Raw genomic sequence first — 55786 nt, forward strand, 5'->3', positions numbered from 1 at the left:
CGACGGTGGTGGCGCCGGTGCGGCGCTCGGCGATCGCGAAGGCGAGGTCGGCGCGCGACAGCTTCATGGCGCCCTGCGTCTGGGCCAGCACTTCCAGCCGCGCCTCATCGAGACCGATATGCAGCACGCCGTCGATGACCGCGATGGTCGCCGGCACGGCGCCCTGCTCACGAATGATGCGCTCCACGCTGCGCGCCATGTCGAGATTGCCCGGATAGGGCATGCCGTGGGTGATGATGGTCGATTCGAGCGCGACGATCGGGGCGCCGCGCGCCTTGGCGGCGGCGACTTCGTCCGAATAGTGCATCGGCAGAAGGGGGGAAACGGGTCGGGTCATGCGATGTCCTTACAAAATCCTGGGAGGAAATCCGGGCAAAAAAGTCTCATGACAGGATTTCCGCCTGCGGCACAAGCGAAAGTGCGGCGGCAAGGGCAGCCTGCGACATTTCTTCGGCAACGGCGAGCGGCGAGCGCACGGTAACGGTCGCTGCCGCCACGCCGTGGCGGAGCGCCGCCGTGATGCCGGCGCCGCCGAGCACGGCGTTGAGAAAACCGGAGGCGAGCGAATCGCCCGCTCCCGTGACATCGCCGAGTTCGGGGATTTCGGGAGGAACGACCGATGCCGCGCATGTCTTGTCAAAGGCGATGACGCCACGCCCGCCACGGGTCACGACACCGGCGGAAAGGCCAGCGGCGCGCAGGATCTTTGGCCAGTCGGCCGGGTTGTCCGCATCTTCTCCCGTCAAGGCGCGCGCTTCCGCCTCGTTCATGAAAAGGAAGGCGAGGGCACCGAGGCTTTCGCGAAACCGCACGACCTTGGCCGGGGAAATGGCGATGCCGGCGAGAGGCACGTCCACTGTTTTTGCGGATTGCGACATCGTGGAGAGCGTGTCGGCGGGTAGATTGGCGTCCGTCAGGATCAGTCCCGCGGCAGCCATCGCCTCGCGCATGGCCCGCTGTTGCAGCCGGCGTGGCGAAAACAACCGGTAGAGATCCATATCGGCCAGTGCGATGACGAGGTTGCCGTCCCGCTCGATGATCGCCGTATAGCTCGGCGTCGCCCGGTCGAGGAAGACGAAGGGCGTATCCTCGACGCCGGCGGCCTGCGCTGCCGCCGCCACGATATCGCCGTCAGCATCGCCGCCGCGCGGCGAGACCAGCCGCACGGCGTGGCCGAGCCGGGCGAGATTGCGCGCCGCGTTGAACGCGCCGCCGCCCGCTTCCACGAACCAGCTGCCGGGGTTGCTCGCCCCCGGCGCCGTCTCGCCGGCAATGCGTCCGCGCCTGTCCACATGGGCGCCGCCCATCACCAGAATCGTTTTCTCGATCATCGTCTTCCTTCACATCCGGCAGGCCGATTCGCGCGGGTCGCGCTTCATCGGGTAACGGTTTGTTCCTGTTCCTGCATCGGCTTTATCCACCTGAAACGAAAATAGAACACGCCTCGGATTCACAAAAATATTCAAAAGGATGAATGTTTCTTGCAAAAAGAGAACAAAATGTGTACATGCCGTTCATCGACGGCTTCGTTGCCTGTCTTGCTTCAATAACCTAAAGGTGGACCAAATGGCACAGAACACTTTGCGGCTCGTAGAGGAAAAATCAGTGGATAAAAGCAAGGCACTCGAAGCAGCTCTCTCTCAGATCGAGCGCTCGTTCGGCAAGGGCTCCATCATGAAGCTCGGTGGCAAGGACAGTGTCATCGAGGTCGAGACGGTTTCGACGGGCTCTCTCAGCCTCGACGTGGCGCTCGGTATCGGCGGCCTGCCCAAGGGGCGTATCGTCGAAATCTATGGCCCGGAAAGTTCCGGCAAGACGACGCTGGCCCTGCAGACCATCGCGGAAGCCCAGAAGAAGGGCGGCATCTGCGCCTTCGTCGACGCCGAACACGCACTCGACCCGATCTATGCCCGCAAGCTCGGCGTGGACCTTCAAAACCTGCTGATCTCGCAGCCCGACACCGGCGAGCAGGCGCTTGAAATCACCGACACGCTGGTGCGCTCCGGCGCCATCGACGTGCTGGTCGTCGACTCCGTCGCGGCGCTCACGCCGCGCGCCGAAATCGAAGGCGAGATGGGCGAAAGCCTGCCGGGTCTTCAGGCCCGCCTGATGAGCCAGGCGCTGCGCAAGCTGACCGCCTCGATCTCCAAGTCGAACACCATGGTCATCTTCATCAACCAGATCCGTATGAAGATCGGTGTCGTCTACGGCTCGCCGGAAGTGACGACCGGCGGCAACGCCCTGAAGTTCTACGCTTCCGTCCGTCTCGACATTCGCCGCATCGGCGCCGTCAAGGAGCGCGACGAGGTCATTGGCAACCAGACCCGCGTCAAGGTCGTCAAGAACAAGATGGCGCCGCCCTTCAAGCAGGTCGAATTCGACATCATGTATGGCGAAGGCGTCTCCAAGACGGGCGAACTCGTCGATCTCGGCGTCAAGGCCGGCATCGTCGAGAAGTCGGGCGCCTGGTTCTCCTATAACAGCCAGCGCCTCGGCCAGGGCCGCGAGAACGCCAAGACGTTCCTGCGCGACAACCCGGATGTCGCCCGCGAGATCGAAGCGACGCTGCGCCAGAATGCCGGCCTGATCGCCGACCGCTTCCTGGAAAATGGCGGACCTGACCCGAACGACGACGGCGACGGCGAGCCCTGATCACGCCGCGACGGCTAACCCGGCTGTCGCAAATGCGTGCCGCGGTTTCTTGAATGCGGCATGGACGGAATGAAAATTTGGAAACCGGCCTGTTCTTCGCGAAAGGCCGGTTTTTTGATGTCTGGACAGGGGATGAGGCGGGCGATAAAAGCCTTCAGTTCTCGCGCGCGCCCGCGTTTTCGGCCTTTTCGACGGAATTGGCGGCAGGCGCGTGCAGTTTCGACGGAATTGGCGGATGGTGGCCTTGTCAGGCCTCCGGCGGGCGCTCCGGCCGGCGGGGCGGTTTCGCATCTGCTGAACTTGAATTTGGTGGATGCTGCGCCCGGCTTGAGGCGCAGACAGTGGCAAGATGAAGGACGCGATATGAGCGGCGTGAATGAGATCCGGTCGACTTTCCTCGACTATTTCCGCAAGAATGACCACGAGGTCGTGTCGTCCAGTCCGCTCGTGCCGCGCAACGACCCGACGCTGATGTTCACCAATGCCGGCATGGTGCAATTCAAGAATGTCTTCACCGGGCTGGAGCAGCGTCCTTATTCGCGCGCCGTGACCGCGCAGAAATGCGTGCGCGCCGGCGGCAAGCACAATGACCTTGACAATGTTGGCTATACCGCGCGCCACCACACCTTCTTCGAAATGCTCGGCAACTTCTCCTTCGGCGACTACTTCAAGGAGCGCGCCATCGAGCTCGCCTGGAACCTGATCACCAAGGAATTCGGCATCGACAAGAAGCGCCTTCTCGTCACCGTCTATCACACGGACGACCAGGCCTTCGATCTCTGGAAGAAGATCGCCGGCCTGACCGACGACCGTATCATCCGCATCCCGACCAACGACAATTTCTGGGCGATGGGCGATACCGGCCCCTGTGGCCCGTGCTCGGAAATCTTCTACGACCACGGCGATCACATCTGGGGCGGCCCGCCCGGTTCGCCGGAAGAGGATGGCGACCGCTTCATCGAGATCTGGAACCTCGTCTTCATGCAGTTCGAGCAGGTGACGAAGGAAGAACGCATCGACCTGCCGCGCCCGTCCATCGACACCGGCATGGGCCTCGAGCGCGTCGCGGCGCTGCTTCAGGGCAAGCATGACAACTACGATATCGACCTGTTCCGCGCGCTGATCGACGCCTCCGTCGAGGCGACCGGCGTCAAGGCCGAGGGTGAGGCGCGTGCCAGCCACCGCGTCATCGCCGATCATCTGCGCTCCTCCGCCTTCCTGATCGCCGACGGCGTTCTGCCGGCCAAGGATGGCCGCGGCTACGTGCTGCGTCGCATCATGCGCCGCGCCATGCGTCATGCGCAGCTGCTCGGCGCCAAGGAGCCGCTGATGTGGAAGCTCTTGCCGACGCTGGTCAGCGAGATGGGCCGCGCCTATCCCGAACTGCAGCGCGCCGAAGCGCTGATTTCCGAGACGCTGAAGCTCGAGGAAACCCGTTTCCGCACCACCCTGGAGCGCGGTCTCAACCTGCTCTCCGACGCCACCTCGACGCTCACCAAGGGCGACATGCTGGATGGCGAGACCGCTTTCAAGCTCTACGACACCTATGGCTTCCCGCTCGACCTGACGCAGGACGCGCTGCGCGCCCGCGAAATCAACGTCGATCTCTCCGGCTTCACCGATGCCATGGAGCGCCAGAAGGCGGAGGCGCGTTCGCACTGGGCCGGCTCCGGCGACAAGGCGATGGAAACGATCTGGTTCGAGCTCAAGGAAAAGCACGGCGCGACGGAGTTTCTCGGTTATGACACCGAGACCGCCGAAGGCGTCGTTCAGGCGATCGTGCGCGACGGCAAGGCGGTCGAGACCGCCGCAGCCGGCGAAGAGGTTCAGCTGGTCATCAACCAGACGCCGTTCTACGGCGAATCCGGTGGCCAGATGGGCGATACCGGCATCATCTCGTCCGACAATGCCAAGCTCACCGTTTCCGATACGCAGAAGAAAGGCGAGGGCGTCTTCGTCCATGTCGCGACCGTTGCCGAGGGCACGCTGACGGTCGGCGATGCCGTGGCGCTGAATGTCGATCACGCCCGCCGCTCCCGCCTGCGCGCCAACCACTCGGCGACACACCTGCTGCATGAGGCGCTGCGTGAAGTGCTCGGCACCCACGTTGCCCAGAAGGGGTCGCTGGTGGCGCCCGAGCGCCTGCGTTTCGACGTCTCGCATCCCAAGCCCATGACCGCCGAGGAACTGCGCGTCGTCGAGGACATGGCCAACGAGATCGTCGTACAGAATTCGCCGGTTACCACCCGCCTGATGACGGTGGACGACGCGATTGCCGAGGGCGCCATGGCGCTGTTCGGCGAAAAGTACGGCGATGAAGTGCGCGTCGTCGCGATGGGCACTGGTGTTCGCGGCGCCAAGGCGAACCGCGCCTATTCGGTCGAGCTTTGCGGCGGCACGCATGTCGCGGCCACCGGCGAAATCGGCCTTGTACGCATTCTCTCCGACAGCGCCGTCGGTTCCGGCGTGCGCCGTCTGGAAGCATTGACGGGCGAGGCGGCCCGCGCCTATCTCGCCGAGCAGGACGAGCGCGTGAAGGCGCTGGCCACCACGCTGAAGGCCCAGCCGGGCGAAGTGCTCGCCCGCGTCGAGGCCCTGGTCGATGAGCGCCGCAAGCTCGAGCGCGAGCTGACCGAGGCCAAGAAGAAGCTCGCGCTTTCCGGCGGTCCCTCGGGCGGCGATGATGGCGTTCGCGAGGTTGCCGGTATCAAGTATCTCGGCAAGGTCGTCACCGGCGTCGAGCCGAAAGACCTGAAGAGCCTGGCGGACGAAGGCAAGAAGAGCCTCGGCTCCGGCGTCGTCACCTTCGTCGGCGTTTCGCCGGATGGCAAGGCGAGTGCCGTCGTGGCCGTCACGGACGATCTGACCGGCCGCTTCAGCGCCGTCGAGCTTGTGCGTCGCGCCTCCGAAGCGCTTGGCGGCAAGGGCGGCGGCGGCCGTCCCGACATGGCGCAGGCCGGCGGTCCCGATGGCTCCAAGGCTGCCGATGCCGTGGACGCGGTGGCTGCCGTCATCGCCGGCTGATCCGGCGTCAAAACATCCTGTATCGATACGGCGGCGGGCTTCTGGCCCGCCGTTTTGTTTGCGAAGTCTTCAAGCTTTGCGCTTAGCATCTTCGCCGTGCGGAGAGCGTGTTTTGATTGCGGACATCGTCAGTATTTCAACCTTGATGATTTGTACCTTCCTGTCGACCATGGTCGTCGGGATTTTCATGCTGCAGGTCTGGTTGACCGACCGCCGTCATGCCGCCGCAGGCTACTGGTGCGTCTCCATGTGGGTCGGCTCGCTCTGCACCTTGCTCTATGCCCTGCGTCCCATCGGCTATCCGATGCTGACCGTCGGTTTTTCCAACATGCTCGCGGCCCTTGGTTACGCGTTGATGTGGGCCGGCTTTCGCGTCTTTGACCGGCGCCCGGCCTATCCGCTGGTTGTGGCGGCGGGGCCGGTGCTGTGGAGTTTCGCCTATCTTTTCGCGCCTGCGATCACCGGTGACGTGAACAACCGCATCATCCTATCCTCGGTCATCATCACCACCTATTCGCTGTGGATGGGCCTCGACATCTGGCGAGGGCGCGGCGGCGAGCGGCTGCCGAGCCGCATCCTGTCCGCCATCTTCTTCCTGTCGCACGGCGTCATCTATTCCCTGCGCATCCCGATGGCTATCGTTTCTCCCGCACCGCTCGGCAACGGCACGGCGCATTCGGCCTGGTTCGCGTTATTCTCGCTTGAGCTTTTCGCCCACACGATCCTGGCTGCCATCGCCATGCTCGTGCTCATCAAGGAGCGCGGCGAGGCGTTGTACCGGCAGACGTCGCGCACCGATGCGCTGACGGGCATCGCCAATCGCGGCTCGTTCCTCGAGGACACGCGCATCCTCCTTGCCGGCCGCAATGATGGCACGCTGATGATCTTCGACCTCGACCGCTTCAAGGCGGTCAACGACACGCACGGCCATGTGGCGGGCGACGTGGTTCTAAAGCGTTTCGCGGCACGCATCTCGGCCTCGCTGGAGGAGGGCATGCTGTTTTGTCGCTTCGGCGGGGAGGAGTTCGCACTTTTCGCCCCCCGGCACGATATCGCGCAGGCCGAAGAGTTTGCCGAGCGGCTGCGGCAGGAGGTGGCGGCGCTCCATATTCTGAGCGAGGGCCGCGAGATCGACGTTTCCGTCAGCATCGGCCTTGCCGATGTCGCGACCTTCGGCGCGGATTTCGACCGCCTGCATTCGGCCGCCGATGGTGCGCTTTATGCCGCGAAGGAGGCAGGACGTAACCGCGTCATGCTTGCGGTACCGGCCGCTGTGCTGTCCGGTTTTGCCGAGCGCATGTGCAAATCATCCGCTCACTCCACCGGTCTCGCTGCCGCCGGCTAAGCGGAGGCTATCCGGTCAAGTGCTTCCGCTGTCGTGTTGGTGAAGATCACATGGTCGTGCAGGCCGCGCCTCCAGAAGACGGCGCATGTTCGGCTTCAATCCCGCAATGTAGATCTGCACGCCGGACCTGATCGCTTGCGCACCAGGGCGCGCGGCGTTGTAACCCTCCGCGAAAACGCTGGCTAGCTTGGGCATTAGGGTATCAGTCATAAGAGCCTCGAAAGGCCGGAGGACGGAGGGTTCGGAGCGTCTATCTCACGCCGATGCAGTTGATGGACGTCAAGCCGTCGAAAAACACGAGCACCGCAGAAGCGCAGGATTTGTGAAATCGCTCCGTGCTTGATTGAATGCGTCCCGACGAGAAAGGAAACGGCATGAGCGAGAACGAGATCTGGGCCGCCTACGAGAAGCGCCTGCTGCGCGTCTCCGCCTATATCTATGAGCATCTGGACGAGGATCTCGATCTCGACCGGCTCTCGGATATCGCCTGCCTTTCCGCCCATCACTGGCATCGTGTCTATCGGGCGGTGCACAACGAGACGCTGGCGATGACCGTCCGGCGGCTCAGGCTGCACCGCGCGGCGGGCGATCTGGTGCGAAGCGACCGCTCGGTCCGGGACATCGCCGCGCGCTGGGGCTATCCCAACCTGCAATCCTTCACGCGCACCTTCGCGGCCGCCTACGGCATGCCGCCGGCGCGCTACCGCAAGGACGGGCCCCATCGCGCCTTCGAACCCGAACACGGCAAGGAAACGTTCCGCATGTATGATATCGCCATCCGCAGCATTCCCGAGCAGACGCTGCTCTGCGTTCCCCATACCGGGTCCTATATGGGCATCGGCAAGGCCTTCGAGGCGCTCTACGGCGCCTTGTTTTCCCGCAACATCTTCACGCCCGACATGCGTATGATCGGCCTCTTCCTCGACGATCCCGATCTCACGCCCGAGGACAAGCTGCGCTCCTTCGCCTGCGTGACGGCCGATGCGGATATCCCGGCGGACGCGCCGCTCGAACGCCGCACGCTGGCCGGCGGTGATTACGCCGTGCTGCGACACAAGGGCCCCTATGCCGATATGGGGGCGGCCTATCGCTGGCTCTACGCCACCTGGCTGCCGGCCTCCGGCCGCTCGATCCGCGACGAGGTGATGTTCGAGGCCTATCTCAACAACCCGCGCGACGTGCCGCCGAACGAGTTGATCACGGAAATCTGCCTACCCTTGCAGCCGGCAATGGAGGCCGCGGCCTAAGACAGACGGCGGGGCGCTGGGATTTGCAATTGCGTTTTCCCAGCCTCCCATCCTCACCAACGTCATCCTCCGGTCAAGCCCGAGGATGACGAAGGAGAGGTAGCGTTCGCTCTTAGCCCGCTTTCGCCGCCGCAAGCTGGCGATGCATCTCCTCGTCGTCGATCGCCTTGGCCTTCAGATAGGCGGGGCGATCCTTCAGGCGGTCCCAATAGGCCTGGTACTCCGGCCGCGCCTCAAGGGTGCCGAATTGCAGGCCCCAGCTTATATGCGAGCCGACATAGACATCGGCGGCGGAGAAGGTGTCGCCGGCGATGTAGGACGTGCGGCCGACGGCATAAGACAGCGCGTCCAGCACCGATTCATAGCTGCCGCAGCCTATGCTGCGTTCGCGCTCCTTCGGAACGGCGATGCCGAAGCCTTTCAGCGAGACGGCCATTTCCAGCGGGCCGGCGGCGAAAAACATCCAGCGGTAATAGTCGGCGCGCTGGCTGGCAGGCGGGGCAAGGCCGGCTTCGGGGAAGGCATCGGCCATGTAGGCGCAGATCGCCGCGGCTTCCGTCACCACGGTCTTGCCGTAGCGGATGGCCGGCACCTTGCCCATCGGATTGACCGCAAGATAGTCCGGCGCCTTCATCGAGCCTTCATAGGTCAGCCATTCCGTGCGGTAGGGCGCGCCGACCTCTTCCAGCATCCAGCGGGCAATGCGCCCACGCGACATCGGGTTGCTGTAGAAAACAAGCTCGTCGGCCATGGTGTCCTCCTCGAATGGCGAGGGGGAGAATAGGGCGTGGCGGGGCGGTCGCAAGCCTGCCCAAAAGAAAAAGCCCGGCGCGATGGCCGGGCTTTCTGGGTGTTTTTTCAGGTTCAGGCCGCCATGGCCTTGCGCAGGTTTTCATCGATTTTGTCGAGGAAGCCCGTCGTGGAAAGCCACGGTTGGTCGGGACCGATGAGGAGCGCGAGGTCCTTGGTCATAAAGCCCGATTCGACGGTGTCGACGCAGACACGCTCAAGCGTTTCAGAGAACTTGGCCAGTTCCGCATTGCCGTCCAGCTTGGCGCGGTGGGCGAGACCACGGGTCCAGGCGAAGATCGAGGCGATCGAGTTGGTCGAGGTTTCCTCGCCCTTCTGGTGCTGGCGGTAGTGGCGCGTCACCGTGCCGTGGGCGGCTTCGGCTTCGACGGTCTTGCCATCGGGCGTCATCAGAACCGAGGTCATCAGGCCGAGCGAGCCGAAACCCTGGGCCACGATGTCGGACTGCACGTCGCCGTCATAGTTCTTGCAGGCCCAGACATAGCCGCCGGACCACTTGAGCGCCGAGGCAACCATGTCGTCGATCAGACGGTGTTCGTACCAGATTTTGGCTTCCTTGAACTTGTCGGCGAATTCCGCGTCGAAGACCTGCTGGAAGATGTCCTTGAAGCGGCCGTCATAGACCTTGAGGATGGTGTTCTTGGTCGAGAGATAGACCGGCACCTTGCGCTGCAGGCCGTAGTTGAACGACGCGCGGGCGAATTCGGTGATCGAATCGTCGAGGTTGTACATGCCCATGGCGACACCGGCGGAGGGGGCGTCGAACACGTCGTATTCGATTTCCTTGCCGTCTTCGCCGACGAACTTCATCGTCAGCTTGCCCTTGCCCGGGAACTTGAAATCGGTGGCGCGGTACTGGTCGCCGAAGGCGTGACGACCGACGATGATCGGCTTGGTCCAGCCGGGAACGAGGCGCGGCACGTTCTTGCAGATGATCGGCTCGCGGAAGATGACGCCGCCGAGGATGTTGCGGATCGTGCCGTTCGGCGACTTCCACATCTTCTTCAGCTTGAATTCCTCGACGCGGGCTTCGTCCGGCGTGATCGTGGCGCACTTGACGCCGACGCCGTGCTTCTTGATGGCGTTGGCCGCATCGATCGTCACCTGGTCGTCGGTGGCGTCGCGGTTTTCCATGCCGAGGTCGTAATATTCGAGGTCCACGTCCAGGTAGGGATGGATCAGCTTGTCCTTGATGAACTGCCAGATGATGCGCGTCATCTCGTCGCCATCGAGCTCGACGACGGGGTTGGCGACCTTGATCTTTGCCATGGGGAGCCTCGTGCTTGTAGGGCGGAACGCCCGGGATCGTGGACTTCAAAAGAACCGATTGGCCCTATAGCATCCGAGACCCGGAAGGCAAAGCCAACGAAGGAATGAGGCGGTTTATTTTCGTGGCGCGGCGGAATAACTTTTGCCCGAATTCCGTTTCAGGAAGGTTCGCTCGCGGCGCCTGTCCGGATGCCGCCATCCAATGGAGAATATCATGTCGCGTTTCGGTCTCGTGGCGCTCGCCGTCCTCTTTCCCGTCGCCGTCCATGCTGCCGACTTCAAGGCGCCTGTCACGGAAATCATGTCGGCTGCGACCAACAACTGGCAGGACATGGGCACCGACAGCGACACGCCGCCTGATTATGTCGACTATTTCAGCGAGGATTTTCTGAAGCGCCTCTACAGCAAGGATTTCGTCACGAAATATCGCGCGGCGGCGAAATTTCCGGCCTATGACGACGGCGGTTCGCCCTTCGACTACGATCCGATCATCGGCGGCCAGGATGGCTGCGCGCTGAAGGACGTGAAGACCACCGAAAGCCAGCCGGCCAATGGCGCGGAAGACGTGACCGTGACCTTCGACAACAGCCATTGTTTCGGCGAGCGCGCGGCCGACTGGAAGCCGGAGACGCTGGTCTTCAAGATGATCGAAGAGGACGGCCACGCCGTAATCGACGATATCGAGCGCCCGAGCTTCGAGGACGGCGCATCGCTCAAGAAGGAAATGGTCGAAATCGCCGAAGCCGGCGCCAATGGCGGCAATGCGGAAGCGCCCGAGAGCGCCGAATAGGCACCCACGCTTTTCATTTCCGGCCGTTTATGCCAGTGAGGCGCCAACTTTCTAGGGAAGACTTGGCATGGCAGGCACGAACAGCGAACGCACGATGATCGCCGAAGGACCGGCGATCATCCTCGTTCATCCGCAACTCGGTGAAAATATCGGCATGGTCGCCCGTGCCATGGCGAATTTCGGCTTGGCCGAACTGCGCCTCGTCAACCCGCGCGACGGCTGGCCGAGCGAGAAGGCGATCTCCGCCGCCAGCAAGGCCGATCACGTCATCGAGGCGGCGAAGGTCTATGCCTCGCTGGAGGAGGCCGTCGCCGATCTCGAATTCGTCTATGCGACGACGGCGCGCGACCGCTACGGCTATAAGGAAGTCCGCTCGCCGGTCGTGGCTGCGGACGATCTGCGCGTGCGTTTCCGGGCGGGCGAAAAGACCGGGATCCTCTTCGGTCGCGAACGCACGGGCCTGACCAATGAGGAGATCGCGCTGGCCGACGAGTTGGTGACCTTCCCGGTCAATCCCGCCTTCGCCTCGCTGAACCTCGCTCAGGCCGTGCTCCTGATGAGCTACGAATGGATGAAGAGCGGCCTGACCTCCGTCGAGGACACGCCCTTCGACGCGCTGCCGCAACGCCCGGCCAAGAAGGAAGAGTTGCAGGGCCTCTTCGACCATGTCGAAGAGACGCTCGATGCGCGCGGTTATTTCCGGCCTGCCGAAAAAAAGCCAAAACTGGTGGAGAATCTGCGCGCCATCCTCACGCGCCCCTCCTTCACCGGCACGGAGATCCAGGTCTTGCGCGGCATCATTTCCTGCCTCGATCGTTTTACGCGGGAATCGCCGCGTGGCGCGACCAACCCGAACCGCACTCGCAACCGCCGGCCGAAAGAGCCCCGTGACCTCGACGAATAGCGCCAAGCCTATCCTCATGTTCGACAGCGGCATCGGTGGCCTCACCGTGCTGCGCGAGGCCCGCGTGCTGATGCCGGAGCGGCATTTCACCTACGTGGCCGACGATGCCGGCTTTCCCTATGGCGGCTGGGAAGAGCCGGCGCTGAAGACGCATATCATCGAACTCTTCGTAAAACTCCTGAACGAGCACGACCCGGAAATCTGCGTGATCGCCTGCAACACGGCCTTCACGCTCGTCGGCAGCGATCTGCGCGCCGCATTCCCGAATATGCAATTCGTCGGCACGGTCCCGGCCATCAAGCCCGCTGCCGAGCGCACCCGCTCCGGCCTCGTCTCGGTGCTCGCCACCCCCGGCACGGTGAAGCGCGCCTATACCCGCGATCTCATCCAGTCCTTCGCCACGCAATGTGACGTGCGCCTTGTCGGCTCGGAAAACCTCGCCCGCATGGCCGAAGCCTATATCCGCGGCGAAACACTGTCTGACGAGGCCGTGCGTGCCGAAATCATTCCGTGTTTCGTCGACGAGATGGGCCGCAAGACCGATATCGTGGTTCTCGCCTGCACCCATTATCCCTTCGTCGCGAACCTCTTCCGCAAGCTCGCCCCGTGGCCCGTCGACTGGCTCGACCCCGCCGAAGCCATCGCCCGTCAGGCCCGCCGCCTCGTGCCGCCGCTGGAAACGCTGGCGCCGGGCGAAGACATCGCCGTCTTCACCTCCGGCAAGCCGGACTTTTCGACGCGAAGGCTGATGCAGGGTTTTGGTCTGCGCGTCGTTTGACGCGGCTTTCCCTGTGGGTTTTTCAAAAGCTGCGCGTGACGGCGGTCCGTTTCGTGTTAGGGCTTGCCGGATGTCCGGTGGCGGCCGGGCGAATCGCATATTTCAGGAACGAGGAACGGGATGAAGGTCGGCATCGACATGGGAACGGTGCAGGGCGGCGCACCGGCCAAGCTCGATATCGAGGAACTCTTGGCAACGCGCCTGCTGGTGCAGGGCAATTCGGGCTCGGGCAAGTCGCATCTTCTGCGCCGCCTGCTCGAACAGTCGGCACCCTGGGTGCAGCAGGTCATCATCGACCCCGAGGGCGACTTCGTCACGCTGTCCGATCGCTTCGGCCATGTCGTGGTCGATGGCCAGCGCACGGAAGCCGAGCTTGTCGGCATCGCGACCCGTATCCGCCAGCACCGCGTCTCCTGCGTGCTCTCGCTCGAAGGCCTCGAGGCCGACGAGCAGATGCGCGCCGCCGGCATCTTTCTCAACGCCATGTTCGATGCGGACCGGGACTACTGGTATCCGGTACTCGTCGTGGTCGACGAAGCCCAGCTCTTCGCACCTGCCGTCAGCGGCGAAGTCTCCGAAGAGGCGCGAAAACTCTCGCTTGGCGCTATGACGAACCTGATGTGCCGTGGCCGTAAACGCGGCCTTGCCGGCGTCATTGCCACGCAGCGCCTCGCCAAGCTTGCCAAGAACGTCGCGGCCGAAGCCTCGAACTTCCTGATGGGCCGCACCTTTCTCGATATCGACATGGCGCGTGCCGCCGATTTGCTCGGCCTCGATCGCCGGCAGGCGGAGATGTTCCGCGACCTGCCGCGTGGTTCCTTCGTGGCGCTCGGCCCGGCATTGTCGCGCCGCCCGCTGCCGGTGACGATCGGGGCGGTGGAAACCTCGGCGCGCTCGACCAGCCCCAAGCTGATGCCGCTGCCGGATGCGCCGCAGGATGTAGAAGACCTGATCTTCACGCCCGATCCGGACGAGTTTTCCCGTCCACTCGTGCGTCGTGCACCGCCCGCACCACGCCCGACGACGGATATTCTTGCCGAGCTTTCCCGCGTGCGGCCGGAGCCGGTCCAGACGGAAACCAAAGCGCCCGCGCCGGAAATTTCCGCCGAGGAGCGCGAAGGCCTGCTCGATCAGGCGCTTGCCGAAATCCTCAGCAACCCTGAAGCGGCCTTCCGCGCCGATGCGGAACTGTTCCAGGACTTCCTCGTGCGCTGCCGTATCCGCCGCGTGCCTGGCGCGCCGCTCTCGCTGCCGGCTTTCCGCCGCAAGATGGCGGTGGCGCGCTCCGGCGTCGATGCCGAGACGGCGGCGACGGAGATCTGGGGCAGGGCGCTCGATTTGTCCCGCAGCGTCACCGAGGACTTGCAGGGCGTCTTCCTGCTCGTGGCCCAGACGGCAGTGCGCGGGCTTGCCTGCCCTTCGGATGCGCGAATCGCCCGCGCCTACGGCACGCACTCCGCCCGCCGGGCGCGCCGTCTGCTCGGCTATTTCGAGGAGCAGGGACTGGTCGTCGTGCACAGCGATCTTGCCGGCCACCGCATCGTCGCCTTCCCGGATCTCGGCTGCGAGACGCTGCCGGGCGACGCCAACGGGCCGGACCTTGCCGATTCCCACCGCGATGCGGCGGAATAGGCGGATTTTCCGGGCTTTGTTCGTTGACAGTTTTGTAAAACTCGCCTAATGACCCCGCCAACGCCGGGCAGAAATGTCCGGTGTTTCATTTGACATGTCCCGTGGATTCTCCGGTCGCGATCGTGAGAAGCCTGTCGGAACCTAAGAAGGTTCAGAGGAGGGCGTGTTTCCTTCAGCCGGTCCGGCGACGGATTGGCGATAACAAGACCAAGAGGAAATGCGATGAGCAAGCGCGCTGCATCCAAGTACAAAATCGACCGCCGTATGGGCGAAAACATCTGGGGCCGTCCGAAGTCCCCGGTCAACCGCCGCGAATACGGCCCGGGCCAGCACGGCCAGCGCCGCAAGTCCAAGCTTTCGGACTTCGGTGTTCAGCTCCGCGCCAAGCAGAAGCTGAAGGGCTACTATGGCGATATCCGCGAGAAGCAGTTCCGCGCGATCTTCGCTGAAGCCGAACGCCGCAAGGGCGACACCCCGGAAAACCTGATCGGCCTGCTCGAATCGCGTCTGGACGCGATCGTCTACCGCGCCAAGTTCGTTCCGACGGTCTTCGCTGCCCGTCAGTTCGTCAACCACGGCCACGTCAAGGTCAACGGCGTTCGCGTCAACATCGGTTCCTACCGTTGCAAGCCGGGCGACGTCATCGAAGTCAAGGAAAAGTCCAAGCAGCTCGTCACGGTTCTCGAATCCGTTGGCCTCGCTGAACGCGACGTTCCGGACTACATCGAAGCCGATCACAACAAGATGGTTGCGACCTTCGTTCGCATCCCGGTTCTCTCCGACGTGCCCTACGCCGTCGTCATGGAACCGCACCTGGTCGTCGAATTCTACTCGCGTTAATTCGCGGTCGACACCTTGCGCAATCTGGAAAAGCCGCCAAGAAATTGGCGGCTTTTTCTTTGGGGAAAATCGCATGACGGATCTGCAGGCCATCATTGAGGACATCCACGCCACGCTGTCGCCGCGGCGCGGCGAGGGCAAGGTGGCGAACTACATTCCCCAGCTTGCCCACGTGGATCCCCACAAATTCGGCATGGCCGTTGTGACGGTCGATGGCGACGTGCATCTCGTCGGCGATGCCGAGGAGCCGTTCTCCATCCAGAGCATTTCCAAGGTCTTCACGCTGACGCTGGCGCTCGGCAAACACGGCGAATCGATCTGGAAGCGTGTCGGCCGCGAGCCCTCCGGCTCAGCCTTTAATTCCATCGTCCAGTTGGAGCAGGAAGGCGGCATTCCGCGCAATCCCTTCATCAATGCCGGCGCCATCGCCATCACCGATCTAGTGCTGGCCGGCCACACGCCCAAGGAGGCGATCGGCGAGGTCGTGCGCTTCCTGCGCTATCTGGCGGATGAAGAGGACATCATCATCGACCAGTCGGTGGCGCGCTCCGAGCAGGCGACGGGGTTCCGCAATTTCGCTCTCGCCAATTTCATGCGTTCTTTCGGCAAGCTCGATCATGCGGCTGAACTGGTGCTCGGCGTCTACTTTCACCAATGTGCGCTCGCCATGAGCTGCCGGCAGCTTGCCAAGGCAGGCCTGTTCCTCGCCAACAGCGGCACGAACCCGCTGACGGGCCACCGCGTCGTCTCGCATCTGCGGGCGCGGCGCATCAACGCCTTGATGCTGACTTGCGGCCACTATGACGGCTCGGGCGATTTCGCCTATCGCGTCGGCCTGCCAGGCAAGAGCGGTGTCGGCGGCGGGATTCTCGCTGTGGCGCCGGGAAAGGCGTCCGTCGCTGTCTGGTCGCCCGGCCTCAACGACAACGGCAATTCGCTCATCGGCTCGCTGGCGCTGGAAATGCTGGCGGCGCGCACCGGCTGGTCGGTCTTCGGGGCTTGATTGTGCCGCCGGTTCGGGGCATTGCAGGCCCATGACCCTCGCTTTCGCCGAAACCGACGACGACACCCCAGAAACCGGCCGTCATCCGCTCTTTGCCGATGCGCCGTCGAGCGTGTCGTTCAACAAGCTGCGCAAGCGCCTGCTGCGGCAGGTCCGCCAGGCGATGGACGATTTTGCCATGCTGAAGGGCCAGAAGCGCTGGCTCGTCGGCCTCTCCGGCGGCAAGGACAGTTATGGGCTGCTGGCGCTGCTGATGGACCTGCAATGGCGCGGCCTGCTGCCGGTCGAGCTGATCGCCTGCAATCTCGACCAGGGCCAGCCGAATTTTCCCAAGCACATATTGCCCGAATATCTGAAATCGATCGGCGTCAAACACCGCATCGAATACCGCGACACCTATTCCATCGTGAAGGAGAAGGTGCCGTCGGGGGCGACCTATTGCTCGCTCTGCTCGCGGCTGCGCCGCGGCAATCTCTATCGTGTCGCCCGGGAGGAGGGCTGCGATGCACTGGTGCTCGGGCATCATCGCGAGGATATTCTCGAAACCTTCTTCATGAATTTCTTCCACGGCGGGCGGCTTGCCGCCATGCCGCCAAAACTTTTGAACGACGAGGGCGACCTCATGGTTTTACGTCCGCTCGCCTATGCGGCTGAGGACGATCTGGCGAAATTTGCGACCGCCATGCAGTTCCCGATCATTCCCTGCGACCTCTGCGGCTCGCAGGACGGCCTTCAGCGCAACGCGATGAAGGCGATGCTGGCGGATATCGAAACGCGCATGCCCGGCCGCAAGGACGCCATGCTGCGTGCGCTCGGCCACACCAATCCCTCGCATCTCCTCGATCCCAAGCTTTTCGATTTCTCCTCCCTCGAAACGGTAAGAAGCAATGACGATTGACATCAATGCCCTGGCGCTCGTGCTTGCACAGGCGGCCGAGACGGAAATCCGCCCGCGCTTCCGCGCGCTCGCGAAAGGCGACGTCCACACCAAGGCCGACGCGAACGATCTTGTGACGGTCGCCGACGAAGCGGCCGAACGCTTCATCAAACGGGAGGTGGCCGCGCAGTTTCCGGGCGTGCTGTTCGTCGGCGAGGAATCGGTCGCGGCCGATCCGGCGCTCCTGTCGAAACTCGGCGATGCCGAAACCGCCATCGTCGTCGATCCGATCGACGGCACGTTCAATTTCGCGGCCGGTGTGCCGCTCTTCGGCGTCATGGCGGCGATCGTTTCCGGCGGCGAGACCGTCGGCGGCATCATCTATGACCCGATGGGCGATGATTTCGTCATGGCCGAAAAGGGAAGCGGCGCCTGGCAGACCGGCGATCACCGCCCGGCCGTGCGGCTGAAGGCTCGCGGCGGCGCGGCGCTCGAAGACCTGACCGGCATGGCCTCCACCAGCTTCCTGGATCGCGACCGTCGCGCGCGTATCCTGTCGAACCTCGCCAAGGTGGCTTTCGTTTCGAACTACCGTTGCGCCGCGCACGAATACCGCACCTTCGCGGGCGGCCACCTGCATTACCTCATGTACAATAAGCTGATGCCCTGGGATCACCTGGCCGGCACGCTGATCGCCCAGGAGGCCGGTGCTTACGCCGCCCGCTTCGATGGCTCTGCCTACCAGCCGCACCACACGGAAGGCGGCCTGCTGGTGGCGCCGGACAAGGACACCTGGGACCTGCTGCGCCGCGAAGTCTTCGTCGACTGATACGGTAAGCGCCAAATGAAAAGGCCCGGTTGCCAATGGCAACCGGGCCTTTTTCGTGTCTGCCGGTCTGCTCAGACCGGCTTGTTGTGCGCCTGGAACAGCTTTCCGCGCTCGGCGATCAAAACGAAGATCAGGCCGATGATCGAGAGCGAGAAGAAGCCCGTGACCAGCGGTAGCGCTGTGCCGTTGAAAGACTGGCCGATGATCGCGCCGATCACCGTGCCGCCGGCCGTGCCCATGAAGCCGAGCACCGAGGAGGCCGTGCCGGCGACGTGGCCGAGCGGCTCCATGGCGAGCGAGTTGAAGTTCGAACCGATCCAGCCGAACTGGAACATCGCGAGCGCGAAGAGCACGATGAAGACCGGGAACGGCACATGGCCGGGCCACGCCAGCGTCAGCGCCAGCCACAGCGTATTGACCGTCAGGAAGCCCACGAGGGCGCCATGCGACAGCTTGCGCATGCCGAACCGGCCGACCAGCTTGGCGTTGACGAAGGACGACAGCGCCATGAAGGCGGCGACGGCAGCGAAAGCAACGGGGAACCAGACGCCGAGGCCGTAGATGCCGACATAGATCTGCTGCGCGGAGTTGATGAACCCGAACAGCGCGCCGAAGATGAAGGTGCTTGCCAGCGTGTAGCACAGCGCCACGCGGTCCGTCAGAACGATGCGGAAGCCGCCGAGGATGGAGCGCACCGTAAAGGGACGCACGTCGTCCTCATGCAGCGTTTCCGGCAGGCGGATGTACATCCAGGCCCAGACGATCATCGCGACGACGGCCATGAAGGCGAAGATCAAATGCCAGTTGCCGAACAGCATGACGACCTGGCCGATGCTTGGCGCCATGACGGGGATTACCATGAAGACCATCATGATCAGCGACATGACCTCCGCCATAGCGCGCCCGCCAAAAATGTCGCGGACGATCGAGACGGTGATGACGCGCATGGCCGCCGAGCCGATGCCCTGAATGAAGCGGACGGCAAGCAGGGCGGCAAAGCTCGGCACGAAGATCGCCGCGATCGATGAGACGACATAGATGCCGAGGCCGACGAACATCGGCACGCGCCGGCCGAAGCGGTCGGAGATCGGGCCGTAGAGCAGCTGCGCGAAGGCGAAGCCGATCAGATAGGCCGAGATGACATATTGCCGGTGGTTCTCGTTTTCGACGCCGAGGCTGGCGCCGATCTGCTGGAGGCCGGGCAGCATGATGTCGATGGCGAGCGCATTGAGCGCCATCAGGAACGCCATGAGCGCAATGAATTCTATCTTGCCCATGCCTTTGAGGCGCTGGGAAGATTCGGGGGAAAGTCCAGACATATCAATTCATTCCATAAAAGAGATAAGGCGCCGCTGGGGTGCGGCGCCTTTGAAAAGCTTGCCGGCCGGAAGACCGTGAAGCGTCAGGCAGCGCCCTTGATCGAAATACCCTGTTCCTGAAGGTGAGACTGCAGCTCGCCCGACTGGAACATTTCACGCACGATGTCGCAACCGCCGATGAACTCACCCTTGACGTAAAGCTGCGGGATGGTCGGCCAGTTGGAATAATCCTTGATACCCTGGCGGATGTCGGCATCGGCGAGCACGTTGATGCCCTTGTAGTCCACACCCACGTAATCAAGGATCTGCACGACCTGACCGGAGAAGCCACACTGCGGAAATTCCGGCGTGCCCTTGAGGAACAGGACGACGTCGTTGGTCTTCACTTCGTTGGCGATGAAATCGTGGATGCCGCTCATAGTCGTATTCCCTAGCAAATCGGCTTCAAGGGCCGATGCGATGAACCATGCGCCCTAAATAACAACCTCGGGTGACAAATGCCAGAAGGCCCTCAGGAAAAAGTAAGCGGGGTTGCCTTAGCAAATCCTGGGTGTTGCGCCGTTGCCGCGCCTATTGGGTGCCGTCGCAGCGGCTCGCGCCGGTGGCCGTCACGCTGCCATCGGCAAAATCCAAGGTCTTTTCGACTGTGATGACCGTGCCGAAACCGTTTGCCTGAAACTCCGCGAAGCCGGGGCAGGTGTCGGGCGTCCCCTCGACCGTGCGCTCCCAGAAGACGAGCTGGCCGTCGCGAACCTCGAAGGCATCGGAGGGCGCATCGAGCAGCACCGTACCCTCGTCCAGATCGTGCACGACGACATCGCCCTGCGGGCCTGTCGAGCGGCTCAGCACGAGGATGTTGCCTTCCAGCGCATAGAACCACAGGGGATCGCCGGGTTCACCGATGATGTCGTCCGCTTCATCCGGGTCAAAACGGCAAGCCGACGTCGTGCCCGGCTCGATGGCCGTCACGGCGATCTGCGCGCCCGGCTCTTCGCCATAGGCTTTCACGGCGACGCGGTAGCTGTCGCTGGAATGGCACTCGACCTCCTGCGCTGCCGCGGGCAAAGCAACAAGGGAGATGCCAAGCGACAGGATGGCGAGACGCATCGCGGGATCCGAGGCCGCTGGATCAGCGGCTGCGCTGGCGGGAGCGACTGGCCGCCGTACGTCGGCGGCTCGTCTGTTTGCGGGCCGGCTTCAGCGCGGCCTCAAGAATATCGCCGAGGATGCCGCCGGAGGCCTTCTTGCGCGTTGTCGTCCTGCGGCGCGTGCGCTTGGTGGTCGCGGTCTTGCGCACGCCGGTCTTCTTCAACACCTCTTTCAAGGCTGCATTGACCACGCCGGAAACGAGTTCATCGAGAAGGCCCGCCATGACGGATCAGTCCGGAATGGAAGTCTGGAGGGCAAGGGCGTGCAGAACGCCGCCCATATTGCCCTTCAAGGCGTCGTAAACCATCTGGTGCTGCTGCACGCGGGTCTTGCCGCGGAAGGCTTCCGCGACGACCTCGGCTGCATAATGGTCACCGTCGCCAGCAAGATCGCGGATGACCACCTTCGCTCCGGGAATGCCGGATTTGATGAGGTCTTCGATATCGCCGGGTGACATGGCCATGAAACTGCTCCCTTATTTATTCTGCGGCGGCAGCGGCGTTGCCGTTGCCATCCATGAAATCAGGGAACCACGATTCATGGGTGCTGCGCAATTGCTCAATCGGCAGCGAGAACAGCCCATCCACGGCCAGTGCATCGCCGACGACCGTGCCGAGGCGGCGGAACGGAATGCCCGCACCTTCCGCATTGGCTGAGACGAAGTTGGCGAGATCGGCCGGAACCGTGAGCACATAGCGGGCCTGGTCTTCACCGAAGAGCAGCGCATGCGCCGGACCGTGCGCCTCGGAAAGGTCGATCTTGGCGCCCTTGCCGGAGGCCATGACCATTTCGGCGAGTGCGATGGCGAGGCCGCCCGAGGAAATGTCGTGGCAGGCGGTGACCTGGCCGTTGCGGATGGCCGAGCGCACGAAATCGCCGTTGCGGCGTTCGGCATGCAGGTCGACTTCCGGAGCAGGGCCGTCGATCTTGCCGACGACGTCGCGCAAATAGACGGACTGCCCGAGATGGCTGCCGTCGGTGCCGATGAGGATCAGGTGGTCGCCATCCTTGGCGCCGCCGATCTTGGCCATGACGGACCAGTCGGGCAGCAGGCCGACGCCGGCAATGGTCGGTGTCGGCAGGATCGCGATGCCGTTCGTCTCGTTGTAGAGCGAGACATTGCCGGAAACGATCGGGAAATCGAGCGCGCGGCAGGCTTCGCCAATGCCCTGGATGGCCTTGACGAACTGGCCCATGATCTCGGGCTTTTCCGGGTTGCCGAAGTTCAGGTTGTCGGTGGAGGCGAGCGGCTCGGCACCGGTCGCCGTGATATTGCGCCAGCATTCGGCGACGGCCTGCTTGCCGCCTTCGAACGGATCGGCCTCGACATAACGCGGGGTGACGTCGGAGGAAAAGGCGAGCGCCTTGGAGGCATGGCCTTCGACGCGCACGACGCCGGCATCGCCGCCGGGGATCTGCAGGGAATTGCCCTGGATCAACGTATCATACTGCTCATAGACCCAGCGGCGGCTCGACTGGTTCGGCGAACCGACAAGCTTCAGCACGGCCTCGCCATAATTGGCGGGCTCTTCCACCAGATTGGCCGGCAACGGTGCGGGCTTGCCCGGCTCGCGCCAGGGGCGATCGTATTCCGGGGCTTCGTCACCCAGTTCCTTGATCGGCAGGTTCGCGACTTCCTCGCCCTGATGCAGGATGCGGAAGCGCAGGTCATCCGTCGTGGTGCCGACGATGGCGAAGGCGAGACCCCACTTGATGAAGATCGCCTTGGCGACTTCTTCCTTGGCGGGCTCGAGAACCATGAGCATGCGCTCCTGGCTCTCCGACAGCATCATCTCGTAAGCCGTCATCTGTTCTTCGCGGACAGGCACGAGATCGAGGTTCAGTTCGATGCCGAGGTCGCCCTTGGCGCCCATTTCGACGGCCGAGCAGGTGAGGCCGGCAGCACCCATGTCCTGGATGGCGATGACGGCGCCGGTCTGCATCAGCTCGAGGCAGGCTTCCAGCAGGCACTTTTCGGTGAAGGGGTCGCCGACCTGTACGGTGGGGCGCTTCTCCTCGATGGATTCGTCGAATTCGGCCGATGCCATGGTCGCGCCGCCGACGCCGTCACGGCCGGTCTTGGCGCCGAGATAGACGACCGGCAGGCCGACGCCCTTGGCTTCCGATAGGAAGATGGCGTTGGACTTGGCCAGGCCGGCGGCAAAGGCGTTGACGAGAATGTTGCCGTTGTAGCGCGGGTCAAACTCGACCTCGCCGCCGACGGTCGGCACGCCGAAGGAATTGCCGTAGCCACCGACACCAGCAACGACGCCCGAGACGAGGTGGCGGGTCTTCGGATGGCTCGGTTCACCGAAGCGCAGCGCGTTCATTGCCGCGACCGGGCGGGCACCCATGGTGAAGACGTCGCGCAGGATGCCGCCGACGCCGGTCGCGGCACCCTGGTAGGGCTCGATATAGGAGGGGTGGTTGTGGCTCTCCATCTTGAAGACGACGCAGTCGCCGTCATCGATATCGACCACGCCGGCATTTTCGCCCGGACCCTGGATGACGCGCGGCCCCTTGGTCGGTAGCGTGCGCAGCCAGCGCTTGGAAGACTTGTAGGAGCAGTGCTCGTTCCACATGGCCGAAAAGATGCCGAGTTCGGTGAAGGTCGGCTCGCGGCCGATCAGCGAGAGGATGCGGTCGTATTCATCCGGCTTCAGCCCGTGGGCGGCAATCAGCTCCGGGGTGATCGGGCGGGTGTTCGAAATGGTCATCGTCGCTCGTCTTGTCGTGGAGGGCAGGATTGCCGTCTCTTTAACCCAAGCCGACTTGTCGCGCGACAGGAAAATGACCCTCAAACACAAGAGAACGCGGCTTTCAGGCCGGGCTGTCATAGCCCGTCGGTGCGTTTTCCAAGAGCCGGCGCAGCCGCATCAGGCCGCCGGCGACCTCTTCGCGGTCTGCCGGCGAGGAGAGGCCGATGCGCACGCGATGAAAGGTCTTTTCCGAGCGCCCGGCTTTGAACTCGTCCTCGTCGTCGATGAGGATGTCTTCGGCGAAGGCCGCTTGCCGGAACGTACCCGACAGCCAGGGATCCGGCAGCTTCAGCCAGAGGAACGGCACGCGCGGATGCGAGTTGAAATCGAGCCCCTCGAAGATTTTGCGCGCATGCGCCTCGCGGATGCCGACCTCTTCGGAGACTTTTGCGCGGATGGCATCGGCCATGCCTGACAGGACGAGGCGGGCGGCAAGCTCGGCGAGCAGGAAGGGCAGGCCGCCGCTCACCATCTTGTGGGCGATGCGCACGCGCTGCGCCAGATGCGGCGGGCAGGCGATCCAGCCGCCTCGCACGCCGGCCGCGACACTCTTCGACAGGCCGCCGACGAGGAAGGTGCGCTCGGGCGCGATTTCGGCCAGCAGCGGAATGTCGTCATTGGCCGTCGCCCCATAGAGATTGTCCTCCACGAGGAAGACATTGTGCCGCTTGGCGATGGCGGCAATAGCCCGGCGGCGCTCTTCCGGCATGGTGACGAGTGTCGGGTTCTGGGCGCCGGACATCAGGAAGGCGAGCTTGGGATGCTGCTGCACGCAGACCCGCTCGAAATCCTCGGGGATGACGCCGTAAGCATCCGAATCGACCAGTGCGGTCTGCCGGCCGAGCAGGGCGGTGCCACGGCTGACCTGCGAATAGGTGACATGCTCGAAGACGATGCGGTCTCCCGGCGATGTGATGACCGACACGGCGGCAATGACGGCGGCATGCGCCCCGAGCGTCGGGACGATGCTTTCCTGCGCCGGCTGCCAGTCACCGCGCTTCAGCCATTGGCGGCCGGCCTCAAGCCAGTGCGACGGGAAATTCCGGGTATAGCTTGAAATCTCGTTCGGCTGCTCGCGGCAGATGGCTGAGAGGATATCGGTGACAATGGCCGATTGTCCCACATCCGTGGCCGCCGTCGTATCGAAGCGCAGCTTGCCGGGCGGTGCATTGGCGGCGCGGGTGCCGACGAGACGGGCACTCACCGGGTCGATGCCCGTGGCCGCATCGTCATTGTCGGGAGAGCCCAGGACATAGGTTCCGCGCCCGACCTCGCCACTGACGAGCCCGCGCTCGCGTACCATGCTGTAGGCGCGGCTGACCGTGCCGATCGTCACACCGATATCGTAGGCGAGGTTGCGTTGCGGGGGCAATTTGCTGCCGGAGGCGAGCATGCCCGTGTTGATGGCCTGCTCGATCTGGTCGGCGATGCGAACATAGAGCGGGCCGTCGGAGGCCTGAAGATTGGGAAGCCAATTTGTCATGGTGGCAATTCTTATATTGCACCGTTCTTGAAGTCAATTATCTCCTGAATGCACCGATTGTCACGCTCCCAGTGGCATGTCAGGAGAAAGTTCCATGGCAATTGATACAATCTTCATCGAGGGCGAATTTAAGCGCCCCGCTTCCATTCGCGGATTGCTCTATCGCTCATCGCTCGGCGTGCGGGCATGGTGGGTCAAGCGCCGCACGCGCCACGCGCTTGTCGAGATGACGGAAGAGCAGTTGCGCGATATCGGCGTCACCCGCAGCGACGCGCGGCGCGAAATCGGCAAATCGTTCTATTGGGATTGAGGGCTGATCAGCAGCCCTTGCCGCCTGCCGCCCAGCGCTGGACGTCGGTCGCGATGCGCGCGCCGACTGGTTCGGCCATCAGGGGGCCGAAGGCGTCGAGCTTGGCCGGGCTGCCCTCCGCCTGCACGACGAGCAGCGGGCGCGATTCCGGCGAGTTGCGGTGCACGACGAGAATGCGCGGCCGGCCGGAGAAGGAGTTCAGCTCCGGCGCGAGGCGATAGGCCTTGAAGGCTGGATCACCCGATTTGAACCAGCAGCTGTTGGCGCCGAGCGCCACGCGTTCCATGGTCGGCAGTGCAGCACCACCCACCTTCGGCGGCGGCGTCTTCGTCTGGCAAGCGGCCAGAGCCGCGGCGGCAACGAGCGGCAGGAGGAGCTTGGCGGAGAGACGAGGGCGCATGTAAAGCCTTTCGGGTATGGACATGCGCCCTTGATAACAACAGCGGGTTAAGCAGCGATTACGTCGAGCACCGACGCGAAGAGCGCGCGGCCATCCGAACCGCCATGGGCGGCCTCGATGAGGTTTTCCGGGTGCGGCATCAGGCCAAGCACATTGCCCTTGGCATTCATCACGCCGGCAATGTCGTTGATCGAGCCGTTCGGGTTCGTGCCTTCTGCGTAACGGAAAACGACCTGGCCGTTGCCTTCGATCGTAGCCAGCGTCTCAGCATCGGCGAAGAAGTTGCCGTCATGGTGGGCGACGGGGCAGCGGATGATCTGGCCCTTGTCATAGGCGCGGGTGAAGTCCGTATCGGCATTCGCCACTTCGAGCTTCACTTCGCGGCAGACGAATTTCAGCGAGGCATTGCGCATCAAGGCACCCGGCAGCAGGCCCGCTTCGAGCAGGATCTGGAAGCCATTGCACACGCCCAGAACCTTCACGCCGGCTTCGGCCTTCGCCTTGATCGCCTGCATGACGGGCATGCGGGCGGCAATGGCGCCGCAGCGCAGGTAATCACCATAGGAGAAGCCACCGGGGATGACGATGAGGTCGACATCCGGCAGGTCCGTTTCCGTCTGCCAGACGGTGACCGGCGCGGTGCCGGAAATCTTGGTCAGCGCCGCGATCATGTCGCGGTCACGGTTGAGGCCGGGGAGCTGGACGACGGCGGACTTCATGGGTGTGGTTCAAACCTTGCCTGGGCCTCGGCGAGTTCACGCACCTCGAGGCGTTTTTCGATATGGTCGAGACGCTGGTCCATGTTGGCCAGGCGCGAATAGATGTGGTGAACATCCTGCTGAACTGTAACGATCGCTCCTCGCGTCGTGATCATCTCACTGCGAAGATCGGAAAGCCCTATGTCCAATTTGTCCATTCGGGCATGGATGCTTTTCAGCACCTCGTTCAGCAGTTCGTTCGTGACATCTGCCATTGTCTATCTCCCTCAACCGTCAGGCGAGGGCGATAGTATAGTTCTCGATTACCGTGTTGGCCAGCAGCTTCTCGCACATGGCCTTGAGGTCGGCTTCGGCCTTGGCGCGGTCGGCGGTGGCGAGTTCGAGATCGAACACCTTGCCCTGGCGGATGCCGCTAACGCCGTCGAAACCGAGGCTGCCGAGCGCGCCTTCGATGGCCTTGCCCTGCGGGTCGAGAACGCCGTTCTTGAGCGTGACCGTTACGCGTGCCTTGATCATGTCTTCCTCTTCAAACCAAAATCCCAAGCGCCGGGCAGGCGCCGATTACTTGACCAGAACCGGGCCGGTGCCGCGCGGGGGCTCGTTCTCGTTGATGATGCCGAGGCGGCGGGCGACTTCCTGATAGGCTTCGAGAAGCCCGCCGAGATCGCGGCGGAAGCGGTCCTTGTCCATCTTTTCCTGCGTGGCTATATCCCACAGGCGGCAGCTGTCGGGCGAGATCTCGTCGGCGATGATGATGCGCATCATGTCGCCCTCGAAGAGGCGGCCGCATTCGATCTTGAAATCGACGAGCTGGATGCCGACGCCGAGGAAGAGACCGGACAGGAAGTCGTTGACGCGGATGGCGAGCGCCATGATGTCGTCGAGTTCCTGCGGGCTTGCCCAGCCGAAAGCCGTAATGTGCTCTTCGGAGACCATCGGGTCTTCGAGCGCATCGGCCTTGAAGTAGAATTCGATGATCGAGCGTGGCAGCACGGTGCCTTCCTCGATGCCGAGGCGCTTGGAGAGCGAGCCGGCGGCGACGTTGCGCACGACGACCTCGAGCGGGATGATCTCGACTTCCTTGATCAGCTGCTCGCGCATGTTCAGGCGGCGGATGAAGTGGGTCGGAATGCCCATCTTGTTCAGCTGCGTGAAGAGGTACTCGGAAATCCGGTTGTTGAGCACACCCTTGCCGTCGATGACGTCATGCTTCTTCTTGTTGAAGGCGGTCGCATCATCCTTGAAGAACTGGATCAGCGTGCCCGGCTCAGGGCCCTCATAAAGGATCTTGCCCTTGCCCTCGTAAATACGGCGGCGACGGTTCATGATTTTTCTCTGTTGTTGGCGCGCTTGGGCTCGCGCAGGTGTCGTTCGTTTGCGCTCCCTTAAACGAAATGCCACAGTTTAACAATCGCCGCGATGCCCGATCCCCCGTTTTCCGGCGTTCCGGCAAGTTTCAGCGGGGACGAAAGTTCGCATTGCACTTTTGCCGTCGTTTTGATTTATGGGCGTGGAAGCCTAAAGGGTGAAAGAATCTACGGGAGTCATAGATGACCAGCATGCAGGATCGGGAAAAGGCCTTCGAGGCCAAGTTCGCGCTGGACGAGGAACTGCGCTTCAGGGCCGAAGCACGCCGCAACAAGCTGGTCGGCCTGTGGGCTGCAGGCCTGCTCGGCAAGACCGGTGAAGAAGCGGACGCCTACGCCAAGGACGTCGTTGCCGCTGATTTCGAAGAAGTCGGCCATGAAGACGTCGTGCGCAAGGTGAAGGCCGATCTCGACGCCGGCGGCGTTGCCCGCAGCGAAGATGAGATCCGCGTTCAGATGATCGAGCTTCTCGCCGTTGCGATCTCGCAGCTCGAAGCCAAGTAATCGCGCCATATCATATTCGCTTGAAACGCCGTCCGGTTCTGCCGGGCGGCTTTTTTGTTGCGTTGTGTATCAGCGGTTGACGGCGCGGCGGACTTCGTTCTGCAGGTCGCGCACATTGCCCGCCTCGAGCCGCCACTCCTCGCGCCGCACGAAATCGGGAATTGCCTGTGCCGGCATGGGCCGGGCAAGGGCATAGCCCTGCAAAATGTCGCAGCCGAGATCGCGCATGATGGCAACATGGGCCGGCGTCTCGACGCCTTCGGCCACGACCTCGATGTTGAGGGAGCGGCCGATCTCGACGATCGTGCCGACCAGCTTGCGCTGCCCCGGCGAGCGGCTCACCGGCTTGACGAGCTGGCGGTCGATCTTCAGCCGGCGTGGGCTGAGCTTCATCAGGCTGACGATGGACGCATGGCCGGTGCCGAAATCGTCGATTTCGATATCGATACCGAGCTTACGCATCTCCGCGAGGTTTTCCAGCACGGTGCGGTCGCAATCGTCGAGGAAGATGGATTCCAGGAGTTCGAAGGACAGCGATTGCGGCTTGATATCAAGCGTGCGCAGCGAGCGCCCCAGTTCCGGGTCATGCAGGCGCTTGGAGGAGACATTCGACGAGATCTTGCCGATACCCAGTCCGAGCGACTGCCACTCGGCAAAGTCCGCGAGCGACTTTTCCAGCACGATCCGGTCGATCGTGGCGACGCAATCGAGATCCTCGGCGATCTTCAGGAAGGTGTCGGGTGCCAGGATGCCGCGTGTCGGGTGATCCCAGCGCGCCAAGGTCTCGACGCCGATGATGTCGAGCGTGCGGGCGCAGAATTGCGGCTGGTAATAGGGCAGGAAGCGGCTCTGCTCGATGCCGGACAGGATTTCGTCGGCCGTCTGCTTGTTGACGATGATCTGCGCCTGGAAGTCGCTGGTGAAGAATTCGTGCCGGCTGCGGCCGCGGTTCTTGGCGCGGTAGAGCGCAAGGTCGGCATTGACCAGCAGCTGCTTGGCGTCGATCGCCGCACCCGACTGGCTGGCAATGCCGACGGAGGCGCCGAACCGGCAGATATGGCCGTTGAAGGTCACGGGCTTGCGCATCGCCTCGACGATCGCCTCGGCGAGCACAGCCAGATTGCGTCCGTTCGGGCCGGAGGAAAGGAACACGAACTCGTCTCCGCCGATACGCGCGACGAAGTCGCCATCGCCTTTCAGTTCGCGGAGAACTCCTGCGGCATGGATCAACATCTGGTCGCCGGCGAGATGGCCGAGCGTGTCGTTGATTTCCTTGAAGCGGTCGAGGTCGATATGCAGCACGGCGAGGCGGCTGCCGGTCTGCTGCGCCTGCCTGGCGGCGTCCTCGATGGTGGCGTCGAGATAGCGGCGGTTCGGCAGGCCGGTCAGGTGATCATGCAGGGCGGTATATTCGATGCGTGCCTTGGCGCTTTCGAGTTCGCCCGCGCGGGCCTCTGCCAGTTCCTTCGCGCGCGTCAGCTCTTCCTGCAGCTTGACGTCGTCGGTCACATCCCAGTTGGCACCGATGAGGCGGGGCACACCGGTCGTATCGACATAGGGCGCGGAACGGCCGCGCAGGTGGCGGATTTCGCCGTCACCTCTGATGATACGAAATTCGTTGGCGAAATCCTTGCCGTTGAAGACCCCGTCCTGCACCTTGGTGGTAGCCTTGCGCTGATCCAGAGGGTGCAGCGCGCGTTCCCAGGTCGTGGCATTAGGCTCTTCCGTCAGGCCGTATATCTCGACCATGCGGTCGTCCCACTGGACTTCGCTGGTCTTGAGATTGACCTCGAAGACACCGATGCGCGAGACGTCGAGCGCCAGTTCGAGGCGGCGCGACATCTGGGCAAGGCGTTCTTCGGCCTCCTTGCGCTCGGTAATATCGGTATCGGTGCCGGCGATGCGGCTCGGCTTGCCGTCCGGACCATATTCCACGACGGCGCCGCGGCTTTCGATCCAGACCCAATGGCCTTCCTTATGCCGTTCGCGATAGGAAAAGACGCTAAAAGGCGTCTGGCCGGTTTCCTGCTTCTTGATCTCGCCGATGACATGCGCCCGGTCGTCGGGATGCACGCTCTGGATCCAGCTTTCCAGCGAGCTGTCGATTGCATCATCCGGCTGCAGGCCGCGGATGGCGCGCCACTGGCGGGAATAGAACAGGTCGCCGCGGGAGAAATCGTGGTCCCAGACGCCTTGCCCGGCGGATTCCAACGCATGGTTCCATCTCGCCTCGCGCTCGGCGAGCTCCAGCGCGTTGCGCTTGCGTTCGTCGATATCGATGGTCTGCACAATCATTGCAGGCGGCGTGGCTTCGCCGGGAGGGGCAGGCGGCTCTATGAAGGAGGCGAGAACCCAGAATTCAGTGCCATCAGGCCTTTGGAGGCGGATTTCCCAGGGTGCCTGTTCGGCTGATTTGGGGCGCATCGCATAGGCGATGATCGAGCGGTCCTTGGCGGATACGCAGGCGTCGAAACGAGGCAGGTCTTCGAGCGCGGTAACGGCAAAGGAGCGCAGCAGCGTGGCATTCGCCTCGACGATACGGCCTTCTGCATCGAGTGCCGCGAAGCCGAAGCCGGACCGCGCGAAAAGCTGACGATACAGCGGTTCACGTTCCGTTTTTTCCACAGCAAGGGAGGTCGAACCGGGTGGTTTGGCCATGAAACGCGGCGCCTGCAAAGAACTCAACAGTCGCAGCGTGCAGGATTTCTATGAAATTCCTCTTAATGGCGAAATGCAGACGGCCGTCAGGCCGGCGGCTTGAGCTTGCTGAGGAATTGCGCGAACACCATGGTTCCCTCCGGCCAGGGGCCGTGGCCAGACTCGGTGTTGATATGTCCGGCTTCACCGGCATCGAGCAGCAGCGAACCCCACGCCGCGGCGATGTCGTCGGCATGCTCATAGGCCCCGAACGGATCGTTGCGGCTGGCGACGACCAGCGACGGGAAGGCAAGCGGCTCGCGCGAATAGGGGCCGAACGTCGTCAGATGCGCCGGCTCGATATCCGGTTTGGTGAGATCCGGCGGCGCGACGAGGAACGCACCGGCCACCTTGTTGCCGAGATGCGGCGCGGCATGGATGGCCGCTGCGACGCCGAGAGAATGCGCAACCAGCACAACGGGCTTTGAGGCCGCCGCGACTTCATCGGCGATCCGCTGCACCCAGTCTTCGCGCACCGGCTTTTCCCACTCCGCCTGCTCGACACGGCGCGCCGAGCCGAGCTTGGACTGCCAGCGGCTCTGCCAATGGTCAGGCCCGGAATTGGTGTGGCCGGGAACGATGAGGATGTCTGCTTCTGAGGCTTTCATGCGCCCGGATGTGCGTTCACGAAGTGCTGAAGTCAAGAGGGTGGGACAAATCGGTCCGGCAGGTGTATGATTCCCGTTCTCAATGCCAATCACGGCCCACCGTGGTGGCGGACGATTGCCCTCCACACGCGCGGATGCCGTGACGGTTGAAAACCGGCAGGAGGAATGGTCATGACGACTTTTCATGTGATGGCGGGTGCCCGTGATATGGTGACACGGCCCGCCGTGCGGCGGATCGGGTTGTCCGATATTCGGGATGCGCTGGCGCGGGGTTTCGACGATTTCCGCGCCAAACCGTCCCACTATGTTTTCCTGAGCCTTATCTATCCGATTTCGGGCGTGGTGCTCGTCACCTGGAGTTCCGGTGCGAACATGCTGCCGCTGATCTTTCCGCTGATTGCGGGGTTCGCGCTGCTCGGGCCGTTCCTCGCGCTCGGCCTCTACGAGATCAGCCGGCGGCGCGAGCGCGGCATGGACACGTCCTGGCGCCATGCGCTGGAGGTGCGTCATTCGTCGGCCTTGCCATCCATCCTCGCCGTCGGCGCCATGCTGACGGTGCTATTCGTGGCGTGGCTGGTCTTTGCCCAGATGCTCTATACCAGCCTGTTCGGGCCGGAACCGCCGCGGTCGCTGGCGCTCTTCCTAGCCTCCATCTTCAGCTCCGAAAACGGGCTGCTCCTGATGCTGGCGGGCAATGCCATCGGCTTCTGCTTTGCGCTTATCGTGCTCGCGACGACCGTCATCGCTTTTCCGCTGATGCTCGACCGGGATATCGGTGCCGTCGCGGCCATCGAGACGTCGTTGCGTGCGACGCTCGTCAATCCGGTGCCGATCGCCTGCTGGGGTCTCATCGTCGCGGCCCTGCTGATCGTCGGCTCCGTTCCGCTCTTCGTCGGCCTTGCGGTGATCACGCCGATCCTCGGCCATGCCACTTGGCATCTATACCGCAAGGTCGTCGTCGAGGAACGGTAGCCCGCTGTTTCGTGGGCGGCGCCGCTTGGAGGAGAACGTCGCTGTCTGCCAGAGGGGAGCGATGGCGCCACTGGCGCCATCGCTGCTGTCAAAGGTCGATCAGACCGTGCCGAAGACGCGGCGGAAGATCGTGTCGACGTGCTTGGTGTGGTAGCCGAGATCGAACTTTTCGCGGATCTGTTCCTCGGTGAGGGCGGCACGCACTTCGGCGTCGGCGAGCAGTTCCTCGAGGAAGTCCGCGCCCTTTTCCCAGACCTTCATCGCATTGCGCTGCACAAGACGATAGGAATCCTCGCGCGAAACGCCGGCTTGCGTCAGGGCAAGCAGGACGCGCTGCGAGTGAACGAGGCCGCGGAACTTGTTGAGATTCTTCAGCATGTTCTCCGGATAGATCACCAGCTTCTCGACGACGCCGGCAAGCCGGTTCAGCGCGAAGTCGAGCGTGATCGTCGTGTCCGGGCCGATGCCGCGCTCGACGCTGGAATGCGAAATGTCACGCTCGTGCCAGAGTGCGACGTTTTCCATGGCGGGCGTCACGGCCATGCGCACGAGGCGGGCGAGACCCGTGAGGTTTTCCGTGAGCACCGGGTTGCGCTTGTGCGGCATGGCCGACGAACCCTTCTGGCCCGGCGAGAAGAACTCTTCGGCTTCCAGCACTTCCGTGCGCTGCATGTGGCGGATTTCGATTGCGACGTTTTCGATCGAAGAGGCGATGACGCCGAGCGTGGCGAAGAACATGGCGTGACGGTCGCGCGGGATGACCTGCGTGGAGACGGGCTCGGGCGTGAGGCCCAGCTTGGCGCAGACATGCTCTTCGACATACGGGTCGATATTGGCGAAGGTGCCGACGGCACCCGAGATCGCACCGGTCGCGATTTCCGCACGTGCCGCGACGAGGCGGGCGCGGTTGCGGTCCATCTCGGCATAGAAGCGGGCAAGCGTCAGGCCCATCGTCGTCGGCTCAGCATGGATGCCGTGGCTGCGGCCGATGCGGATCGTGTCCTTGTGCTCGAAGGCGCGGGCTTTCAGCGCGGCCAGCACGCGGTCCACGCCGGCAAGCAGGATATCGGCGGCGCGCACGAGCTGGATGTTGAAGGTCGTGTCGAGCACGTCCGACGAGGTCATGCCCTGGTGCACGAAGCGGCTGTCGGGGCCGACGAATTCCGAAAGGTGCGTCAGGAAGGCGATGACGTCATGCTTGGTGACGGCTTCGATCTCGTCGATGCGGGCGACGTCGAATTCCGCCTTGCCACCCTTTTCCCAGATCGTCTCGGCGGCCGATTTCGGGATGACGCCGAGTTCCGCCAGCGCATCGCAGGCATAGGCTTCGATTTCGAACCAGATGCGGAACTTCGTTTCGGGCGACCAGATGGCGACCATGTCCGGTCGGGAATAGCGAGGGATCATCGGCTCTAGACTTTCCTTGGGAGGGTGGGAATTGCCGCCGCTTTAGCAAAGATGGCCGGCAAGCTCAACGCCGGTGCGGTCAATGCCGGGAAAGAGGCATGGCACGCGCGAGCCACAGGCTGGCGGCCGCGAGGATCGGCAGGCCGACCGGCAGATAGAGCCGCAGGCCCATGACGAGGAATTGGTAGGTGGCGCCGGCCGAGGTGAAGACGAATTGATAGGCCCAGACGCGCGTGCCGAAGGGCTGGTGCCAGCGCGCATAGAACAGCCGGTAGTCCATGGCGAAGAAAAAGGCCGTCAGGCCGACCGTGCCGAGGCTGAGCAGGGCGAAATTGGCGGCAAAGCGTGTCTCGGTGCCGCGCCGGCGCGTCAGAAGCCGGGCGAGCGGCAGGGCGATCACCCAGGCGCAAAACCCGCCCGTGAAATAGATGAGAAGCAGCTTTTCGAGATGAAAATTCGCTTCGCGGCCTTCCATATGCAGGGAAAGGAAGGCGCAGGCCACCATCAGCAGACCCCAGGCGAACGCGCCGCCGAGACAGAGCGCAAGCGAGGGGAAGACGGGGACGCGCGCGCTGCCGAAGGGCGTACCGGATGCGGGTGCGCCCATGTCAGGGCCGGAAAGGTACGGCGATCCAGCGGCCGTCGGCACCCTCGAAGCCGAAGCTGCGGACGAGCACCAGCGCCACATGGACCGGTTCGGCGGCCAGCGGATGAAAGGTCATGGCGCCCGAGATCTGGTAGGAGATCGGGCAGGCGCGGCTTTCGGGCACGCGCATGTCCTCATGCAGCACCGTATCGGCCGTTTCACCATCGCGCTTGACGAGCTTCAGGCGGAAGCCCTTGCCGCCTTCGGGCGTGATACCCTCACAGTTTTCCGAGATCGGCAGCGGGATGTCGTCGAGCGCCAGCGCATAGCTGCCGCCCGGCGTCGGCTCGACAGCATAGGGCAGGTATTCGATGCGATTGCGATCCGCGCCGACCTCGCCCATCGGGTTGAAGGCGGCGAGAACGCCGGGATTGTCGAGCACCTTGTGTTCGGCAATCAGCGTCTTCGCCTTGTCGCGGCTTTCCGCCCGCGCCTTGCCGAGACTGGCCGTTTCATCATCGATGCGCACGCGGACAGGTGTGCCCTTGAGATAGGCGTCCTTCTCCGTATCGATGAAATAGACGGTGGAATAGGGAAAGCCGGAACCGTCCTGCGTGCCGAATTCCTCGAAGGCGAAGACTTTTCCATCCGGCGAAAAGCCGAGCGGCTGGAAACTTGCGAAATCGCCGGCCGAGGCGGTGGCCGCCGTCAGCAGGGAACCGAGCAGGATAGCCGCCGCTTTCCGCACCATCGTCACGCCCGCGCACCCTCCGCATTGCTGCGCAGAGTGTCGATGGTTTTGCGATAGGCGTCAACATGACCGCCCGAGAAGATAGCCGAGCCCGCGACGAAGACATTGGCGCCGGATGCGGCCGGCAGGGCGATCGTATCCACGGCGATGCCGCCGTCGACCTGGATCTCGATCGGCCGGTCGCCGACCATCTTCTTCACGCGGCGCAGCTTTTCCTGCATGGCCGGAATGAACTTCTGGCCGCCGAAGCCCGGATTGACGGTCATGACGAGGATGAGGTCGATCTTGTCGAGCAGATAGTCGAGCACGCTTTCCGATGTGGCCGGGTTGATCGCGACGCCGGCGCGCTTGCCGAGGGCGCGGATTGCCTGCAGCGAGCGGTCGAGATGCGGGCCGGCCTCGGCATGCACGGTGATGCCGTCGCAGCCGGCTTTGGCGAAGGCTTCCAGATAGGGATCGGCCGGCGCGATCATCAGGTGGCAGTCGAAGAAGGCGTCGGTGTGCGGGCGCAGGGACTTGATGACATCGGGGCCGAAGGAAATGTTCGGCACGAAATGGCCGTCCATGATGTCGAGATGGATCCAGTCCGCGCCGGCGGCGACGACGTCGCGCACTTCCTGGCCGAGCTTGGCGTAGTCGGCGGCGAGGATGGAAGGGGCGATCCGCATGGGAAGGGACATGTCAGGCTCCGTGGGCAGGGATTTTGGCGTCGCCATAGCATTCCCGGCAGGGGGGAACAACGGCCGAATTCACCGCCCCGCCCAGCTTGGCAGCACGTCGCCGTCCATCGGCGTCGCATCGTGCACGCCGCGGGCGATGGCGCGCGCCATGGTGGAGGCGGCGGCGGCGCAGAGCGCGATGAAATCCTCCGGTGCCGGCGTGCGGCCGCTCTTGCCGGTGGCGAGCGCGAAGACGAGATCGCCATCGAGCGGCGTATGCGCCGGCCAGAGCGCGCGGGCAAAACCGTCATGAGCGGCGATGGCAAGACGCTTTGCCTCCGCCTTGCTCAGCACGGCATCGGTAGCGATGACGGCGATGGTGGTGTTTTCCATGGCCGTAGGTCGGGCGGAGAGTTTTGTACGCACGGAGCGGGCTTCGACCGGAAACGGCGCGGGGAGGCCGAGGCCGCCGAATTCATTGTTCTCCTCGAAGGGAGCAGCCCAGAAATGCCTGGTGTCGCCGACCGTCGCGGAGCCGAGCGCATTGACTGCGACGAGTGCCCCGATGGTAAAACCTTCTTTGAGCACTGTGGACGCCGAGCCGAGGCCGCCCTTGAAGGTGGCGGTCAGCGCGCCGGTACCGGCGCCGACGCTGCCGGTCTCGAAATCGGCGCCTGCATTTTCGAGCGCCGCATAGCCGAGTTCGCGATAGGGCGAATAGCGTCCCCAGTCCTTGTCGCCGCCATCCATCAGGTCGAACAGGATGGCGGCGGGAACGATGGGCACGCGATGCGGGCCGACGGCAAAGCCGCGCCCCATCTCGCGCAGTCCCGCTTGCACGCCCGTTGCCGCATCGAGCCCGAAAGCCGAGCCGCCTGACAGCACGAGGGCGTCCACCGTCTGCACGGTGTTGTGTGGTTCCAGGAGATCGGTTTCCCGCGTGCCGGGGGCACCGCCGAGCACCTGAACGGCCGCCGTCGCCGGTTCCTCGCAGAACACGACGGTCACGCCGGATTTCAGGGCATGGTCCGTCGCATTGCCGACCGTAAGGCCTGCGACATCGGTGATGAGGTTTTTCGTGCCCGGCCGCATCGTCATTCGCTTTCGGGCGTCGTGCCGGCGGGGACGAAGGTCCCATCCTTCCAGACGAGCACCTGATAGGGGTTGGCGCTCAGTTCATGATCCGCGCCGAAGGCGAGCGAACCGATGGCCGTGTCGAACCGTTCGGTCGCAAGTTTTTCGGCGAGATCGCCGCCCTCGGCGGCGGCCGCCGCAAGCGCGGTCACGGCGGCATGGGCGGGCAGGACATAGCCTTCGGCGACGATATCCCGTGCCAACATGGCCTTGGCCACCGGTTCACCCGCCGGCAGGGATTGATAATCCGGCAGCGCGATGGCTTCTACGCCGCCCGTCATCGGTACGGTCGGATCGGCTCCAACCAGCGCCTCGCCGCCCAGCAAGGCGATCGGTGCCTTCTCCGCTGCCGCATCGCGGGCGATGATCGCCGCATCCGTCCGGTCGCCGCCGACGAAGACATGGGTGACGCCGGTCTTGGCGAGCCGGCGCACGAGGGTGAGCTGCTGTTCCTGCGCCGGGCGGTAGGTATCGACGAAAGCCGCCTTCATGCCGACCTCTTCCAGCCGCAGGCGAATGGCCTCGACGAGTTCGCGGGCATGGATCGTGCCGTCGTCGATCAGTGCGAAGGGCTCGGATTTCCAGTCGCGCGTGATGACCTCAACCGCCTTGTCTGCTTCCGCCTTGGGGGCGGGGGCAAGCCGAAAGAGCGGCCATTTCTTCTTCAGCGCGTCTTCCATGAGGATGCCCGAGCGCACGGAGAGCGTGATGGCCGGCACCTTCGCCTCCGCAAGCGCGGGAAGCGAAGCGGAAAGGCCCTCTGTGCACAGGAAGCCGACAGCCGCGACGGCATTGGCGGATAGGATCGCCTTGGCGATGCCGTCGCCATCCTTCTCGTCGCAGCCTTCGGGAATCTCAACGATCGTATCGCCGTTGGCCTCTGCCGCGACGCGGGCACCATCGCGGACCTGCTGGCCGAGAATGGCGAGCGGCCCCGCATCGGGTGCGACGACCGCGAAGGTGAGGCCCGCGGCGAGCGCGGGTGAAACGGCGAGAAGGGCGCTGCCGAAAAGGCTCGCAAGGAAAACGGTCTTCATTCTCAATCCATCGGTCGCGATGATGCCCTTTGTACGGTCGGGACGTTTAAGGTCAAAGGGAAATATGGACGCTATCGACCGCTTGTCTCTGACAAGACAGGAAAATTCGACATCGGGGCTTACATTTTTCTTCACTTTCGCCATGTATCACTGACGATGAAGGAGAACGCCGTGTTGGACAGATTGATGCTGGATGCGTTGCTCTACCGCGATGCGATGAGCCGCTACGCCGGCCATGTGCAGATCGTGACGACGGCCCACGAGGGTGAGAAACGCGGCGTGACCATCACGGCCGCCTGCTCGATCTCGGACAACCCGGCCATGGTTCTCGCCTGCGTCAACGCCTCCAACCCGAAGAACGCGATCTTCTCGAAAAGCGGCAATTTCGCGCTCAACACGCTCGCCGCCGACCAGATGCACCTCGCCAATGCCTTTTCCGGCCGCGATCCCGCGCTGTCCGCCGAAGAGCGTTTCGCGACGGGCGAATGGGAGGAACTGGTGACAGGCGCGCCGGTGCTGAAGGGCACGCTTGCCTCCTTCGATTGCCGGCTCATCGAGCTCAAGGTCATGGCGACCCACATGATGCTGATCGGCGAGGTGAAGGGGGTCACCTTCGGCGAGCACAAACCGGCGCTTGTCTATATGGACCGGGGCTACCACACGCTATAGTCTGCTCCTCCAGAATGGAGGAGTTGCGTGCCCTATCAGCCTGGACACATCCCGCAATCGATCGATGAAACCGTCGAAATGCTGGCCTCGGGCAATTATCTGGCCGGGCGCTCGCTGGCGACGGTGCTGTTTCTCTCGTTGCGCATGAAGCGGCCGCTCTTTCTCGAGGGCGAGGCCGGCGTCGGCAAGACGGAGATCGCCAAGGTGCTGTCGGCAGCCCTCGACCGGCCGCTGATCCGCCTGCAATGTTATGAAGGCCTCGACATTTCCTCGGCCGTCTATGAGTGGAACTATCCGGCGCAGATGCTGGAAATCCGGCTTGCGGAAGCCGCCGGCACCACGGATCGCGGCCGCATCGAGGCCGATATCTTTTCCGAGCGCTACCTCATCCGCCGCCCGGTCTTGCAGGCGCTGTCCTCGCCGGACGGCCGGGCGCCGATTTTCCTGATCGACGAGCTGGACCGCACCGACGAGGCTTTCGAGGCCTTCCTCCTGGAAGTGCTCTCCGATTTCCAGGTGACGGTGCCGGAACTCGGCACGATCCGCGCCGCCGAGCCGCCCATCGTCATCATCACGACGAACCGCACCCGCGAGGTGCATGATGCCCTGAAGCGGCGCTGTCTCTACCACTGGGTGGATTATCCCGAGGCCGCGCAGGAGCTGGAGATCATCCGCCGCAAGGTGCCGGGCTGCGATGAAACCCTGTCCGGCCAAGTCGTTGCCTATGTGCAGAAACTGCGTGCGCTCGACCTCTTCAAAAATCCCGGTGTCGCCGAGACCATCGACTGGGCGACGGCGCTGACCGAACTCGACCGCGTGGCACTCGATCCCGAAACCGTGTCGGATACGCTCGGCACGCTGCTCAAGTATCAGGACGACATTGCGCGTATCGACGGTGCCGAGGGGCGCAAGCTGCTCGATGACGTCAAGGCCGGGCTGGCGGCGACGGGCTGAGTGATGGCGGCGAGGGCGGAAAACCAGGTTCTGGATACCACCGCGGACGGCCGGCTTGCCGACAACATCGTGTTTTTCGCCCGCGTGCTGCGCAAGGCCGGGCTGCGGCTTGGTCCTGCGGCCGTGACGGATGCCATCGAGGCGGTGCAGGCGATCGGCATCGGCGAGCGCGAGGAATTCTATACGGCGCTGCATGCGACGCTCGTCAAGCGCCATGAGGACGATGCCGTTTTCGACGAGGCCTTTCGCCTGTTCTGGCGCTCGCGCGATCTCGTGGGAAAGATGATCGCGCTGATGTCGCCGGTCGTGACGCGGCACGAGGAGCGGGAAAAGCGCAAGGCGGGCGAAACCCGGGTTTCCGACGCGCTGTTTGGCGGCCGTGAAAACGAGAAGCGGCAGCGCGACGAGCCGGATATCGAGATCGATTCGCGCCTGACCGCCTCGGGCAGCGAGTTGCTCCGCCGCACCGATTTCGCCCAGATGTCCGCCGCCGAGCTTGCCGCCGCCAAGCGAGCTATCTCCCGCCTCGTCCTGCCGATGGATGCGGTGCGCACGCGCCGTTTCCGCCCGTCGACCCGGCCGGTCGCCGTGGATGCACGCGCCACGATGCGCCATGCCATGCGCACCGGCGGTGCCCTCATCCTGCCGCGCCACCGGGAGCACAGCACGGTGCATCCGCCGCTTGTCGTGCTCGCCGATATTTCGGGCTCGATGAGCCAGTACACCCGCATCTTCCTGCATTTCCTGCATGCGCTCGGCGAAGGCCGACGGCGCGTGCATGCCTTCCTGTTCGGCACGCGACTGACGAATGTCACGCGCCCGATGCGCAATCGCGATCCCGATGTTGCAGTAGAGGCCTGCAGCCAGACGGTCAGCGACTGGTCGGGCGGCACGCGCATCGGCGAGACGCTGAAGGAATTCAACCGGCTCTGGTCGCGCCGCGTGCTGGGGCAGGGCGCCGTGGTGCTCATTATCACAGATGGGCTGGAACGTGACGGCATCGATCTGCTCGAAAAAGAGATGGACCGGCTGCACCGTTCCTGCCGGCGGCTGGTCTGGCTCAATCCGCTGCTGCGCTTCGAGGGGTTCGAGGCGCGGGCGCGCGGGGTGCGGGCCATGCTGCCGCATGTCGATGAGTTGCGGCCGGTGCACAATCTGGACGCCATGGCCGATCTGGTGGCGGCACTATCCGGTGCCGCGCCGCGCGGTGCCGGCGATCCCCGGCGTTACCTGCCGGGCGCATGAGGAGGACAGGATGGACGCAAACGAAACGCTCGACCCGCTGACCATTGCCGAACGCTGGATGGACGACGGGCGCGTGGTGGCGCTCGCCACCGTCGTGGAGACCTGGGGGTCTGCACCGCGTCCGGTCGGTAGCCATCTCGTCATCGATGGCGAGGGGAATTTCCACGGATCCGTTTCCGGCGGTTGCGTGGAGGGGGCCGTGATCGGCGAGGCTATGGAGGTCATCGGCGACGGCGAGCCGCGCATGCTGGAATTCGGCGTGGCTGACGAAACGGCCTGGCGCGTCGGCCTGTCCTGCGGCGGGCGCATCCGGGTCTATGTGGAGCGCGTCGGCTGATGGATCCGTTTCTCCTGCGCAAGCTCAACACAGAGCGTGCCGCCCGCCGCGCCGTTCTTCACCTCACCGATCTCGGCGACGGGCGCGACCGGGTGATCCGTGAGGGCGATCCGGTGGCCGGACCGCTCGGCGAGGCGATTGCCGTTGCTTTCCGTTCCGGTAAATCCGGGCTGGTCGAGGCGGAGGAGCGACAATTCTTCCTCAACGTCCATCTGCCGCCCGCCCGCATCGTTATCATCGGCGCGGTGCATATCAGCCAGGCGTTGGCGAGGATCGCCGAGATCGCAGGCTTCGACGTCACGATCGTCGATCCGCGCACCGCCTTTGCCACGGAAGAGCGCTTTGCCGGCATCGACCTCGTCGCCGACTGGCCGGAGGATATTTTGAAGACGCGGCCGCTCGATGCCTATACGGCGCTCGTCGCGGTGACGCATGATCCGAAAATCGACGATTTTCCGCTATCGGAGGCGCTGGCAGCGGGCTGTTTCTATGTCGGCGCGCTCGGCAGCCGGAAAACCCATGCCAAGCGCGTCGAGCGCCTGACAGCACTTGGGCATAGCGAAGCGGACATCGCGAAGATCTCTGCGCCCATCGGCCTCGATATCGGCGCCGCGAGCCCCGCCGAGATCGCTGTGGCGATCCTCGCCGACATCGTCGCGCATCTGCGTCGGCGGTCCCTGCGCGGTACCGCGCCATGATTTTTGGCGAAATCCCGATTGCCGATGCGGTCGGTGCCCGGCTGGCGCATCGCGTGCGCACGGCCGGCCTGTCGCTGCACAAGGGGCATGTGGTCACGGCGGAGGATCGCGAAGCGCTCATCGCCGAGGGTGTCGCTACCGTCATCGCCGTTCGGTTGGAGCCAGACGATATCGGTGAGGATGAAGCGGCATCGCTGATCGCGGCGGCCATTCCGCCGGATCATCTGCGGTTCACACCATCCGCAACGGGGCGCATCAACCTGCATGCCGCGGTGAACGGCCTTTTCGTCGCCGACCGGGCGGCCATCGATCGTTTCAACCGGGTGGACCCGGCGATCACCATCGCCACCTTGCCGGACCATGCGAGCGTCCATGCCGGTGACATGGTGGCGACGATCAAGATCATCCCACTCGCCGTGCCCGGCAGTCTTGTGCGCACGGCGGCTGGTGTGATGGCGTCGAGCCGGGCGCTGGAGGTCAAGCCTTTTACGTCCTATCGCGTCGGGCTCGTCGCTACGGCGTTGCCGACGCTCAAGGCATCAGTCATGGACAAAACACGCCGGCTCGTCGAACAGCGGCTGCAAGCCTCCGGTAGCCGGCTAACGAATGAGGTGCGCGTGCCGCATCGGGCGCCGGAGCTGGCGACGGCCATCACAGACTCAGCGCAGGGCAACGATCTCGTCGTCGTCTTCGGCGCGTCCGCGGTGACGGATGTTAACGATGTCATTCCCGCCGCCATCCGCGCGGCGGGCGGGGTGGTCGAGCATGTCGGCATGCCGGTCGATCCGGGCAACCTCTTGGTTCTCGGCCGCATCGGCGCGGTGCCGGTTATCGGAGCGCCGGGCTGCGCGCGCAGTCCCAAGGAAAACGGTTTCGACTGGGTTCTCGCCCGCATCTTTGCCGGTGAAAATCCCGGATCAGAGGAGATTACCGGCATGGGTGTCGGCGGCTTGTTGACGGAAATCCCGAGCCGGCCGCTGCCACGCGATCTGCGCGCGCCGGAGCGGCCGCTGTCCATCGCCGCGCTGGTGCTGGCGGCCGGTCGCGCAAGCCGCATGAACGGCAGCCACAAGCTGCTCGCCGCCTTCGATGGCCAGGCGCTGGTGCGGCGTTCGGTGGAGGCGGCGCTTGCCGCGGGGCCGGCACGGGTGCTCGTCGTGACGGGGCACCGGGCGGAGGAGATCGAGGCGGAACTGGCCGGGCTCAAGGTCGATCTCATCCGCAATCCCGATCACGCGCAGGGCATGTCGACCTCGCTCAGGGCGGGCGTTTCGGCGCTCGGGCCTGGCTGCGATGGCGTCGCGGTCATGCTTGCCGACATGCCGCATGTCACGGGTGCGGATGTGCGCCTGCTGCTGGACGCTTTTGCGGCGTCTGGCGGCCAGGCCGTGGTGCGCGCGGTCTCGGGTGGCAAGCGGGGCAATCCCGTCATCCTGCCACGCGCGACATTTTCGGCGATCCTCCAGCTTGAAGGCGACGTCGGGGCACGGCATATCGTGGAAAGCGCCGGCCTCGATATCGTGGATGTCGAGATCGGCGAAGCGGCGCATGTCGATGTCGATACGCCGGAGGCCGTAGTGGCCGCAGGCGGTATTCTGAAAGGGTAGGGCATGGATCGCGAGGCCATCGAGGAGATGTTCCAGGCGCTGGGGCCGGTAACGATCAAGCGCATGTTCGGCGGCAAGGGCATTTATCACGAAGGCCGCATCCTCGCGCTGGAGGTGCAGGGCGAAATCCTGCTCAAGGCGGATGCCAGGAGTGCACAGGATTTCGAGGCCGCCGGCAGCCGGCAATGGGCCTATGACGGCAAGCAGAGCGGCAAGCCGGTGAAAATGCCCTATTGGTCCATTCCTGATGCGGCTTTCGACGATCCGGACGAGATGGCGATCTGGGTGCGGCGCGCCAACGAGGCGGCGCTCCGGGCAAAATAAGCGCCGGGATTTCGCCGCAATTAAACTTGACTTTATTTGTCATGTTGGCCATTACCGGAGATACCGTGCGCCTGCGTGCGGCGTGCAGTCCGGTGAGGTTTCCATGCAGTATAATCGTTTTCACGCGTCGATGCTTCTGGCGGGCACGGCCATGGCGCTTGCGCTTCTGGCCCTTGCAACATCCGCCTCTGCGCAGGATGCCGAGACGACGGTGCTGCAGCCGATCAATGTCGAGGGCGACAGCAACGGCGACGGGATCGTCGATATCCCGGCCGCCGTCTCCAAGTCGGATCGCGTCAAGGTGCAGGACCAGTATGCCGGCGATGCGACGCAGGTGCTGCGCTCGACGCCGGGCACCTTCACCCGCGAGCCGGCCGACCAGCCGGGTATCACCGTCAACATCCGCGGCATGCAGGGCAATGGCCGCGTCAACAGTATGATCGACGGCGTGCCGCAGACTTTTAGCAATCTTTCCGGCCACGGCGGCACCTTCGACAGCCTGCTCTATGTCGAGCAGAATATGCTTGTCGGCGTTGATGTCACGCGCGGGGCGGTGTCCGGCGCAGAGGGCATGGGCACGCTTTCCGGGTCTGCCAATTTCCGCACGCTCGATGTGGACGACGTGCTGCTGCCCGGCAAGGATGTCGGCGTGATGTCGAGCGTGCGCGCCGGCACCAACGGTTTCGACTATTCGCGCCTTCTCACAGGTGCTGCTCGTACGGAGCTCGGCGAAGGCGAGATGAGCGTCGTCGGCGCGCTCAGCGATACCAGGAAAAGCCCCTACGAGAACGGCGCCGGCATCATCTATCCCTTCGGCGGCGATCAGCATCCGAAGTCGGGCCTCTTCAAGGTGAACCTTGCACCGAATTCCGATCATAAACTGCAACTCGGCGGCATCTGGTACGGCAACGAGTTCCTGCCCGGCACCTCCGGCTACAACTGGGTCATCAACAACCAGACCTACACGGCGAAATATTCCTATACGCCCGGCGACGATCTCTTCGATCTCCACGCCAATGCCTATCTCAACATCACGGACATGGAATTCGACGGCACCAACGGCAATGTCAGTTCATTCGACGGCCGCAAGGGCACCAACACGACGACCGGTTTCGACATTTCCAACCGGATGCGTTTCGATCTCAATGACGAGACGGAGCTAAAACTCTACTACGGCGCCGCCTACAGCCGCGATCGATACGAAGGCAATGCCAAGCGCGGGGCAAATCCTGACGGCATGCTGGTCAAGGCGGGCACCTTCGCCGAAGCCACGATCAGCCGCGGCATCTTCGACGTGACCGGAGGGCTGCGCTACGATTACTGGTCGCTCGACGGCATCACCGGCTACCACGCACCGGGAAGCAACGGTTGCCCGGCAGGAGGGGAGCCGTGCCCGATCGACACGCTGTCCCGCTCGGGCAGTGATCTCAATCCGAAGGTTACCATTTCCGCGCGTCCGTTCGACTGGCTACAGCCTTACATAACGTACGCCCATACTTCGCGCCCGCCGACGGCGTCCGAAGTCTTCTATCCCGGTGGTCACAGCTTCGACGGATCCTCCGATCCGATCAACAACAATCCGAACCTGCTGCCGGAGAAGAGCCGCGGCGTGGATCTCGGCGTCAATCTCAAGGGCAGCGACCTCTTTGAGAGCGGTGACGAGGGCTGGCTGAAGGTCGGTTATTTCCACAACCGCATCCGCGACTACATCACCTTCGACCTCGACACCGACGGCACGATGCGCTGGGTCAATGTCGAGGGAACAACGATCATGAAGGGCGTAGAGATTGAGGGCGGCTATGATGCCGGCCGCTATTTCGCCGGCTTCTCGGTGACGATTGCCGATACCGCCCAGCCGGAAGGCGTTGCCGCCGGCGTCGGCGATGTCGGCAAGCTGCCGGACGATTTCGCCACGCTCGATGTCGGCATGCGCTTCTTCGACGAAGCGCTGACGGTCGGTGGGCGCATGCGCTACACCGGCAAGAGCAAGCAGGCCTATATCAATGAGGCCATGGCCTACAACCTGCCGAGCTACACGCTGTTCGACGCCAACGCCTCCTGGCAGATCAACGAGAACGCAAAAGTCTTCGTCAACATCGAGAACGTCTTCAACAAGGATTACATGAAGGCGAATTCCGGCCTCATGGATAATTACAACGGCATCCGGAACGGCCGCGGCCGCACCTTCATCTTCGGCGCAACCGCGAGGTTCTAAGCCTCGCGGGCGCGCAACGCCGCCACGGCATCGGCCGCAAAGCGTGACAGCGGCGCGGGCAGGGCGTCGAGCGGGAACCACCCGAATTCCGGCAGCTTCTCCGGCTCCACGATGCGCGCCTCACCGGAAAAATCCTCGCAGACATAGATGAGCGACAGCCAGTGCTGGCGCTCCTCGGCGATGATCTGTTCGGAAAGGCAGAGAAAATCGATGGTGCCGATGGCGAGGCCGGATTCTTCCTCGGCCTCGCGGCGTGCCGCTTCCACTGCCCGTTCCATATGGTCGACCTTGCCGCCGACGATGTTCCACGTGCCGGCCTCCGGTGCGCGCAGACGCCGGTAGAGCAGCAGCTTGCCCTCACGCAAAATGGCCAGGCCACATCCGAGGCCTGGCGCATCGATACCCGGTATTGGCATTCGCTCAGATCAGGCCTTGCCGGCGATCAGCATGAAGGCCGGAACGTCGTCGCCGAAGCCGAGCGGCGTCGGACCATCGTCGTCGTCGCGGCGGTAGCGGTTGCGGCGGTCACGGCTATCGTCGTTGGCCGGGCGCGGGGCGGCATGGTTTGCGGCCCGCGGGTTGCGAGCGGGATTGTTCTGCGGCCGCCCTTCCGCCTTGCGTTCAGCTTTCACGACTTCTTCCACCTTCTCTTCAATCTCGACGGTCTCGATACGGGGTTCCGGAACGCGGGCTTCGCCCTTGCTGCGTCCACGGGAACGATCACGGTCGCGGTCACGACCACCGCGATCGCGCCCGCTACGGGGCCGTTCGCGCTCCTCGCTCTCGGCGGCCGGGGGCAGGTCCTCGATGCCGCCGCTCAGCCAATCGATCTTCTGGTCGATCAGCTTTTCGATGGCATCGACGAACTTTCCGTCGCGCTTGGAGACGAGGGTGAAGGCGGCGCCCGAACGGCCGGCACGGCCGGTGCGGCCAATGCGGTGGACATAGTCCTCGGCGTGGATCGGGACGTCGAAATTGAAGACATGGCTCACATCGGGGATATCCAGGCCGCGGGCAGCGACGTCGGAGGCCACGAGAAGCGTGAGCTTGTTTTCCTTGAAATTGGCCAGCATCGTCGTACGCGAGCGCTGGTCCATGTCGCCATGCAGCGCGCCGACGGAGAAGCCGTGGCGGTCGAGCGATCGGAAGAGATCCGCGACATCGACCTTGCGGTTGCAGAAGATGATCGCGTTCTTGAGGTCTTCCTGTGCACGGATGAGGTCGCGCAGCGCGGCGCGCTTCTCGTAATCCTTCCCGTGGGTGGCAACGAGGCGTTGCGTCACGGTCGTGGCAGTGGAGGAGCGGGCCGATACTTCGACGCGTTCCGGGTTCTGCAGGAACTTGTCCGCAAGCTTCTGGATTTCCGGCGGCATGGTGGCCGAGAAAAACAGCGTCTGGCGGGTGAACGGAATGAGCTTGGCGATGCGCTCGATATCGGGGATGAAGCCCATGTCGAGCATGCGGTCGGCCTCGTCGATGACGAGGATCTCGACGCCGGTCATCAGGAGCTTGCCGCGTTCGCAATGATCGAGCAGGCGGCCGGGGGTGCAGATGAGAACGTCTGCGCCGCGCTCCAGCTTGCGGTCCTGTTCGTCGAAGGAGACGCCGCCGATGAGCAGCGCGACGTTGAGCTTGTGATTCTTGCCGTACTTTTCGAAGTTTTCCGCGACCTGTGCGGCGAGTTCGCGCGTCGGCTCCAGGATCAGCGTGCGCGGCATGCGGGCACGCGCGCGGCCCTTTTCAAGCAGCGTCAGCATCGGGAGAACGAAGGAGGCGGTCTTGCCGGTGCCCGTCTGGGCGATGCCGAGAATGTCGCGCCGCGAAAGCGCCGGCGGAATGGCGCCAGCCTGGATCGGGGTCGGGATGGTGTAGCCCGAATCTGTAACGGCGGACAGGACTTTCTGGCTCAGGCCAAGATCAGCAAAAGTGGTCAAAGGAAAAAGGTTTCCGTTCCGGTTCTTACGAACGCAATGGGTTGCAGCGGGCACATCGCCGCTAGGATGCAGCGCACTTAGGCCCAAAGCGCCGGAAAGTCAAGGAAATCAGCGAATTTGGTAAATCCGCAAGCAATTTGAAGCCTCTGGCCGTCGCTTTCGGCTTTCGAAGGGGCGTCAGCTTGCGTTCCGTCAATCCATATAGGTGGTCAGCTTCATCCCGGCCGTCAGGAAACGCATGGGGTCGATCGCCTTGCCGTCGCGGCGGACCTCGTAGTGCAGGTGCGGGCCGGTGGAGCGGCCCGTCGTGCCCGAGAGGCCGACCGCGTCGGCGGCCTCGATATGATCGCCGACCTTGACGAGGACGCGCGAAAGATGGGCATAGCGGGTGGTCAGGCCGTTGCCGTGATCGATCTCGACCATGTTGCCATAACCGCCGTTGCGACCTGCGACCACGACGGTGCCGGCGCCGGTGGAGTGCACTTCACTGCCCGTGCCGACGCGGAAATCGATGCCGGCATGCAGCGCCAGGCGGCCGAGGAACGGGTCGGTGCGATTGCCGAAACGGCTGGTGATGCCCGCGCCGGGCGAGGGGTTGCCGAAAGGAAGCTTCCGCGCCGTGCGGCGGGCGCTGTCGAGACGGTCCAGCGCGTCATCGAGATCGTTGATCGACGCTTCGAACGGGTCGGTGAAGGTCTCCGGCTCGACGAACGGGCCGCCGATGCCTGTCTCCGTGTCAGTCTCGGCCGTTTCCGCAACGTCGAAGCCGCTGCGCCGCAGGATCGTCTGAATCGCATTTGCCGTCTCGGAGGCGCCTGCGGTCAGCGACTGGATGCGGCCGATCTGGTCGTGCTCCAGGTCCTTGAGGGAGAGCGTGACCTTGGAGAACAGGCGGTCCGCCCGATCGGCGACCGATTCGCTCGTCGCCGCATAGGCAAGCGAGGCCGATTTTTGTGATGCGCCGCCGGTCGAGCCCATGATGGCATCGATTGCGCCTGTAGCATCTGCGCGGCGGCCGTCCGTGACAGGTTTTTCATCGGATAGCGGCACGTCGGCGGAAACGCCGCCGGTTTCGGCGCGGTTGAGCAGGGCATCGAGCTTGCCGTGCCGCTCGGACAGCGCCAATTGCTGCTGCATCAGCTTCTCGACCTTTTCCTCGACGACCTGCTGGTCGAGAAGCTGGCGGCTGGTGACGCGGTCGACCTGGGCGCGAAGGGCGGAGATACGGTCTTCATAATCGTGCTGCATGCGCGCTTGGCGCGCCATCGTGGCGCCGATCAGGTCGTCGCGCAGCACGAGATAGGAGGTTGCGGCGAGGTAGCCGACGGTGAACATGCCGGCAACGCAGAAGGTGGCTGCCGCCATCCAGGGGCGGATCGTCATGTGGCGGATTTTGTCGCCGCTTGCCAGGATCACGACATGCTGCTGCGCGCGCTTTCCGAAGATGCGGTTTTCAGGACGCTCCGCCACAATACACTCCCCGACCGGTTCAGCTGGTCTCGTGCGGGGAATTACACATTGTTAGGGTTAATAAAGCCTTTCGCCGGGGTGTTTTTCGGGGCGAAATATTAGCTCTGGCTGACGGAAACGAGCGAACGGTAGAAGGAGGGCGTCAGGCCCGCTTCCGCACGGGCGACATCGTTGAACGGCGGCTTGAGCGGCCCGCGGAAATTGCTGCGCACCAATTCCTTGAAGGTTGCCGAAGGGTCCTTCTTCTCGCGGGCGCAGAGGAAGCGGAACCATTTCGCCCCGACGGCCACGTGACCCTTTTCGTCGTTGTAGATGATGTCGAGGATATCGGCGCTGGCGTGATCGCCGGTCTCGCGCATCTTCATCTGCAGCGTCGGCGTCACATCGAGGCCGCGCGCCTCCAGGATCAGCGGCACGACGGCGAGGCGGGCGGTGAGGTCGTTGCGCGTGTCGTGCGCGGCCTTCCACAAGCCGTCATGCGCCGGCAGGTCGCCGTATTCGGCGCCGAGTTCGCGCAGCCGGTCGCGGATGAGGCGGAAATGTTTCGCTTCCTCGAAGGCCACCTGCATCCATCCGTCGAAGAAGGAATGCGGCACGCGCTCCGTGGTGAACCGCGCGACGATATCGAGCGCGAGGTCCACCGCGTTGAGCTCGATATGGGCGAGTGCGTGAAGCAGCGCGATCCGGCCCTTTGGCGTGTGCAGCGAGCGCTTCTCCATATGTTTCGGCGGAATGAGCTCGGGTTTTTCCGGCCGGCCGGGCCGCACCGGCAGGGCCGGATCGCGCGGCGAACGCATGGACAGCGTGCGGGCGAACCAGCGCCGTGCCGTCTCCTGCGTCAGGTCGGCCTTAAGGTCGAGATCGGCCGAGGCGATGGCCATGGTGGCGCCGCCGCGCAGGCTTTCGATATAGGGAAGATCAGCCAGGTCAAAACCTTGTAAGGAGAACTTAAAGTTTCTTCGCCGCTTCGAGCACGGCCTCGACATGACCCTTCACCTTCACCTTGGACCAGATTTCAGCGATCTTGCCCTCGGCATCGACGAGAACCGTCGTGCGTTCGACACCCATATAGGTACGGCCATACATGCTCTTTTCCTTCCACACGCCATAGGCTTCCAGCGTCTGAAGGTTTTCATCCGAGGCGAGTGGCACGCCGAGTTCGTATTTTTTGACGAACTTGTCATGCTTCTTCACCGGATCGGGGGAAAGACCGATGAGGGCGACGCCGGCAGCGTCGAAATCCGGCTTGGCCGCGGTAAAATCCTTGGCTTCCAGGGTGCACGCCTCGGTGTCGTCCTTCGGGTAGAAGAACAGCACAACGGGTTTTCCCCTGAAGCTCGAGAGGGAAAGCGTGCCGCCGCCATCGCGCGGAAGGGTGAAATCCGGCGCTTCGACGCCCGGTACCAGTTCTGCCATGGGATTTCCTTTCTTTGGCCGGCTTTTTGAGTCAAGGAGCCGGCCTCCCGCATATATAGTGGCTGACAGAATCGTCCAGCGACGACAGGACGATGCGCAGCGATTCCGTGGGATAACGTTGCGAAACGGGGAAAGGAAACCAGCGCGAGATGGACGAAGTCCGCGGCGAGAAAGTCGTGTTCCGCAGAAAGGACATCGTTCCGCTGCATGACCTGCCGTCCGCGCAGGCACATGAACCTATCGTGCTGCATGCGGTTGATGCGAGCCGCACGAATATCTGCATGCGGCTTGCCGCGGCAACGGTCACCCTTGTTCTGCTCATCGGCGCCGTGCTCGTCGGTCTCGTCGAGATGGGCACCTTCGACAGCACGCTGAATGCCCGCGCCGTCGCCGCGATCAACAAGGCGCTCGGACCGCGCTACCGCGCCTCGGTCGATCACACCGTGGTGCGCCTTTCCGGTTTCGGCCGCCTTGCGCTGAAGGCCGAGGATGCCCGCATCATCGATGTCGAATCCGGCCATGAGCTCGCCACGACCGCATCGGTCGGCATGGTGCTCGATCCGACCGCGCTGCTCTCCGGCCGCGTCGCGGTGTCGAGCCTCGATGTCGAAGGCGCCATGTTCAATGCCGCGCTCCTGCCGAAGAGCGCGCCGCTCGATCTTGCCGCCCTGCGCATCTCCGACGTGCCTGATTATCTCGAAACCACATTCGAACGCCTCGACGGCATCAGCAAATTGATCGAGGCGAATGGCATGCAGACCATTCGCATCTCCGATCTCGGCGCGACGTTCCGTGGCCCCGATGGCAAGCCGGTCACGCTCGATGTCGCCAGCCTGCAATTCACCCGCGAGGGTGGCCGGAGCATGGCGATCGACGGTCATTTCACCATCAATGGCGAGCAGGGCGAGATCGACCTGACGACATCGGGCGCGGCCGGTGCGGTCCGGACGATCGATGGTGCAATCCGTAATGTCGATCTCGGCGATTTCATGCTGAGCTATGATCCGCAGGGCGCGGTGCATGCCGGCGTCGATACGGCGGCTGATGTCTCCGTCAGCGCATCGCGCGAGGCGGACGGGGCAAAGCCTGCTCTGGGCCTCGACGTCAAGCTTTCCGCCGGTTCGGTCTATGGCGACGGCGTTGCTGCCGAGCTGCGTCCATCTTCCGTGAAGGTCCGCTACAATTTTGAAAAGGGTTCGATCGAGCTTGCCTCGACGGATGCCAGCGTCGGCCAGTCGCTGTTTCCGTTCACCGGCGGCCTGATCGATCTGGACCGCGTTTCCGACAGGACGGACAAGGGCTTTGCGATCGACCTCGTGTTCAGCAATGCCATTACCCGGCCCGCCGATACCGGCGAGGCGCCGATCCGCTTCGACGCGAAGGTGAACGGTTACTATCTCGCCAAGGCGAAGAGCCTGCGCTTCGAGGAGATGGCGGTGGCGAGCGACAAGGGCAGCATTGCCGGCTCGCTTGCACTGCAGTTCGGCGACAAGGAGCCGGAGGTCAGCTTTGTAATGATCGCAAGCGAATTGCAATCGGCCGCCGTCAAGCAGTTCTGGCCATTCTGGATGGCGAAGACAGCGCGCAGCTGGGTGGCGAAAAACATTTTCGGCGGAACCGTCACCAATGGCCGCATCGAATTCTATCTCGCGGCCGGCCGCAAGCGCGAGCCGGGCGTGCCGATGCATCTCACCGAGGACGAGCTGAAGATCGACTTCGACATCAAGGGCGCGCGCATGAATATCGCCGGCGATATTCCGCCGCTGCGCGATACCTCCGGCACCTTCCGCCTGCGCGGGCCGCGCACCGAGATCGGGATTGCCGGGGGGACGGCCTATTTCCCCTCCGGCCGGTCCGTGGCGCTGACCGGCGGCACCTTCGTTTTGCCCGACAATTATACCAAGCCGCTGATGGCCGACATGGACATCGATGTCGCCGGCAATGCCGACGCCATTGCCGAGCTGGTGACCTATCGGCCGATCCGCGCGCTTCCGGCGACGGGCTTTGCGCCGGATGACTTCAGCGGTCAGGTCAAGGCCAAGGTCAAGGCGCATTTCGGCGTGATCTCCGCCCATAAGCCGCCGCCGCCGCAATGGACGGCGACACTCGACCTGGACGATGTCGACGTGAAGAAGCCGATCGCCGGCCGCGACGTGACGGCGCTGCATGGCATGCTCACCATCGATCCCCAGCAGGCGAAACTCAAGGCTGAGGCCGATATCGACGGTGTGACACTTGATCTCGCGCTCGTCGAGCCCGTCAACAAGGCCGCCGGCATCACGCGCCAGACGGTGCTGTCGGGAACGCTCGACAATAAGGACCGGCGCAAGCTGCTGCCGGGCCTCGACGACATCATCGAGGGCGAAGTTTCCATCCGGATGGAGCAGGACGGCGACGGCCCTCGCGCCGTCGAAGCCGACTTGAGGACGGCGGCCGTGTCCGTGCCCTGGCTCGGTTGGACGAAGGGAGCCGGCATCGGCGGCAAGGTGACGCTGACGGCGGACACCAAGGACGGCACGACCCGCGTCTCCGATTTCCGCTTCGCCGGCGATGGCTTCAAGGTAGCGGGCGATCTGGTCTTCAATGGCACAGCGCTTGATTCGGCTAGTTTCTCCACGGTGCAGCTTTCGGCCGACGACCGGTTCCGGCTGGTGGTGGATCGTAACAAGGCGGGCTACGCGGTCGCGGTGAACGGCGATTCGGCGGATGTCCGGGCGGTGCTGGGGCGTCTCAAGAATGCGAGCGGCGGTGGCGGTGACGGCAAAAGCAAGCAGGGGGCGAGCATCAAGGCCAAGCTGGCGCGGGCCGTCGGTTTCAACGGCGAAAGCCTCAACAATGTCAGCCTGAGCTACGCAACGTCAGGCAACCGCATTTCCGCAGTCGATCTTTCCGCCGTGACGGAAAGCGGCGCTCCGGTCGTCGGGCAGATGGTGCAGAATGGCGGCACGGATGCCATCCAGCTGACGAGCGGCGATGCCGGCTCGGTTGCCCGCTTTGCCGATATCTACCGCAACATGCGGGGCGGGCTCCTGAATGTGCGTCTGCGCGAGACAACAAACAGCGGCTGGCGCGGTTCCGTCGATATCCGCAATTTCGCACTCGTCGGCGAAGAGCGTCTGCGCTCACTGGTCTCCACCCCTGCCGGCGGCGACGGACGCAGCCTCAACGATGCGGTGCGCAAGGAGATCGACGTCAGCGCGGTCAAGTTCTCTCGCGGCTTTGCGCAGGTGCGCGTCGGCGGCGGCACTTTGGCGCTGGAAAACGGCGTGGTGCGCGGCGATAGCGTGGGGGCGACCTTCCAAGGCGTGGTACGCGATGCCAATGGCCAGACGGAGATGACTGGTACCTTCATGCCTGCCTATGGCCTCAACCGGCTGTTTGCCGAATTGCCGTTAATCGGCATCATTCTCGGCAACGGCAATGATCGTGGCCTGATCGGCATCACCTTCAAACTGTCCGGCCCGTTCGACAAGCCGCAACTCAACATCAACCCGCTGTCGATCATCGCGCCGGGCGTCTTTCGCAACATCTTCGAATTCCAATGAAAAAGGCCGCCCGGAGGCGGCCTTGATCGTCAGCGTTTTCGCGCGGCTCACGCCGGGCGCACGAGGATATGCTTCTTCTTGCCGAGCGACAGCTTGATGACGCCGTCAGCCGAAACATCCGCCGTGCCGATCATCCGGCGCTCGTCGGAGATCGCGGTATCGTTGATGCGCACGGCACCGCCCTGCACGTGGCGGCGGGCTTCGCCGTTGGAAGCGGCGAGGCCGGCCTTGACGATCAGCGAGAGCAGGCCGATGCCGGCGTCGAGCTCGCTCGTGGCAACGTCGACCGACGGCAGGTTTTCGGCAATCGCGCCTTCCTCGAAAGTCTTGCGCGCGGTTTCCGCAGCCTGTTCGGCATTCTCGCGGCCGTGCAGCATGGCGGTGACTTCCGTGGCGAGGATCTTCTTGACCTCGTTGATCTCCGAACCGCCAAGCGAGGAGAGGCGTGCAACCTCATCCATCGGCAGCGTCGTGTAGAGCTTCAGGAAGCGCGAGACGTCGGCATCTTCCGTGTTGCGCCAGTACTGCCAGAAGTCATAGGCCGAGAGCATGTCCGGGTTGAGCCAGACGGCGCCGTTGACCGACTTGCCCATCTTGGCGCCGGACGAGGTGGTCAAGAGCGGCGAGGTCAGCGCATACAGCTGCGGCGTGCCCATGCGGTGGCCGAGGTCGATGCCGTTGATGATATTGCCCCACTGGTCGGAGCCGCCCATCTGCAGACGCACGTCGTAGCGTTTGTTGAGTTCGACGAAGTCGTAGGCCTGCAGGATCATGTAGTTGAATTCGAGGAAGGACAGCGACTGCTCGCGGTCGAGGCGCGTCTTCACGCTGTCGAAGGACAGCATGCGGTTGACCGAGAAGTGACGGCCGACATCGCGCAGGAATTCCAGGTAGTTGATGCCGAGCAGCCAGTCGGCATTGTTGATCATCAGCGCGTCCTTCGGACCCTCGCCATAGGTCAGGTAGTTGGCGAAAACCTTCTTGATGCTGGCAATGTTGTCGTTGATCGTCTGCGGCGTCATCAACTGGCGCGCCTCGTCCTTGAACGAGGGGTCGCCGACCATGCCCGTGCCGCCGCCCATCAGCGAGACCGGGCGGTGGCCGGTCTTCTGAAACCAGTGCAGCAGCATGATCTGGATGAGCCCGCCGGCATGGAGACTGGGCGCCGTCGGATCGAAGCCGATATAGGCCGTCACGGTTTCCTTGGCCAGGAGGTCGTCGAGGCCGGTTTCATCGGAAATCTGGTGGATGAAGCCGCGCTCTTTGAGCGTGCTAAGGAAATCGGATTTGAATTCGGACATGGCCTGTCTCTCTGGTGGGATTGTTTCGGGCGGGCATTTATCACCTTTAATGGGCATTATCACTTCAAAAGTGAGTCTGGAGCGAATGGGATGATGGGAATGCGAACGGCGATCGGTCTGATGAGCGGTACGAGCCTCGACGGTATCGACGTGGCGCTGCTTCGCACGGATGGCGAGGCCATCGTGGAGCGCGGCCCGTCTCTCGGGCGT

55 protein-coding genes (2 of these 55 running past the window's edge) are annotated in these 55786 nt (G+C 63.7%); 25 read left to right on the top strand and 30 right to left on the bottom strand.

The window, feature by feature from the left end:
- On the bottom strand, window positions 1–337 hold the start of the coding sequence (locus AC27VQ_RS12485) for a pseudouridine-5'-phosphate glycosidase (protein WP_488716499.1). The gene continues 590 nt to the left of window position 1, outside the view; 337 of the gene's 927 nt are visible here — the first part of the coding sequence; the start codon lies at window positions 335–337; its stop codon lies beyond the left edge, outside the window.
- A 46-nt stretch (window positions 338–383) separates the two neighbouring features.
- Window positions 384–1331: a carbohydrate kinase family protein gene (locus AC27VQ_RS12490; RefSeq protein ID WP_488716500.1), complete on the bottom strand. Its 948-nt coding sequence runs from the start codon at window positions 1329–1331 to the stop codon at window positions 384–386.
- Between the two features lie 235 nt (window positions 1332–1566).
- On the opposite strand from AC27VQ_RS12490, the gene recA reads away from it, so the two are divergent.
- The 4 genes from recA to AC27VQ_RS12510 all read left to right on the top strand — a co-directional run bounded on the left by recA (window position 1567) and on the right by AC27VQ_RS12510 (window position 8268).
- Window positions 1567–2652 carry a recombinase RecA gene (gene recA, locus AC27VQ_RS12495; RefSeq protein ID WP_488716501.1) on the top strand — a complete coding sequence of 362 codons (1086 nt, stop codon included), beginning with the start codon at window positions 1567–1569 and terminating at the stop codon, window positions 2650–2652.
- A 363-nt stretch (window positions 2653–3015) separates the two neighbouring features.
- The gene (alaS, locus tag AC27VQ_RS12500) at window positions 3016–5676 is read left to right on the top strand and encodes an alanine--tRNA ligase (protein ID WP_488716502.1); all 2661 of its coding nucleotides are present in this window, start codon (window positions 3016–3018) and stop codon (window positions 5674–5676) included.
- Between the two features lie 145 nt (window positions 5677–5821).
- Complete coding sequence (locus AC27VQ_RS12505) at window positions 5822–7021, top strand: GGDEF domain-containing protein (protein ID WP_488716657.1); 1200 nt, start codon at window positions 5822–5824, stop codon at window positions 7019–7021.
- Between the two features lie 374 nt (window positions 7022–7395).
- Window positions 7396–8268 (top strand): AraC family transcriptional regulator, encoded by an 873-nt coding sequence (locus tag AC27VQ_RS12510; protein ID WP_488716503.1) that lies wholly within the window; start codon window positions 7396–7398, stop codon window positions 8266–8268.
- A 112-nt stretch (window positions 8269–8380) separates the two neighbouring features.
- On the opposite strand, the gene AC27VQ_RS12515 is transcribed toward AC27VQ_RS12510, so the two are convergent.
- A complete protein-coding gene (locus tag AC27VQ_RS12515) occupies window positions 8381–9019 on the bottom strand; it encodes a glutathione S-transferase family protein (protein ID WP_488716504.1) in 639 nt (212 codons plus the stop codon).
- A gap of 113 nt (window positions 9020–9132) precedes the next feature.
- A complete protein-coding gene (locus AC27VQ_RS12520) occupies window positions 9133–10347 on the bottom strand; it encodes an NADP-dependent isocitrate dehydrogenase (RefSeq protein WP_244759091.1) in 1215 nt (404 codons plus the stop codon).
- Between the two features lie 214 nt (window positions 10348–10561).
- On the opposite strand from AC27VQ_RS12520, the gene AC27VQ_RS12525 reads away from it, so the two are divergent.
- The 8 genes from AC27VQ_RS12525 to AC27VQ_RS12560 all read left to right on the top strand — a co-directional run bounded on the left by AC27VQ_RS12525 (window position 10562) and on the right by AC27VQ_RS12560 (window position 18000).
- On the top strand, window positions 10562–11137 hold the full coding sequence (locus tag AC27VQ_RS12525) for a hypothetical protein (protein WP_488716505.1): 576 nt from the start codon (window positions 10562–10564) through the stop codon (window positions 11135–11137).
- 67 nt (window positions 11138–11204) lie between these two features.
- On the top strand, window positions 11205–12041 hold the full coding sequence (locus AC27VQ_RS12530) for an RNA methyltransferase (protein WP_488716506.1): 837 nt from the start codon (window positions 11205–11207) through the stop codon (window positions 12039–12041).
- A 16-nt stretch (window positions 12042–12057) separates the two neighbouring features.
- The gene (gene murI / locus AC27VQ_RS12535; protein ID WP_488716658.1) at window positions 12058–12819 is read left to right on the top strand and encodes a glutamate racemase; all 762 of its coding nucleotides are present in this window, start codon (window positions 12058–12060) and stop codon (window positions 12817–12819) included.
- Between the two features lie 120 nt (window positions 12820–12939).
- Window positions 12940–14451, top strand: coding sequence for a helicase HerA domain-containing protein (locus AC27VQ_RS12540; protein ID WP_488716507.1), 1512 nt, complete (start codon window positions 12940–12942; stop codon window positions 14449–14451).
- Window positions 14452–14673: 222 nt separating this feature from the next.
- Window positions 14674–15291 (top strand): 30S ribosomal protein S4, encoded by a 618-nt coding sequence (gene rpsD / locus AC27VQ_RS12545; RefSeq protein ID WP_488716508.1) that lies wholly within the window; start codon window positions 14674–14676, stop codon window positions 15289–15291.
- A 73-nt stretch (window positions 15292–15364) separates the two neighbouring features.
- Window positions 15365–16294 carry a glutaminase gene (locus tag AC27VQ_RS12550; protein ID WP_313528805.1) on the top strand — a complete coding sequence of 310 codons (930 nt, stop codon included), beginning with the start codon at window positions 15365–15367 and terminating at the stop codon, window positions 16292–16294.
- Window positions 16295–16325: 31 nt separating this feature from the next.
- Entirely contained in the window at window positions 16326–17192 is an 867-nt protein-coding gene (gene ttcA, locus AC27VQ_RS12555) for a tRNA 2-thiocytidine(32) synthetase TtcA (protein ID WP_488716509.1), read from the top strand.
- Window positions 17182–18000: an inositol monophosphatase family protein gene (locus AC27VQ_RS12560; RefSeq protein ID WP_313528801.1), complete on the top strand. Its 819-nt coding sequence runs from the start codon at window positions 17182–17184 to the stop codon at window positions 17998–18000. Before ttcA ends, AC27VQ_RS12560 begins: the two co-directional genes overlap by 11 nt.
- A gap of 71 nt (window positions 18001–18071) precedes the next feature.
- Here AC27VQ_RS12560 and AC27VQ_RS12565 read toward each other — a convergent pair whose 3' ends face one another.
- The 7 genes from AC27VQ_RS12565 to AC27VQ_RS12595 form a co-directional block, all read right to left on the bottom strand.
- On the bottom strand, window positions 18072–19277 hold the full coding sequence (locus tag AC27VQ_RS12565; protein ID WP_488716659.1) for a multidrug effflux MFS transporter: 1206 nt from the start codon (window positions 19275–19277) through the stop codon (window positions 18072–18074).
- 125 nt (window positions 19278–19402) lie between these two features.
- Complete coding sequence (grxD, locus tag AC27VQ_RS12570; protein ID WP_257948371.1) at window positions 19403–19738, bottom strand: Grx4 family monothiol glutaredoxin; 336 nt, start codon at window positions 19736–19738, stop codon at window positions 19403–19405.
- Window positions 19739–19889: 151 nt separating this feature from the next.
- Complete coding sequence (locus AC27VQ_RS12575) at window positions 19890–20426, bottom strand: hypothetical protein (protein WP_488716510.1); 537 nt, start codon at window positions 20424–20426, stop codon at window positions 19890–19892.
- Between the two features lie 22 nt (window positions 20427–20448).
- Entirely contained in the window at window positions 20449–20691 is a 243-nt protein-coding gene (locus tag AC27VQ_RS12580) for a hypothetical protein (protein ID WP_488716511.1), read from the bottom strand.
- Between the two features lie 6 nt (window positions 20692–20697).
- The gene (locus AC27VQ_RS12585; RefSeq protein WP_117366205.1) at window positions 20698–20931 is read right to left on the bottom strand and encodes a BolA/IbaG family iron-sulfur metabolism protein; all 234 of its coding nucleotides are present in this window, start codon (window positions 20929–20931) and stop codon (window positions 20698–20700) included.
- A 16-nt stretch (window positions 20932–20947) separates the two neighbouring features.
- The gene (gene purL / locus AC27VQ_RS12590) at window positions 20948–23185 is read right to left on the bottom strand and encodes a phosphoribosylformylglycinamidine synthase subunit PurL (RefSeq protein WP_488716512.1); all 2238 of its coding nucleotides are present in this window, start codon (window positions 23183–23185) and stop codon (window positions 20948–20950) included.
- A 103-nt stretch (window positions 23186–23288) separates the two neighbouring features.
- A complete protein-coding gene (locus AC27VQ_RS12595) occupies window positions 23289–24710 on the bottom strand; it encodes an aminotransferase-like domain-containing protein (RefSeq protein WP_488716513.1) in 1422 nt (473 codons plus the stop codon).
- A gap of 94 nt (window positions 24711–24804) precedes the next feature.
- Between AC27VQ_RS12595 and AC27VQ_RS12600 the strand changes: the two genes are divergently transcribed.
- Entirely contained in the window at window positions 24805–25020 is a 216-nt protein-coding gene (locus tag AC27VQ_RS12600; protein ID WP_488716514.1) for a DUF1127 domain-containing protein, read from the top strand.
- 7 nt (window positions 25021–25027) lie between these two features.
- On the opposite strand, the gene AC27VQ_RS12605 is transcribed toward AC27VQ_RS12600, so the two are convergent.
- The 5 genes from AC27VQ_RS12605 to purC are packed head-to-tail and all read right to left on the bottom strand — an operon-like array spanning window position 25028 to window position 27465.
- A complete protein-coding gene (locus tag AC27VQ_RS12605; RefSeq protein WP_421593795.1) occupies window positions 25028–25420 on the bottom strand; it encodes a hypothetical protein in 393 nt (130 codons plus the stop codon).
- Between the two features lie 47 nt (window positions 25421–25467).
- On the bottom strand, window positions 25468–26139 hold the full coding sequence (purQ, locus tag AC27VQ_RS12610) for a phosphoribosylformylglycinamidine synthase subunit PurQ (protein ID WP_488716515.1): 672 nt from the start codon (window positions 26137–26139) through the stop codon (window positions 25468–25470).
- Window positions 26136–26393 (bottom strand): hypothetical protein, encoded by a 258-nt coding sequence (locus AC27VQ_RS12615; protein ID WP_488716516.1) that lies wholly within the window; start codon window positions 26391–26393, stop codon window positions 26136–26138. Before AC27VQ_RS12615 ends, purQ begins: the two co-directional genes overlap by 4 nt.
- Window positions 26394–26412: 19 nt before the next feature.
- Window positions 26413–26655: a phosphoribosylformylglycinamidine synthase subunit PurS gene (purS, locus tag AC27VQ_RS12620; protein WP_421593696.1), complete on the bottom strand. Its 243-nt coding sequence runs from the start codon at window positions 26653–26655 to the stop codon at window positions 26413–26415.
- Between the two features lie 45 nt (window positions 26656–26700).
- Window positions 26701–27465, bottom strand: a complete 765-nt coding sequence (gene purC / locus AC27VQ_RS12625; protein WP_313528771.1) for a phosphoribosylaminoimidazolesuccinocarboxamide synthase — start codon at window positions 27463–27465, stop codon at window positions 26701–26703.
- A gap of 224 nt (window positions 27466–27689) precedes the next feature.
- On the opposite strand from purC, the gene AC27VQ_RS12630 reads away from it, so the two are divergent.
- Window positions 27690–28010: a DUF1476 domain-containing protein gene (locus AC27VQ_RS12630; RefSeq protein ID WP_488716517.1), complete on the top strand. Its 321-nt coding sequence runs from the start codon at window positions 27690–27692 to the stop codon at window positions 28008–28010.
- 69 nt (window positions 28011–28079) lie between these two features.
- On the opposite strand, the gene AC27VQ_RS12635 is transcribed toward AC27VQ_RS12630, so the two are convergent.
- Window positions 28080–30668 carry a sensor domain-containing protein gene (locus AC27VQ_RS12635; RefSeq protein WP_488716518.1) on the bottom strand — a complete coding sequence of 863 codons (2589 nt, stop codon included), beginning with the start codon at window positions 30666–30668 and terminating at the stop codon, window positions 28080–28082.
- 86 nt (window positions 30669–30754) lie between these two features.
- Window positions 30755–31315, bottom strand: coding sequence for an RBBP9/YdeN family alpha/beta hydrolase (locus AC27VQ_RS12640; RefSeq protein WP_488716519.1), 561 nt, complete (start codon window positions 31313–31315; stop codon window positions 30755–30757).
- A gap of 171 nt (window positions 31316–31486) precedes the next feature.
- On the opposite strand from AC27VQ_RS12640, the gene AC27VQ_RS12645 reads away from it, so the two are divergent.
- Window positions 31487–32287, top strand: a complete 801-nt coding sequence (locus AC27VQ_RS12645) for a DUF2189 domain-containing protein (RefSeq protein ID WP_488716520.1) — start codon at window positions 31487–31489, stop codon at window positions 32285–32287.
- 99 nt (window positions 32288–32386) lie between these two features.
- Here AC27VQ_RS12645 and purB read toward each other — a convergent pair whose 3' ends face one another.
- The 6 genes from purB to AC27VQ_RS12675 all read right to left on the bottom strand — a co-directional run bounded on the left by purB (window position 32387) and on the right by AC27VQ_RS12675 (window position 37861).
- The gene (gene purB, locus AC27VQ_RS12650; protein WP_488716521.1) at window positions 32387–33694 is read right to left on the bottom strand and encodes an adenylosuccinate lyase; all 1308 of its coding nucleotides are present in this window, start codon (window positions 33692–33694) and stop codon (window positions 32387–32389) included.
- Between the two features lie 79 nt (window positions 33695–33773).
- Window positions 33774–34301 carry a hypothetical protein gene (locus tag AC27VQ_RS12655; RefSeq protein ID WP_488716522.1) on the bottom strand — a complete coding sequence of 176 codons (528 nt, stop codon included), beginning with the start codon at window positions 34299–34301 and terminating at the stop codon, window positions 33774–33776.
- A gap of 1 nt (window position 34302) precedes the next feature.
- Window positions 34303–35031 (bottom strand): DUF2259 domain-containing protein, encoded by a 729-nt coding sequence (locus AC27VQ_RS12660; RefSeq protein ID WP_488716660.1) that lies wholly within the window; start codon window positions 35029–35031, stop codon window positions 34303–34305.
- Window positions 35032–35033: 2 nt separating this feature from the next.
- Window positions 35034–35711 carry a ribulose-phosphate 3-epimerase gene (gene rpe, locus AC27VQ_RS12665; protein WP_488716523.1) on the bottom strand — a complete coding sequence of 226 codons (678 nt, stop codon included), beginning with the start codon at window positions 35709–35711 and terminating at the stop codon, window positions 35034–35036.
- Between the two features lie 69 nt (window positions 35712–35780).
- Complete coding sequence (locus AC27VQ_RS12670) at window positions 35781–36782, bottom strand: P1 family peptidase (RefSeq protein ID WP_488716661.1); 1002 nt, start codon at window positions 36780–36782, stop codon at window positions 35781–35783.
- 2 nt (window positions 36783–36784) lie between these two features.
- The gene (locus tag AC27VQ_RS12675) at window positions 36785–37861 is read right to left on the bottom strand and encodes an ABC transporter substrate-binding protein (protein ID WP_488716524.1); all 1077 of its coding nucleotides are present in this window, start codon (window positions 37859–37861) and stop codon (window positions 36785–36787) included.
- A gap of 156 nt (window positions 37862–38017) precedes the next feature.
- Here AC27VQ_RS12675 and AC27VQ_RS12680 point away from each other — a divergent pair, with 156 nt between their 5' ends.
- The 8 genes from AC27VQ_RS12680 to AC27VQ_RS12715 all read left to right on the top strand — a co-directional run bounded on the left by AC27VQ_RS12680 (window position 38018) and on the right by AC27VQ_RS12715 (window position 45910).
- On the top strand, window positions 38018–38530 hold the full coding sequence (locus AC27VQ_RS12680; protein WP_488716525.1) for a flavin reductase family protein: 513 nt from the start codon (window positions 38018–38020) through the stop codon (window positions 38528–38530).
- A gap of 78 nt (window positions 38531–38608) precedes the next feature.
- Window positions 38609–39484, top strand: coding sequence for an AAA family ATPase (locus tag AC27VQ_RS12685; RefSeq protein WP_488716662.1), 876 nt, complete (start codon window positions 38609–38611; stop codon window positions 39482–39484).
- 3 nt (window positions 39485–39487) lie between these two features.
- On the top strand, window positions 39488–40729 hold the full coding sequence (locus tag AC27VQ_RS12690; RefSeq protein ID WP_488716526.1) for a vWA domain-containing protein: 1242 nt from the start codon (window positions 39488–39490) through the stop codon (window positions 40727–40729).
- Between the two features lie 10 nt (window positions 40730–40739).
- Window positions 40740–41066 carry an XdhC family protein gene (locus AC27VQ_RS12695; RefSeq protein ID WP_488716527.1) on the top strand — a complete coding sequence of 109 codons (327 nt, stop codon included), beginning with the start codon at window positions 40740–40742 and terminating at the stop codon, window positions 41064–41066.
- Window positions 41066–41764, top strand: coding sequence for an XdhC family protein (locus AC27VQ_RS12700; RefSeq protein WP_488716528.1), 699 nt, complete (start codon window positions 41066–41068; stop codon window positions 41762–41764). Before AC27VQ_RS12695 ends, AC27VQ_RS12700 begins: the two co-directional genes overlap by 1 nt.
- Window positions 41761–43371: an NTP transferase domain-containing protein gene (locus AC27VQ_RS12705; RefSeq protein ID WP_488716529.1), complete on the top strand. Its 1611-nt coding sequence runs from the start codon at window positions 41761–41763 to the stop codon at window positions 43369–43371. The genes AC27VQ_RS12700 and AC27VQ_RS12705 overlap by 4 nt, the downstream gene beginning before the upstream one ends.
- A gap of 3 nt (window positions 43372–43374) precedes the next feature.
- Complete coding sequence (locus AC27VQ_RS12710) at window positions 43375–43695, top strand: TfoX/Sxy family protein (RefSeq protein ID WP_488716530.1); 321 nt, start codon at window positions 43375–43377, stop codon at window positions 43693–43695.
- A gap of 103 nt (window positions 43696–43798) precedes the next feature.
- Entirely contained in the window at window positions 43799–45910 is a 2112-nt protein-coding gene (locus AC27VQ_RS12715; protein WP_488716531.1) for a TonB-dependent receptor domain-containing protein, read from the top strand.
- Here AC27VQ_RS12715 and AC27VQ_RS12720 read toward each other — a convergent pair.
- The 5 genes from AC27VQ_RS12720 to AC27VQ_RS12740 all read right to left on the bottom strand — a co-directional run bounded on the left by AC27VQ_RS12720 (window position 45907) and on the right by AC27VQ_RS12740 (window position 50730).
- Window positions 45907–46326, bottom strand: coding sequence for an NUDIX domain-containing protein (locus tag AC27VQ_RS12720; RefSeq protein ID WP_421593709.1), 420 nt, complete (start codon window positions 46324–46326; stop codon window positions 45907–45909). The genes AC27VQ_RS12715 and AC27VQ_RS12720 overlap by 4 nt on opposite strands.
- Window positions 46327–46335: 9 nt before the next feature.
- Complete coding sequence (locus AC27VQ_RS12725; protein ID WP_488716532.1) at window positions 46336–47844, bottom strand: DEAD/DEAH box helicase; 1509 nt, start codon at window positions 47842–47844, stop codon at window positions 46336–46338.
- Window positions 47845–48036: 192 nt separating this feature from the next.
- A complete protein-coding gene (locus AC27VQ_RS12730; RefSeq protein WP_488716533.1) occupies window positions 48037–49314 on the bottom strand; it encodes a M23 family metallopeptidase in 1278 nt (425 codons plus the stop codon).
- Between the two features lie 98 nt (window positions 49315–49412).
- Window positions 49413–50195, bottom strand: coding sequence for a ferritin-like domain-containing protein (locus AC27VQ_RS12735; protein ID WP_488716534.1), 783 nt, complete (start codon window positions 50193–50195; stop codon window positions 49413–49415).
- Between the two features lie 67 nt (window positions 50196–50262).
- A complete protein-coding gene (locus tag AC27VQ_RS12740) occupies window positions 50263–50730 on the bottom strand; it encodes a peroxiredoxin (protein ID WP_313528181.1) in 468 nt (155 codons plus the stop codon).
- Between the two features lie 149 nt (window positions 50731–50879).
- On the opposite strand from AC27VQ_RS12740, the gene AC27VQ_RS12745 reads away from it, so the two are divergent.
- A complete protein-coding gene (locus tag AC27VQ_RS12745) occupies window positions 50880–54275 on the top strand; it encodes a YhdP family protein (RefSeq protein ID WP_488716535.1) in 3396 nt (1131 codons plus the stop codon).
- Window positions 54276–54322: 47 nt separating this feature from the next.
- Here the strand turns inward: AC27VQ_RS12745 and tyrS are convergent, their stop codons facing one another.
- Complete coding sequence (tyrS, locus tag AC27VQ_RS12750) at window positions 54323–55576, bottom strand: tyrosine--tRNA ligase (protein ID WP_488716536.1); 1254 nt, start codon at window positions 55574–55576, stop codon at window positions 54323–54325.
- 90 nt (window positions 55577–55666) lie between these two features.
- Between tyrS and AC27VQ_RS12755 the strand changes: the two genes are divergently transcribed.
- Window positions 55667–55786, top strand: the 5' portion of a protein-coding gene (locus AC27VQ_RS12755) for an anhydro-N-acetylmuramic acid kinase (protein ID WP_488716537.1). It continues 1017 nt past the right edge of the window; only the first 120 of its 1137 coding nucleotides appear in the window; its start codon is at window positions 55667–55669; its stop codon lies beyond the right edge, outside the window.

The sequence above is a fragment of the Shinella sp. 20P9.1.1 genome, from assembly GCF_057798995.1.

Coding starts and splice junctions, on each gene's coding strand:
- AC27VQ_RS12490 (WP_488716500.1), bottom strand. CDS start 1,331: ATGATCGAGAAAACGATTCTGGTGATGGGCGGCGCCCATGTGGACAGG.
- recA (WP_488716501.1), top strand. CDS start 1,567: ATGGCACAGAACACTTTGCGGCTCGTAGAGGAAAAATCAGTGGATAAA.
- alaS (WP_488716502.1), top strand. CDS start 3,016: ATGAGCGGCGTGAATGAGATCCGGTCGACTTTCCTCGACTATTTCCGC.
- AC27VQ_RS12505 (WP_488716657.1), top strand. CDS start 5,822: ATGATTTGTACCTTCCTGTCGACCATGGTCGTCGGGATTTTCATGCTG.
- AC27VQ_RS12510 (WP_488716503.1), top strand. CDS start 7,396: ATGAGCGAGAACGAGATCTGGGCCGCCTACGAGAAGCGCCTGCTGCGC.
- AC27VQ_RS12515 (WP_488716504.1), bottom strand. CDS start 9,019: ATGGCCGACGAGCTTGTTTTCTACAGCAACCCGATGTCGCGTGGGCGC.
- AC27VQ_RS12520 (WP_244759091.1), bottom strand. CDS start 10,347: ATGGCAAAGATCAAGGTCGCCAACCCCGTCGTCGAGCTCGATGGCGAC.
- AC27VQ_RS12525 (WP_488716505.1), top strand. CDS start 10,562: ATGTCGCGTTTCGGTCTCGTGGCGCTCGCCGTCCTCTTTCCCGTCGCC.
- AC27VQ_RS12530 (WP_488716506.1), top strand. CDS start 11,205: ATGGCAGGCACGAACAGCGAACGCACGATGATCGCCGAAGGACCGGCG.
- murI (WP_488716658.1), top strand. CDS start 12,058: ATGTTCGACAGCGGCATCGGTGGCCTCACCGTGCTGCGCGAGGCCCGC.
- AC27VQ_RS12540 (WP_488716507.1), top strand. CDS start 12,940: ATGAAGGTCGGCATCGACATGGGAACGGTGCAGGGCGGCGCACCGGCC.
- rpsD (WP_488716508.1), top strand. CDS start 14,674: ATGAGCAAGCGCGCTGCATCCAAGTACAAAATCGACCGCCGTATGGGC.
- AC27VQ_RS12550 (WP_313528805.1), top strand. CDS start 15,365: ATGACGGATCTGCAGGCCATCATTGAGGACATCCACGCCACGCTGTCG.
- ttcA (WP_488716509.1), top strand. CDS start 16,326: ATGACCCTCGCTTTCGCCGAAACCGACGACGACACCCCAGAAACCGGC.
- AC27VQ_RS12560 (WP_313528801.1), top strand. CDS start 17,182: ATGACGATTGACATCAATGCCCTGGCGCTCGTGCTTGCACAGGCGGCC.
- AC27VQ_RS12565 (WP_488716659.1), bottom strand. CDS start 19,277: ATGGGCAAGATAGAATTCATTGCGCTCATGGCGTTCCTGATGGCGCTC.
- grxD (WP_257948371.1), bottom strand. CDS start 19,738: ATGAGCGGCATCCACGATTTCATCGCCAACGAAGTGAAGACCAACGAC.
- AC27VQ_RS12575 (WP_488716510.1), bottom strand. CDS start 20,426: ATGCGTCTCGCCATCCTGTCGCTTGGCATCTCCCTTGTTGCTTTGCCC.
- AC27VQ_RS12580 (WP_488716511.1), bottom strand. CDS start 20,691: ATGGCGGGCCTTCTCGATGAACTCGTTTCCGGCGTGGTCAATGCAGCC.
- AC27VQ_RS12585 (WP_117366205.1), bottom strand. CDS start 20,931: ATGGCCATGTCACCCGGCGATATCGAAGACCTCATCAAATCCGGCATT.
- purL (WP_488716512.1), bottom strand. CDS start 23,185: ATGACCATTTCGAACACCCGCCCGATCACCCCGGAGCTGATTGCCGCC.
- AC27VQ_RS12595 (WP_488716513.1), bottom strand. CDS start 24,710: ATGACAAATTGGCTTCCCAATCTTCAGGCCTCCGACGGCCCGCTCTAT.
- AC27VQ_RS12600 (WP_488716514.1), top strand. CDS start 24,805: ATGGCAATTGATACAATCTTCATCGAGGGCGAATTTAAGCGCCCCGCT.
- AC27VQ_RS12605 (WP_421593795.1), bottom strand. CDS start 25,420: ATGCGCCCTCGTCTCTCCGCCAAGCTCCTCCTGCCGCTCGTTGCCGCC.
- purQ (WP_488716515.1), bottom strand. CDS start 26,139: ATGAAGTCCGCCGTCGTCCAGCTCCCCGGCCTCAACCGTGACCGCGAC.
- AC27VQ_RS12615 (WP_488716516.1), bottom strand. CDS start 26,393: ATGGCAGATGTCACGAACGAACTGCTGAACGAGGTGCTGAAAAGCATC.
- purS (WP_421593696.1), bottom strand. CDS start 26,655: ATGATCAAGGCACGCGTAACGGTCACGCTCAAGAACGGCGTTCTCGAC.
- purC (WP_313528771.1), bottom strand. CDS start 27,465: ATGAACCGTCGCCGCCGTATTTACGAGGGCAAGGGCAAGATCCTTTAT.
- AC27VQ_RS12630 (WP_488716517.1), top strand. CDS start 27,690: ATGACCAGCATGCAGGATCGGGAAAAGGCCTTCGAGGCCAAGTTCGCG.
- AC27VQ_RS12635 (WP_488716518.1), bottom strand. CDS start 30,668: ATGGCCAAACCACCCGGTTCGACCTCCCTTGCTGTGGAAAAAACGGAA.
- AC27VQ_RS12640 (WP_488716519.1), bottom strand. CDS start 31,315: ATGAAAGCCTCAGAAGCAGACATCCTCATCGTTCCCGGCCACACCAAT.
- AC27VQ_RS12645 (WP_488716520.1), top strand. CDS start 31,487: ATGACGACTTTTCATGTGATGGCGGGTGCCCGTGATATGGTGACACGG.
- purB (WP_488716521.1), bottom strand. CDS start 33,694: ATGATCCCTCGCTATTCCCGACCGGACATGGTCGCCATCTGGTCGCCC.
- AC27VQ_RS12655 (WP_488716522.1), bottom strand. CDS start 34,301: ATGGGCGCACCCGCATCCGGTACGCCCTTCGGCAGCGCGCGCGTCCCC.
- AC27VQ_RS12660 (WP_488716660.1), bottom strand. CDS start 35,031: ATGGTGCGGAAAGCGGCGGCTATCCTGCTCGGTTCCCTGCTGACGGCG.
- rpe (WP_488716523.1), bottom strand. CDS start 35,711: ATGTCCCTTCCCATGCGGATCGCCCCTTCCATCCTCGCCGCCGACTAC.
- AC27VQ_RS12670 (WP_488716661.1), bottom strand. CDS start 36,782: ATGCGGCCGGGCACGAAAAACCTCATCACCGATGTCGCAGGCCTTACG.
- AC27VQ_RS12675 (WP_488716524.1), bottom strand. CDS start 37,861: ATGAAGACCGTTTTCCTTGCGAGCCTTTTCGGCAGCGCCCTTCTCGCC.
- AC27VQ_RS12680 (WP_488716525.1), top strand. CDS start 38,018: ATGAAGGAGAACGCCGTGTTGGACAGATTGATGCTGGATGCGTTGCTC.
- AC27VQ_RS12685 (WP_488716662.1), top strand. CDS start 38,609: ATGCTGGCCTCGGGCAATTATCTGGCCGGGCGCTCGCTGGCGACGGTG.
- AC27VQ_RS12690 (WP_488716526.1), top strand. CDS start 39,488: ATGGCGGCGAGGGCGGAAAACCAGGTTCTGGATACCACCGCGGACGGC.
- AC27VQ_RS12695 (WP_488716527.1), top strand. CDS start 40,740: ATGGACGCAAACGAAACGCTCGACCCGCTGACCATTGCCGAACGCTGG.
- AC27VQ_RS12700 (WP_488716528.1), top strand. CDS start 41,066: ATGGATCCGTTTCTCCTGCGCAAGCTCAACACAGAGCGTGCCGCCCGC.
- AC27VQ_RS12705 (WP_488716529.1), top strand. CDS start 41,761: ATGATTTTTGGCGAAATCCCGATTGCCGATGCGGTCGGTGCCCGGCTG.
- AC27VQ_RS12710 (WP_488716530.1), top strand. CDS start 43,375: ATGGATCGCGAGGCCATCGAGGAGATGTTCCAGGCGCTGGGGCCGGTA.
- AC27VQ_RS12715 (WP_488716531.1), top strand. CDS start 43,799: ATGCAGTATAATCGTTTTCACGCGTCGATGCTTCTGGCGGGCACGGCC.
- AC27VQ_RS12720 (WP_421593709.1), bottom strand. CDS start 46,326: ATGCCAATACCGGGTATCGATGCGCCAGGCCTCGGATGTGGCCTGGCC.
- AC27VQ_RS12735 (WP_488716534.1), bottom strand. CDS start 50,195: ATGGCCATCGCCTCGGCCGATCTCGACCTTAAGGCCGACCTGACGCAG.
- AC27VQ_RS12740 (WP_313528181.1), bottom strand. CDS start 50,730: ATGGCAGAACTGGTACCGGGCGTCGAAGCGCCGGATTTCACCCTTCCG.
- AC27VQ_RS12745 (WP_488716535.1), top strand. CDS start 50,880: ATGGACGAAGTCCGCGGCGAGAAAGTCGTGTTCCGCAGAAAGGACATC.
- tyrS (WP_488716536.1), bottom strand. CDS start 55,576: ATGTCCGAATTCAAATCCGATTTCCTTAGCACGCTCAAAGAGCGCGGC.